At 69.5% G+C, this 55,117-nt stretch carries 56 protein-coding genes and 5 pseudogenes (1 of these 61 cut by a window edge); 24 read left to right on the top strand and 37 right to left on the bottom strand.

Annotated features, from left to right (window positions below; genetic code table 11):
- The 6 genes from eccD to CTZ28_RS40805 all read right to left on the bottom strand — a co-directional run.
- Window positions 1-1,278, bottom strand: partial view of a type VII secretion integral membrane protein EccD gene (gene eccD, locus CTZ28_RS40830; protein ID WP_121894823.1) — the 5' portion only. 69 nt of this gene lie to the left of the window's left edge; 1,278 of the gene's 1,347 nt are visible here — the first part of the coding sequence; its start codon is at window positions 1,276-1,278; the stop codon falls past the left edge of the window.
- A 63-nt stretch (window positions 1,279-1,341) separates the two neighbouring features.
- Window positions 1,342-1,656, bottom strand: a complete 315-nt coding sequence (locus CTZ28_RS40825; protein ID WP_121894822.1) for a WXG100 family type VII secretion target — start codon at window positions 1,654-1,656, stop codon at window positions 1,342-1,344.
- 82 nt (window positions 1,657-1,738) lie between these two features.
- Window positions 1,739-2,104, bottom strand: coding sequence for a WXG100 family type VII secretion target (locus tag CTZ28_RS40820; RefSeq protein WP_259472046.1), 366 nt, complete (start codon window positions 2,102-2,104; stop codon window positions 1,739-1,741).
- A 171-nt stretch (window positions 2,105-2,275) separates the two neighbouring features.
- Window positions 2,276-2,965: an SDR family oxidoreductase gene (locus CTZ28_RS40815; RefSeq protein ID WP_121894821.1), complete on the bottom strand. Its 690-nt coding sequence runs from the start codon at window positions 2,963-2,965 to the stop codon at window positions 2,276-2,278.
- A gap of 615 nt (window positions 2,966-3,580) precedes the next feature.
- Complete coding sequence (locus CTZ28_RS40810; protein ID WP_121894820.1) at window positions 3,581-4,510, bottom strand: RICIN domain-containing protein; 930 nt, start codon at window positions 4,508-4,510, stop codon at window positions 3,581-3,583.
- A 97-nt stretch (window positions 4,511-4,607) separates the two neighbouring features.
- Window positions 4,608-6,638 carry a hypothetical protein gene (locus CTZ28_RS40805; RefSeq protein WP_147481272.1) on the bottom strand — a complete coding sequence of 677 codons (2,031 nt, stop codon included), beginning with the start codon at window positions 6,636-6,638 and terminating at the stop codon, window positions 4,608-4,610.
- 312 nt (window positions 6,639-6,950) lie between these two features.
- Here CTZ28_RS40805 and CTZ28_RS49825 point away from each other — a divergent pair.
- Window positions 6,951-7,360 (top strand): annotated as a pseudogene (locus tag CTZ28_RS49825) (transposase); the annotation flags it as partial.
- A 69-nt stretch (window positions 7,361-7,429) separates the two neighbouring features.
- Here the strand turns inward: CTZ28_RS49825 and CTZ28_RS40795 are convergent.
- Window positions 7,430-8,650 carry an ROK family protein gene (locus CTZ28_RS40795; protein WP_121894818.1) on the bottom strand — a complete coding sequence of 407 codons (1,221 nt, stop codon included), beginning with the start codon at window positions 8,648-8,650 and terminating at the stop codon, window positions 7,430-7,432.
- Between the two features lie 171 nt (window positions 8,651-8,821).
- On the opposite strand from CTZ28_RS40795, the gene CTZ28_RS40790 reads away from it, so the two are divergent.
- From CTZ28_RS40790 to CTZ28_RS40770, 5 genes are read left to right on the top strand one after another with little or no spacing between them, the layout of a single operon-like run.
- Entirely contained in the window at window positions 8,822-9,871 is a 1,050-nt protein-coding gene (locus CTZ28_RS40790; RefSeq protein WP_259472045.1) for a sugar ABC transporter substrate-binding protein, read from the top strand.
- Window positions 9,872-9,920: 49 nt separating this feature from the next.
- Window positions 9,921-10,907: an ABC transporter permease gene (locus tag CTZ28_RS40785; RefSeq protein ID WP_121894816.1), complete on the top strand. Its 987-nt coding sequence runs from the start codon at window positions 9,921-9,923 to the stop codon at window positions 10,905-10,907.
- Window positions 10,904-11,686: an ATP-binding cassette domain-containing protein gene (locus CTZ28_RS40780; RefSeq protein WP_121894815.1), complete on the top strand. Its 783-nt coding sequence runs from the start codon at window positions 10,904-10,906 to the stop codon at window positions 11,684-11,686. The genes CTZ28_RS40785 and CTZ28_RS40780 overlap by 4 nt, the downstream gene beginning before the upstream one ends.
- Before the next feature lie 13 nt (window positions 11,687-11,699).
- On the top strand, window positions 11,700-12,599 hold the full coding sequence (locus tag CTZ28_RS40775; RefSeq protein WP_121894814.1) for a sugar phosphate isomerase/epimerase family protein: 900 nt from the start codon (window positions 11,700-11,702) through the stop codon (window positions 12,597-12,599).
- Window positions 12,596-13,258, top strand: a complete 663-nt coding sequence (locus tag CTZ28_RS40770) for a nucleoside/nucleotide kinase family protein (RefSeq protein WP_121894813.1) — start codon at window positions 12,596-12,598, stop codon at window positions 13,256-13,258. The genes CTZ28_RS40775 and CTZ28_RS40770 overlap by 4 nt, the downstream gene beginning before the upstream one ends.
- Window positions 13,259-13,333: 75 nt before the next feature.
- On the opposite strand, the pseudogene CTZ28_RS49820 reads toward CTZ28_RS40770, so the two are convergent.
- The 6 genes and pseudogenes from CTZ28_RS49820 to CTZ28_RS49810 form a co-directional block, all read right to left on the bottom strand.
- Window positions 13,334-14,028 (bottom strand): annotated as a pseudogene (locus tag CTZ28_RS49820) (IS5 family transposase).
- 622 nt (window positions 14,029-14,650) lie between these two features.
- Window positions 14,651-15,238 (bottom strand): SMI1/KNR4 family protein, encoded by a 588-nt coding sequence (locus CTZ28_RS40755; protein ID WP_121894811.1) that lies wholly within the window; start codon window positions 15,236-15,238, stop codon window positions 14,651-14,653.
- A 42-nt stretch (window positions 15,239-15,280) separates the two neighbouring features.
- Window positions 15,281-15,865: a transposase gene (locus tag CTZ28_RS49815; protein ID WP_121894810.1), complete on the bottom strand. Its 585-nt coding sequence runs from the start codon at window positions 15,863-15,865 to the stop codon at window positions 15,281-15,283.
- A 61-nt stretch (window positions 15,866-15,926) separates the two neighbouring features.
- Complete coding sequence (locus CTZ28_RS40745) at window positions 15,927-16,325, bottom strand: hypothetical protein (protein ID WP_183154844.1); 399 nt, start codon at window positions 16,323-16,325, stop codon at window positions 15,927-15,929.
- A 696-nt stretch (window positions 16,326-17,021) separates the two neighbouring features.
- Window positions 17,022-17,507, bottom strand: coding sequence for a GNAT family N-acetyltransferase (locus CTZ28_RS40740; protein WP_121894808.1), 486 nt, complete (start codon window positions 17,505-17,507; stop codon window positions 17,022-17,024).
- 89 nt (window positions 17,508-17,596) lie between these two features.
- On the bottom strand, window positions 17,597-17,761 hold the full coding sequence (locus CTZ28_RS49810) for a winged helix-turn-helix transcriptional regulator (RefSeq protein WP_472926680.1): 165 nt from the start codon (window positions 17,759-17,761) through the stop codon (window positions 17,597-17,599).
- 24 nt (window positions 17,762-17,785) lie between these two features.
- Between CTZ28_RS49810 and CTZ28_RS50065 the strand changes: the two are divergent.
- Window positions 17,786-18,416 (top strand): annotated as a pseudogene (locus CTZ28_RS50065) (transposase); the annotation flags it as partial.
- A 92-nt stretch (window positions 18,417-18,508) separates the two neighbouring features.
- Here CTZ28_RS50065 and CTZ28_RS40730 read toward each other — a convergent pair.
- The 10 genes and pseudogenes from CTZ28_RS40730 to CTZ28_RS40685 form a co-directional block, all read right to left on the bottom strand.
- Window positions 18,509-19,735, bottom strand: a complete 1,227-nt coding sequence (locus tag CTZ28_RS40730) for a cytochrome P450 (RefSeq protein WP_121894837.1) — start codon at window positions 19,733-19,735, stop codon at window positions 18,509-18,511.
- 159 nt (window positions 19,736-19,894) lie between these two features.
- Window positions 19,895-21,088 (bottom strand): NAD(P)/FAD-dependent oxidoreductase, encoded by a 1,194-nt coding sequence (locus CTZ28_RS40725; RefSeq protein ID WP_121894806.1) that lies wholly within the window; start codon window positions 21,086-21,088, stop codon window positions 19,895-19,897.
- Window positions 21,085-21,285: a ferredoxin gene (locus tag CTZ28_RS40720; RefSeq protein WP_121894805.1), complete on the bottom strand. Its 201-nt coding sequence runs from the start codon at window positions 21,283-21,285 to the stop codon at window positions 21,085-21,087. Before CTZ28_RS40720 ends, CTZ28_RS40725 begins: the two co-directional genes overlap by 4 nt.
- 57 nt (window positions 21,286-21,342) lie before the next feature.
- A complete protein-coding gene (locus CTZ28_RS40715) occupies window positions 21,343-21,687 on the bottom strand; it encodes a hypothetical protein (RefSeq protein ID WP_121894804.1) in 345 nt (114 codons plus the stop codon).
- A gap of 175 nt (window positions 21,688-21,862) precedes the next feature.
- Window positions 21,863-22,558, bottom strand: a complete 696-nt coding sequence (locus CTZ28_RS40710) for a TetR/AcrR family transcriptional regulator (RefSeq protein ID WP_121894803.1) — start codon at window positions 22,556-22,558, stop codon at window positions 21,863-21,865.
- Window positions 22,552-22,698: a hypothetical protein gene (locus tag CTZ28_RS47490; protein WP_183154841.1), complete on the bottom strand. Its 147-nt coding sequence runs from the start codon at window positions 22,696-22,698 to the stop codon at window positions 22,552-22,554. The genes CTZ28_RS40710 and CTZ28_RS47490 overlap by 7 nt, the downstream gene beginning before the upstream one ends.
- 220 nt (window positions 22,699-22,918) lie before the next feature.
- Window positions 22,919-23,315, bottom strand: a pseudogene (locus CTZ28_RS49055) (response regulator transcription factor); the annotation flags it as partial.
- Between the two features lie 702 nt (window positions 23,316-24,017).
- Window positions 24,018-24,251, bottom strand: a complete 234-nt coding sequence (locus tag CTZ28_RS40695) for a Ku family protein (protein ID WP_121894800.1) — start codon at window positions 24,249-24,251, stop codon at window positions 24,018-24,020.
- Between the two features lie 129 nt (window positions 24,252-24,380).
- Window positions 24,381-24,770 (bottom strand): hypothetical protein, encoded by a 390-nt coding sequence (locus CTZ28_RS40690; RefSeq protein ID WP_121894799.1) that lies wholly within the window; start codon window positions 24,768-24,770, stop codon window positions 24,381-24,383.
- A 41-nt stretch (window positions 24,771-24,811) separates the two neighbouring features.
- The gene (locus CTZ28_RS40685; protein ID WP_121894798.1) at window positions 24,812-25,618 is read right to left on the bottom strand and encodes an SDR family NAD(P)-dependent oxidoreductase; all 807 of its coding nucleotides are present in this window, start codon (window positions 25,616-25,618) and stop codon (window positions 24,812-24,814) included.
- 86 nt (window positions 25,619-25,704) lie between these two features.
- Here CTZ28_RS40685 and CTZ28_RS40680 point away from each other — a divergent pair, with 86 nt between their 5' ends.
- On the top strand, window positions 25,705-26,550 hold the full coding sequence (locus CTZ28_RS40680; protein ID WP_121894797.1) for a helix-turn-helix transcriptional regulator: 846 nt from the start codon (window positions 25,705-25,707) through the stop codon (window positions 26,548-26,550).
- 292 nt (window positions 26,551-26,842) lie between these two features.
- Here the strand turns inward: CTZ28_RS40680 and CTZ28_RS40675 are convergent, their stop codons facing one another.
- The 3 genes from CTZ28_RS40675 to CTZ28_RS40665 all read right to left on the bottom strand — a co-directional run bounded on the left by CTZ28_RS40675 (window position 26,843) and on the right by CTZ28_RS40665 (window position 29,561).
- Window positions 26,843-27,187, bottom strand: a complete 345-nt coding sequence (locus tag CTZ28_RS40675) for an alpha/beta fold hydrolase (protein WP_121894796.1) — start codon at window positions 27,185-27,187, stop codon at window positions 26,843-26,845.
- Between the two features lie 372 nt (window positions 27,188-27,559).
- Complete coding sequence (locus tag CTZ28_RS40670) at window positions 27,560-28,987, bottom strand: dihydrolipoyl dehydrogenase family protein (protein ID WP_121894795.1); 1,428 nt, start codon at window positions 28,985-28,987, stop codon at window positions 27,560-27,562.
- Window positions 28,988-29,000: 13 nt separating this feature from the next.
- Entirely contained in the window at window positions 29,001-29,561 is a 561-nt protein-coding gene (locus tag CTZ28_RS40665; protein WP_121894794.1) for a hypothetical protein, read from the bottom strand.
- 109 nt (window positions 29,562-29,670) lie between these two features.
- Between CTZ28_RS40665 and CTZ28_RS40660 the strand changes: the two genes are divergently transcribed.
- Entirely contained in the window at window positions 29,671-30,261 is a 591-nt protein-coding gene (locus tag CTZ28_RS40660; protein WP_121894793.1) for a TetR/AcrR family transcriptional regulator, read from the top strand.
- Window positions 30,262-30,346: 85 nt separating this feature from the next.
- Here CTZ28_RS40660 and CTZ28_RS40655 read toward each other — a convergent pair whose 3' ends face one another.
- Both CTZ28_RS40655 and CTZ28_RS47485 read right to left on the bottom strand, forming a co-directional pair.
- Window positions 30,347-31,141, bottom strand: coding sequence for a maleylpyruvate isomerase family mycothiol-dependent enzyme (locus CTZ28_RS40655; RefSeq protein WP_183154840.1), 795 nt, complete (start codon window positions 31,139-31,141; stop codon window positions 30,347-30,349).
- The gene (locus CTZ28_RS47485; RefSeq protein ID WP_183154839.1) at window positions 31,098-31,769 is read right to left on the bottom strand and encodes a TetR/AcrR family transcriptional regulator; all 672 of its coding nucleotides are present in this window, start codon (window positions 31,767-31,769) and stop codon (window positions 31,098-31,100) included. Before CTZ28_RS47485 ends, CTZ28_RS40655 begins: the two co-directional genes overlap by 44 nt.
- 630 nt (window positions 31,770-32,399) lie before the next feature.
- Between CTZ28_RS47485 and CTZ28_RS40645 the strand changes: the two genes are divergently transcribed.
- A complete protein-coding gene (locus tag CTZ28_RS40645) occupies window positions 32,400-34,580 on the top strand; it encodes a SpoIIE family protein phosphatase (RefSeq protein ID WP_183154838.1) in 2,181 nt (726 codons plus the stop codon).
- Between the two features lie 33 nt (window positions 34,581-34,613).
- On the opposite strand, the gene CTZ28_RS40640 is transcribed toward CTZ28_RS40645, so the two are convergent.
- Window positions 34,614-35,798, bottom strand: coding sequence for a beta-ketoacyl-[acyl-carrier-protein] synthase family protein (locus tag CTZ28_RS40640; RefSeq protein ID WP_121894790.1), 1,185 nt, complete (start codon window positions 35,796-35,798; stop codon window positions 34,614-34,616).
- Window positions 35,799-36,234: 436 nt separating this feature from the next.
- Between CTZ28_RS40640 and CTZ28_RS40635 the strand changes: the two genes are divergently transcribed.
- A complete protein-coding gene (locus tag CTZ28_RS40635; RefSeq protein ID WP_121894789.1) occupies window positions 36,235-37,014 on the top strand; it encodes a calcium-binding protein in 780 nt (259 codons plus the stop codon).
- A 101-nt stretch (window positions 37,015-37,115) separates the two neighbouring features.
- Here the strand turns inward: CTZ28_RS40635 and CTZ28_RS40630 are convergent, their stop codons facing one another.
- Window positions 37,116-37,379, bottom strand: coding sequence for a hypothetical protein (locus CTZ28_RS40630; RefSeq protein ID WP_121894788.1), 264 nt, complete (start codon window positions 37,377-37,379; stop codon window positions 37,116-37,118).
- A gap of 45 nt (window positions 37,380-37,424) precedes the next feature.
- On the bottom strand, window positions 37,425-37,610 hold the full coding sequence (locus CTZ28_RS40625) for a GNAT family acetyltransferase (protein WP_121894787.1): 186 nt from the start codon (window positions 37,608-37,610) through the stop codon (window positions 37,425-37,427).
- Between the two features lie 428 nt (window positions 37,611-38,038).
- Between CTZ28_RS40625 and CTZ28_RS40620 the strand changes: the two genes are divergently transcribed.
- Window positions 38,039-38,917, top strand: coding sequence for a universal stress protein (locus tag CTZ28_RS40620; protein WP_121894786.1), 879 nt, complete (start codon window positions 38,039-38,041; stop codon window positions 38,915-38,917).
- 84 nt (window positions 38,918-39,001) lie between these two features.
- Here CTZ28_RS40620 and CTZ28_RS40615 read toward each other — a convergent pair whose 3' ends face one another.
- Window positions 39,002-40,117 (bottom strand): saccharopine dehydrogenase NADP-binding domain-containing protein, encoded by a 1,116-nt coding sequence (locus CTZ28_RS40615; protein ID WP_121894785.1) that lies wholly within the window; start codon window positions 40,115-40,117, stop codon window positions 39,002-39,004.
- A 124-nt stretch (window positions 40,118-40,241) separates the two neighbouring features.
- Here CTZ28_RS40615 and CTZ28_RS40610 point away from each other — a divergent pair, with 124 nt between their 5' ends.
- The 3 genes and pseudogenes from CTZ28_RS40610 to CTZ28_RS50060 form a co-directional block, all read left to right on the top strand.
- Window positions 40,242-40,808 carry a TetR/AcrR family transcriptional regulator gene (locus CTZ28_RS40610; RefSeq protein WP_121894784.1) on the top strand — a complete coding sequence of 189 codons (567 nt, stop codon included), beginning with the start codon at window positions 40,242-40,244 and terminating at the stop codon, window positions 40,806-40,808.
- 91 nt (window positions 40,809-40,899) lie between these two features.
- Complete coding sequence (locus CTZ28_RS40605; protein WP_121894835.1) at window positions 40,900-41,409, top strand: DinB family protein; 510 nt, start codon at window positions 40,900-40,902, stop codon at window positions 41,407-41,409.
- A 64-nt stretch (window positions 41,410-41,473) separates the two neighbouring features.
- Window positions 41,474-42,004 (top strand): annotated as a pseudogene (locus CTZ28_RS50060) (hypothetical protein); the annotation flags it as partial.
- A gap of 336 nt (window positions 42,005-42,340) precedes the next feature.
- On the opposite strand, the gene CTZ28_RS40595 reads toward CTZ28_RS50060, so the two are convergent.
- Entirely contained in the window at window positions 42,341-42,781 is a 441-nt protein-coding gene (locus CTZ28_RS40595; protein ID WP_121894783.1) for a MarR family winged helix-turn-helix transcriptional regulator, read from the bottom strand.
- A 293-nt stretch (window positions 42,782-43,074) separates the two neighbouring features.
- Here CTZ28_RS40595 and CTZ28_RS40590 point away from each other — a divergent pair, with 293 nt between their 5' ends.
- Both CTZ28_RS40590 and CTZ28_RS40585 read left to right on the top strand, forming a co-directional pair.
- Window positions 43,075-43,731 carry an NAD(P)-dependent oxidoreductase gene (locus tag CTZ28_RS40590; RefSeq protein WP_121894782.1) on the top strand — a complete coding sequence of 219 codons (657 nt, stop codon included), beginning with the start codon at window positions 43,075-43,077 and terminating at the stop codon, window positions 43,729-43,731.
- A gap of 7 nt (window positions 43,732-43,738) precedes the next feature.
- Window positions 43,739-44,548: an SDR family NAD(P)-dependent oxidoreductase gene (locus CTZ28_RS40585; protein ID WP_121894781.1), complete on the top strand. Its 810-nt coding sequence runs from the start codon at window positions 43,739-43,741 to the stop codon at window positions 44,546-44,548.
- 411 nt (window positions 44,549-44,959) lie between these two features.
- Here CTZ28_RS40585 and CTZ28_RS40580 read toward each other — a convergent pair whose 3' ends face one another.
- Window positions 44,960-45,853, bottom strand: a complete 894-nt coding sequence (locus CTZ28_RS40580; protein ID WP_259472048.1) for an alpha/beta hydrolase — start codon at window positions 45,851-45,853, stop codon at window positions 44,960-44,962.
- Window positions 45,854-46,193: 340 nt separating this feature from the next.
- Between CTZ28_RS40580 and CTZ28_RS40575 the strand changes: the two genes are divergently transcribed.
- The 3 genes from CTZ28_RS40575 (at window position 46,194) to CTZ28_RS40560 (ending at window position 49,577) form a co-directional block, all read left to right on the top strand.
- Window positions 46,194-47,261, top strand: a complete 1,068-nt coding sequence (locus CTZ28_RS40575; protein WP_220795538.1) for an alpha/beta hydrolase — start codon at window positions 46,194-46,196, stop codon at window positions 47,259-47,261.
- 68 nt (window positions 47,262-47,329) lie between these two features.
- Window positions 47,330-47,980, top strand: a complete 651-nt coding sequence (locus tag CTZ28_RS40570; protein ID WP_121894779.1) for a DJ-1/PfpI family protein — start codon at window positions 47,330-47,332, stop codon at window positions 47,978-47,980.
- A gap of 181 nt (window positions 47,981-48,161) precedes the next feature.
- Complete coding sequence (locus tag CTZ28_RS40560; RefSeq protein ID WP_121894833.1) at window positions 48,162-49,577, top strand: DHA2 family efflux MFS transporter permease subunit; 1,416 nt, start codon at window positions 48,162-48,164, stop codon at window positions 49,575-49,577.
- Window positions 49,578-49,655: 78 nt separating this feature from the next.
- Here the strand turns inward: CTZ28_RS40560 and CTZ28_RS40555 are convergent, their stop codons facing one another.
- On the bottom strand, window positions 49,656-50,042 hold the full coding sequence (locus CTZ28_RS40555) for a hypothetical protein (RefSeq protein WP_121894777.1): 387 nt from the start codon (window positions 50,040-50,042) through the stop codon (window positions 49,656-49,658).
- Window positions 50,043-50,141: 99 nt separating this feature from the next.
- On the opposite strand from CTZ28_RS40555, the gene CTZ28_RS40550 reads away from it, so the two are divergent.
- The 3 genes from CTZ28_RS40550 (at window position 50,142) to CTZ28_RS40540 (ending at window position 52,613) form a co-directional block, all read left to right on the top strand.
- Window positions 50,142-50,477 carry a PadR family transcriptional regulator gene (locus CTZ28_RS40550; RefSeq protein ID WP_121894776.1) on the top strand — a complete coding sequence of 112 codons (336 nt, stop codon included), beginning with the start codon at window positions 50,142-50,144 and terminating at the stop codon, window positions 50,475-50,477.
- A gap of 308 nt (window positions 50,478-50,785) precedes the next feature.
- Window positions 50,786-51,361, top strand: a complete 576-nt coding sequence (locus tag CTZ28_RS40545; protein ID WP_147481270.1) for a hypothetical protein — start codon at window positions 50,786-50,788, stop codon at window positions 51,359-51,361.
- Window positions 51,362-51,626: 265 nt separating this feature from the next.
- Complete coding sequence (locus CTZ28_RS40540) at window positions 51,627-52,613, top strand: DUF4184 family protein (RefSeq protein ID WP_220795537.1); 987 nt, start codon at window positions 51,627-51,629, stop codon at window positions 52,611-52,613.
- 17 nt (window positions 52,614-52,630) lie between these two features.
- Here the strand turns inward: CTZ28_RS40540 and CTZ28_RS47480 are convergent, their stop codons facing one another.
- Window positions 52,631-53,503 carry a site-specific recombinase gene (locus CTZ28_RS47480; protein ID WP_259472043.1) on the bottom strand — a complete coding sequence of 291 codons (873 nt, stop codon included), beginning with the start codon at window positions 53,501-53,503 and terminating at the stop codon, window positions 52,631-52,633.
- A 203-nt stretch (window positions 53,504-53,706) separates the two neighbouring features.
- Window positions 53,707-53,967: a hypothetical protein gene (locus CTZ28_RS40530; RefSeq protein WP_121894774.1), complete on the bottom strand. Its 261-nt coding sequence runs from the start codon at window positions 53,965-53,967 to the stop codon at window positions 53,707-53,709.
- Here CTZ28_RS40530 and CTZ28_RS40525 point away from each other — a divergent pair.
- Entirely contained in the window at window positions 53,966-54,994 is a 1,029-nt protein-coding gene (locus tag CTZ28_RS40525) for a threonine ammonia-lyase (protein WP_121894773.1), read from the top strand. The genes CTZ28_RS40530 and CTZ28_RS40525 overlap by 2 nt on opposite strands.
- Window positions 54,995-55,117 lie beyond the last annotated feature (123 nt).

The following is a 55,117-nucleotide window of genomic DNA, read 5'->3' as shown; positions in this document are numbered from 1 at the left end:
GGCGACGACGAGAGCGGTGACGACGGCCCCGGGCCAGTTGGGCCGCTCCGGCTCGATGGGACGCAGGGCCGCGCCGAAGGCGAGGAACAGCCCGCAGGCCACCAGGACGGCACCCGCCGCGAACGCGGCCAGCGCTCCCGCGGTGCGCGAGTCGAAGAGGTACTCGGGCACCCGTACGGCCAGCGCGACCAGCCCCAGCACTCCGGCGGACAGCAGCGGGATCACGCTGGACAGCACGCGCACCGAGCCGGCCTGGAGCAGCAACCCGACGCTGACGCAGGCCACCAGGGAGAGGGCGTACACGTCCCGCGAGGTGGTCAGGGTGAGCAGAGCGGCCGTGAGGACGGTCGCGGTGACGATGCTGAGGAAGGTGAGCAGCCCATTGCCCCGGCGGACGACGGCGGCGACCTCCTCGCTGCCCAGGGCGGGGGTCCCGGTGTCCGGACCGTCGGGCACGAGCACCGCGATCTGACTGGTGATCCGGGGCAGCAGCCCTGTCAGCACGAACAGCACCAGGGCCACCGCCGCCGCCGAGCTGGTCGGACTCGCGTCCAACACGGCCAGCGGCGCCACCAACAACGCGGTCACCAGCGTCAGAATCTGGAGTACCACCGTGGCAGGAGCCGGGAAGGCGACCACTCCGGCGAGCGCTCCGATCACCGCAGTGCCCATCACCAGGAACGGAGTGGCCACCGGGCCATGGACCGGCGCACCCAGGCCGGCACAGGCCAGCAGCGGGCAGGCGGCCAGCGCGAGCAGCTGGCGCACCGGACGCGGCAGCGGCCAGTTCTTGCGCTCAGAGTACCAGGCGAGCAACGCCGAGCACAGCGCGGCCAGTACGAAGAACAGCACGGCCACGCCCGCGATCCGAAGCGCGCCGAGCCAGGCGGCCGAGATCACCATGACCACCAGACCGGCACCGAGAACGCTCTGGGCACGCCGGCGGGCGCTCCACAGGCCGCTGTCCTCGCGGGCGTTCGCGATCTGTTCGTCCAGGTCGGTGACGGTCAGCTCGCTCAGCTCCGCGGCGCGCTGGTCGCGCAGGTACAAGGTGGCACCGTCCACGATGCCTGCCCCCGACAGCGTGTCGCCGGGGGCCATCGGGGAACCTCCCGACGGCGCGAGTGTCCAGACCGGGGGCATGCCCTCGGACTCGGGCTGGCCGCATAGGGTGGCGAGTCGCGGGACGTATTCGGCGATCGGGGCCTGGGCGGGGAGTGCCAGGTCGACCTGCCTGCGTTCGCCGACCACGGTGACCCGGCAGCGTTCATCGGGCACGGACGTTTCCTTCGGTGTTCAGACAGCGGAGGCGCAAAGAGATGGGGTGAGAAATGCGGTGCGTCATTGCCGCCAGGTGGAAACGTTCGCCCACTCGGCGTCACTGTAGTTGTTCCAGTTGACGTTCATGGCCTGGGCAATGCGGCCGAGCACGCCGTCCTCTCCGAAAAGGCCGTTGGCCGCCAGGTCCCACTCGTTCTGCATGTCCTGGTAGTAGGTGGCGGCCTCGCTCTCCCGCCACGCGTCGACCAGCGGCGACAACTTGTTTTTCAGTAGCTGGAGTTCTGTGGTGATCTCTCCGGCTCTGGCGTTGATGGTGCTGCCCGCAGCCTCAAGCCCTTCGCCTACGTAGATCGGCGTGGCGTCGATGTTGGCCATGAATCGCTCCTCGAACGCGCCCGGTCCTACGGATGAACGCGCGGATGAATCGGCTGGATACGCGGATGGATCAGCGTGCGGATCAGTTGAAGTTCGTGCCGGCCGGGGGCTTCGGAACGTCTTCGCCCAGCTGGGTGAGGTTGTTCAGGTTCTGCTGCTCGGTGTCCTTGTAGTTCACGTAGTTGCCCTGAAGTCCCTTGGAGATTCCGTCCAGGGCGTCGTTGAGCATGCGGGCGTAAATGTCGTACTTCGCCATCAAGTTCTGGAACTCGGCGTGGGCTATACCCTGCCAGCTCTGCTCAAGGCTGGTCACATAGAGCTTCAGATCAGCCAGTTGTCCGGCGATCTCCGTCGCCGTGGTAGCCGTATTGGTGGAGGCATCAGCCAGGTACTCCGGTGTCACCCGGTACGTCACGCCACCGACGCTCACGGAAGGCTCGACAGCCATATGTGGAATCCGCCCTTCTCGACCGTTGTCCCGTAGTCAAACATCGCCGTGACGATGATCGGACCGGATGAGCAGCACCTGGGCATCTTCTGAACACAACAGGTGGGACGTGCCCAGTTCGCCGGGCCTCGCGGCCCCGGGATAACCTGGACCCAACCGCCCTGGCGGCGTTCAAGCGTCATGCTCTGACCAGCTCGAACTCCTGCGCAGCGAAGCCTTGGCCATGACGGTGAACTCGTCGACGACCACCTCGAACGCGTCGGCCTCGATCCCGTCGAGCGCGGCGTGCGCGACATCGGCCGGGGCCATCCCGGGCACGTGCGAGCCCTGTGTCGTCGCGGTGTCGGCCGCTCCCAGGTGTACCGAGGTGACAAGGGTCCGCTGCCCGGCCAGTTCCCGGCGCAGCTCATCGCTCATGCTCCAGACCGCGGCCTTGGAGGGCCCCTGGGCGCTGCCGCCGGGGAAGACGGACCAGGACGCCGAAGAGGCTATGTTCAAGATGGCGCCTCCGCCGTTCCTCGCCAGGACCGGGGCGAAGGCCCGGACCATGGACAGGGTGCCCCAGAAGTTCACGTCCATGGCGGCGCGGACATCGTCGATGTCTCCGAGCAGGGCCGCACCCCCGATGCCGGCATTGTTGACGAGCAGATTGACATCGTCAGCCTTTTTGGCGGCGTCTGCTACGGCGTCAGGATCGGTGATGTCGAGGGGCAGGACCTCCACACCGTAAATGTTGATGGATTCCGGCCGACGCGCGGTCGCATAGACCTTCGCGCCCCGAGAGACGAGCTGGGCCGCAAGGTGGCGGCCGATACCGCGATTGGCTCCGGTGATCAGTGCCGTGGCTTTACTGAGATTCACGGACGTACATTAAATTCTGACGTGCGTAAGGTCCAGAGCTCAACTGATTCTCGCCCTGGTGTGCTTCGACGCCCGGCGAGCCGCGTTGATGAGGTCCCGTTCTTCCCGAGTGAGGGTGGACGTCAACTTGGCATTATTCATCCACCCGTTGAGCAGGGCATGTGAACCTCCCAGCCGGAGGGAGTAGGACCACGCGCTTTCTCCACTCAGGTTTCCTTGCCATCCGGCGGCCCACTTCAGCAGGTGAGCGGTTTTCTGTGCATGGCTGTAGCGAATTGAACTCATCGGCCTAAATCGGTCAGTTACGTCAGGTCCAGATCTTCTCGGCGCAGGTCGTCGGAGCCCGTCGTTCGAAGGATCGTCCCGGAAGGGAGGCGCGTCGGCGGACACGGCCCCGTCCCGCCCGACGGGTGCCGCCCCGAAGGGACCTGGGCACCGTCGCCGCCGAACGCACCGGCGGACCACGTAAGGCGCTCGGCCGGAGACCCCGGCCGAGCGCCTGCGTACACTGCCCGCGGCCTGACCGGTACGACCGCGTGGTGCGGCGACCGCCTGGGGGCGCCGGCTCCCGCCGGGCCTTGGAGCGGTCACCCGGACCGTGTCAGCCGGCCGGGGTCATTCGATCAGCCGCCAGCGGGTGTCGCCCCGCGCATCGCACAAGCCGATCACCAGCCGCTGGTCCGGCTTCTTCCTCTCGTCGCCCTGGCCATTGACCATGAGGCACAGGTGGTTGCTGGCGTAATTGCGGATCCTGGCGCTGCCGTCCCCGGCCGGTTCCAACCACCACAGCTGGTTGTCACCCATGGTTCCGGTGCAGTGGGCCTCCAGGAGCCCGGTCCCCACGGGCTGTCCCCCGCGGGTCGGCAGGTCGAGGCACAGACCGTCCTTGAGGTTGGCGAACTGCACGAGATCAGTGCCGCCAGGGCCCGCGTCGGGACGAGGGGACGTCATCCTCCACAGCTGGTTGTCCTTGTCGGTGCCGTCGCAGTAGTACTGGTTGACGTCCTGCCCCTTCTTGCCCGCTCCGTTGAACGGGATATCGGCACACAGCCCGGTGAACACGTTCTTCAGCAGCAGCGTGCGAGAGACGGCTGTCAGCTTCCGCAGCTCGGCCTTGGCCACGTCCTCCGCCCGCACCTCAGTCTGCTTCTTCGTCGGAGAGGTCGGAGAGACCGACGGGATGACGACGGGCTCGGGCACCCGCCGCTCGACGGTCGTGCCGGGCTCCGTCACCGTCTCCTCCTTCGTCTCCTTCTTCGTCACCTTCGGTTCGGGGGACGGCGACGGTGGACTGGTGAGCCTCTTGTGCGCCGCGGCCTGCTGGGCCGCCAGCTCCACCTTCTGCGCCTCCTCGTCGGCCTGGTAACTGCGCCACGCGCCCACCCCCAGGGTGGCGCCCGCGGCGAGTGCCAGCACGGCCACCGCGCCGGCGACCCGGGTCCCCATGCGGGAGCGCTCCCCCGGCTGCTGGGCGCTGGTCGTCAGCGCGTCGACGAACCGCGCCCGTTGCCGCCGTTTCGTTTCGTCCTGGTCGATTTCACTCAATGCCGTTCCCAACTCGCACAGGTTTCAACAGTGGGTGTGCCGAAGCGTTCGTCCCGACCGCTCCGTTCCCGCCCCGGTCGCGGCTGCCGGATCCGACTCATCGCGGCACCGGACCGTACAGCTCTCGCTCCCGCAGCAGTTCCGCCGCCGTCTCCAGCGAGGCGGACAGCCGGCGCCGGTAGGTGCTGAAGGACAGCGCCGCCCGGTTGGCCGCGGCCTGCTGGCTGCGCGGCCCGCTCAGATAGGTGATCTCCAGGATGTCGGCCAACTGCCGCCGGCCGGGCTGCGCCCGCAACTGCGAAACGGTCTCCGTGAGTACCTGGCGCAGCTCGGCGGGGCCGGCGTCGGACGCCACGAGCCCGGTGCGCAGAAGCGCGCTGTGCGCCAACTGCTCCGGCTCCGAGACCTTCTGGTAGGCGTATTTGACGGCACCCACGAACTCCGGCCACGGCATGGCGGGTGTCACCGGCTCGGCGGCCGGAGCCGGGGCCGCTGCGGGCTCGTCGGCCAGCAGCCGGGTGCTCAGTGCCTCCGCCCAGCGGGCGAACGGCATGCTGCGCCAGTCCCGCACGAACGAGAAGACCGGTACACCGTCCGCGCCGGTGACCGTCTCCCCGGGCTGGTGGTCGTACAGGCCGAGCAGCCGCGACAGCTCCTCCTGCTCCCGTGCCGCGCAGGTCCAGCTCACCGCGAGACCTGGCGTGGTCGCCCACAGGGTGGTGAGCCCGAAGCACGCCGCCACCGCGCTGCCGGTGCTCCAACGCCCCAGCAGCAGTCGCCCGGTGCGTCGCAGCGGCGACGACCGGCCCGTCACGTGTTCGAGCGCGGCGTGCGCGACCGGATCGTCGGGCAGGTTCGTGACGCCCGGTTCCACACAGGGCGCCACGAGTGTACCGACGACGCCACCACGGTCGTCCTCAGCGACGATGAACGCCGAGGGCTGTCGATCCCACCACTGCCGGGCGAGACCGCCGGCCGCGACACCGTGCTCCTCCTCTATGGCGGCCAGCACCGGGTGCAGGTCCTTCGGGTGTGCGGACCGCAGCTGGAAACGGTCCGCGCCGTTCCAGTCCGCCGCCTCGCGGACGACGGAACTCGCCCTCCCGAGGTGGGCAAGGCCGGCACCGAACGCCCAACGGCCACCCGTACGTTGGGTCAGCCGTTCGGCCAGATGCGCGTGCAGTCGGCGGAAGAGGCGCTCGTACTTCTCCGGATCACGCCAGCGCAGATCGATCAGCAGCGCTTCTCGCACCAGCCCGTGCGGTATGAGACCGGCGGCGGTGCTGTCCACGAACGACAGTCCGTGCAACCAGGCGAACAGCATCTGGGCCTCGGCCACCGGCACATCCAGGGTGCGCCGCACCAGTTCCTCGGTGGTGACCCGGGCCAGCGCCAGTACCTGGAGCGCGTCGGTCCTGGCCGGTGACGGGGTCTCGCGCAGCAGCAGCCTCAGCAGCTCCCGTGCCAGCTCGGGCGAGTCGTACAACTCCCGCTCGCCGCTCGGCCCGGCTGTCCCCGCGGACGCTTCCCTGGCGTCGGCGAACAGCGCCAGAGCGAGTGGCAGTCCGTGCGAGGCCCGTACGATGTCGGCCGCCGAGGTCTCCGGCACATCCCGGTTGCGCAGGAGCAGGAGCGCCTCGGCTTCGTCCATGCCCGACAGCCGCACGCTGCACAGTGCGTGCCACCACTGCGGGTCGGTGCGCCACTCGGTCTCCGGGGGCCGGCGCGAGCCCACCACGACGAGCAGGTGTGTGGGCATACGGGGCAGGAACTGGTCGCGCAGCCACCACTCCAGCGGACCCAGCGACTCCGCGGAATCGATCAGCAGCAACTGCGCCTCTTCCGGCGGCCCCTGCGCCTCCAGCGCGGCCCGGAAGGCATCCGGTGTCGCATCCGTGAAGCGCATGTCGATCGTGCGTACGGCAGTGCCCTGCGTCCGCGCCTCGTCTGCGAACCGGAGCAGCAGGGTGCTCTTGCCGACACCCCCCATGCCGTGCAGCCACACCACGAAGCAGCCCCGGGCCTCGTTGCTCATCAGCTCCCGCAGCAGCCTCAGTTCGGCGACGCGCCCGGTGAAGGTCTCTCTCCGCAGCGCGGCCAACACGTTTCCATGTAAGTCGACAGACATGGGCTTAGGTACTTCCGTATCTTCCAACTCGTGAACTGCCGTCGATTCTCCTGCATCCGATCAGCAATTGGTTCACATGTCAACTACCAGGGGGCGCGCACCACGGCCGTTCAGCTTCTCGACCTCGATGGCCGCTGCAGTGGACATGCCCCGATCTCACCGGACGTGCCGCACTCCCGGTAGTGGTCCCGTATCACGTCCGCGCCATGACATTCCTGCCACACATGTATGACACGGTGTCACTGGCGCACCGACAGATACGCACGAATACTGGACTTTCGGGGCGCTGGTGGCCGGGAGCGGGAAGGCGGTGCGCTGATCATCGATGACACCGGGTTCCTCAAGGACGGGGACACGTCGGCGTGTGTGGCCAGGCAGTACACCGGCACGGCGGGCAAGGTCACCAACTGCCAGGCCGGGATGGCTCTGCACCTGGCCTCCGACGAGGCGTCAGCCGCCGTCGACTGGCGCCGGCTGGGCCTGGAAGAACGCGGCCTCGACTATGTGGTGGGCATCTCCACCACGTCTACCCCGAACCGGCGCAGGCAGTGAAGAAGCTGGTCATCGCGACCGGCAAGCAGGCCGCCCGGCCGGTGCAGTGGCGGGAAGGCTCCCGCCCGGGCAGCGGCCGCAGCGGCTTCAAGCGCATGTACTCACGCTTCGTGGCCCTGCGCCTCACGCCCGCCGGACGCGAGATCCGCAAGAACACCGACGGCCCCGAAGGCCGCACCCGGCAGGGCTTGCAGCTACTCCTCGCGGTCTGGACCGGCGCCTGCCCCGGCGCGGCGTCGTCACAGTCCGCCGGACCCCGCGCTCCTGTCGATCAGTTGCTGCACGCGGTGTGGTGCGTAGATGCCGTCGACCAGCAGCTGGGTCAGGCCCATGACGCCGGCGCGGGGGTCCAGGGCGCTGCGGGCGATCTGGAGGTTGCGGGTCGCGAGCGGTAGTGAGCGCCGGTAGACGACCTCGCGGATCCCGGCGAAGAGCTGCTCGTCGGTGTGGGCGAGCTGCCCGCCGATCGCGATGACGCGGGGGTTGAACATGTTGACCGCGTCGGCGATGGCGACGCCGAGAATGCGGGCTGCGCGCCGGGCGAGGCGTACGGCTGTGAGGTCGCCGGAGCGTATGAGGCGGACGGCGTCGTTGACGCTAGTGACGTCGTGTCCGGCCTCGCGGAGGTCCCGGACCAGGGCCCAGCCGCCCGCGTAGGCCTCGACGCAGCCGGTGTTACCGCATCTGCAGACGGGGGGGTCCTTGATGTCGTCGACGGTGACCTGGATGTGACCGACGTCGCCGGCCGCGCCGTCGGCGCCGCGGTGGATGCGTCCGCCGGCGATCATGCCGGTGCCGACGCCGGTGCCGATCTTGACCATGAGCAGGTGGTCGACGTCCGGGTAGCGTAGGCGCTGTTCGCCGAACGCCATCGCGTTGACATCCTTGTCGACGAGGACGGGGCAGTCGTAGCGGGGGCCCAGGCGGCCAGGGATGTTGTAGCGGTCCCAGCCGGTCATGATGGGCGGGCTGACGACGCGTCCGGTGGCGAAGTCGACGGGGCCCGGCACTCCGACGCCCACACCCAGGACGTCCCGCTCGGTGTGCCCGGTCTCCACCAGGAGCTCGGTGAACAGCCCCTCCACGACGGCGAGTACGGCCTCCGGTCCGGTGGTCACGTCGGAGGCGGCCTCGCGCTCGGCGCGCACCTCGCCCGCCAGGTCGCAGACCGCGGTGCGCAGGCCGGTCGCGCCGAGGTCGGCGACCAGCAGGACCCCCCGGCTGCGGTTGACGACGAACCGTCCGGCCGGGCGGCCGCGGGTGCGGGCGTCCTGGGGCGCCGGGACGAGCAGACCGGCGCCGAGCAGCCCGTCGAGGCGCTGGTTGACCGTGGTGCGCGACAGGCCGGTGTGCTGCACGACGTCGGTCTTCGTGAGGCCGTCGGTGACATCGCGGAACAGGCCCAGGATCTCGCCCGCACTGGTACCGGCCCGTCCGGCGGCTGTATTCGTCGTATCCACTCCCACACCCTAGCTATGACGGTGACTGTGCGGAAGTAGCGAAAGTTCTGACGGAAAAAGTTGAAAGGAAGCTTGCCAGCTCCCATAACGAGCCGTACCGTCTCCCGCATCCAGCGGGAAAGGGACACCCCCATGCACATACTTCACAAAGCCGTGAGGAACCGGACCAAAGTGGTCAGAGCATCCGGAAGGCACACCTCCGGCAGCCGCACCGCCGTCACCGGGATCGTCCTGGCCGTCACGGGGGCGCTGGCACTGAGCGCCTGCGGTTCCGGTGACTCGTCGGGCTCGGGGGCGGAAGGCAGCACCCAGTACGCCGCGGTGATCAAGGGGCTGGACAACCCCTTCTTCCAGAGCATGGAACAGGGCATCAACGCCCAGGCGAAGTCCGGCGACGTCTCGGTCAAGGTCCAGGCCGCCAACTCGATCACGGACACCACGGGCCAGGCGGACAAGCTCGCCGGTCTCTCCGGACAGTCGTACGGCTGCTTCATCGTGAACCCGATCTCCGCCACGAACCTGGTGCAGGGGCTGGCCAAGGTCGCCATGGCGAAGAAGACGATCGTCAACATCGACAACCCGATCGACGCGAAGGCCGCCGAGGCGGCGAACGCGACGCCCGCGACGTACATCGGCACGGACAACGTGGACGCCGGAAAGATGGCCGGCGCGCAGATGGTGAAGCTGCTGCCGCAGGGCGGTGACGTAGCCGTGATCGGCGGCATCGCCGGTGACGTCACCAGCGGCGCCCGCGTCGACGGCTTCAAGCAGGGCATCGGGTCGGACCTGAAGGTCGTACAGACCGTCGCGGCCGACTGGGACCGCCAGACCGCACTGACCGCCGCCACCGACGTGATGCGCGCACACCCGGGCCTCAAGGGCTTCTTCGTCGCCAACGACGACATGGGCCTCGGTGTCGCGCGGGCCATCGCCAACGCGGGCAAGACGGGCAAGGTCAAGGTCATCAGCGTCGACGGCGTCAAGGACGCGCTGGAGGCCGTCAGGTCCGGCACTCTCGACGCGACGGTGGCCCAGTACCCGTACGCCATCGGGCAGATGGGCGTGGAGGCCTGCCAGGCGGCGGCCAAGGGCAAGACCCTGCCCAAGAACGTCAAGGCGCCCGTGGAGCTCGTCACCAAGGCCGACGCGGACAAGGCGCTGGCCAGCACTCCGAAGCCCTTCGGCAGCTATGACGACCCGTTCACGTCGCTCGGCAAGTGACCCGGCAACCGTGCCGCCCAAAGAACGGAAGAACGGAAGAACGGAACCCATGACTGACGCAACACTCGCGGCTCCTGAGCGAGGGCCGGACCACCGGGCCTGGTCGGCGCGCCTGCGCGACGTCGGCTTCTGGGCCGACTGGGCCGCGCTGGTCGGACTCGTCGTGCTGGTGATCGTCTTTCAGAGCGCCAACTCGACGTTCCTGAGCGTCGGGAACATCCAGTCGATGCTCGTGGCGGCGGCGATTCTGATCATTCTGGCCGTCGGCCAGACGTTTGTGATCGCGACCGCCGGCATCGACCTGTCGATCGCGTCGGCGATGACGCTGGGGGCGGTCGCCTTCGGCCAGGCGTACCAGGCCGGCTGGGGGCTCGGCCCGGCGTGTCTGCTGGCGGTGGCGGCCTCGGCCGCCGTGGGCGTGGCCAACGGGCTCATCGTGGCGCGCGGGAAGATCACCGACTTCATCGTCACGCTCGGCGCGCTGTCGGCGGCGTCCGGACTCGCCCTCATCCTGGCCGACGGCAAGCCCGTGACCGTCGTCGACGCCTCGCTGCTGAAGCTGTCCACCGGCGGTCTCGGAGTGCTGGGCTGGACGTTCCTGATCGCCGCGGGTGTCGCCATCGCGGCGCATGTGGTGCTGTTCCACACCAGGTTCGGCACGCATGTGCTCGCCACCGGTGGCGCACCGGAGTCGGCGTCCGCGATGGGCATCAGCACGGCCCGCATCAAGATCGCGGTGTATGTGATCTCCGGTGTGCTGGCCGGGCTCGGCTCCATCCTCCTGGTGGCCCGGGTCGGCGCCGCGGAGCCCGCCGCCAACACCTCGTTCCTGCTCAACTCCGTGGCGGCGGTGGTGCTCGGCGGGGTCAGTCTCTTCGGCGGGCGGGCCACGATCATCGGCCCGGTGATCGGAGCGCTGCTGCTGACGGCACTGGTCAACGGGCTGACTCTGCTCGGCGTCTCGCAGTTCTACCAGCCGCTGTCCGTCGGCATCGTCGTGGTGCTTGCGGCCTTCCTCACGAGGTTCCAGCGATGACCCACCCCCTGCCCTCCGACGGGCCGGCCGCCGTGGCCGAACCCCTCATCGCCTGCGAGGACGTCTCGCTGTCCTTCGGCAGCGTACGAGCCCTCGCCGAGGTGTCCCTCACCCTGCGGCCCGGCGAGATCACCGCGCTCGTGGGCGACAACGGCGCCGGCAAGTCCACCCTGGTGCGCTGCATCTCCGGCGTCCACCGTCCCGACAGCGGGCGCATCCTCTTCGACGGCGCGCCTGTCGACTTCCACTCGCCCGAGGACGCCCGCGAGGCAGGCATCGAGACCGTGCACCAGAACCTCGCGCTGGTCGAGGACCTCGCGGTCTGGCAGAACCTGTTTCTGAACCGGGAGCTGGTGCGCCGCTTCGGCCCCCTCGCCCTGCTGGACCGGCGGGCCATGCAGAAGCGGGCCAAGGAGATGGTGTCCGCCCTCGCGGTCAACGTGCCCGCGGTCGACTCCCGCGTACGCCGACTGTCCGGCGGACAGCGTCAGGCCGTCGCCATCTGCCGTGCGGCGGGCTTCAGTTCGCGGCTCGTCATCATGGACGAGCCCACGGCCGCCCTCGGCGTCCAGGAGACCGCGAAGGTCGAGGACCTGATCCTCAAGCTGCGCGACGACGGCCACACCGTGCTGCTCATCAGCCACAACTTCGCCCAGGTCATGCGGCTCAGCGACCAGGTGTGGGTGATGCGCGCCGGCCGCTGCGTAGGCGGCCGGCGTACCGCCGAGACCACCGGCGACGAGATCGTCTCCCTCATCACGGGAGCCCGCATTGACTGAGGAGTTCCGTTCCATGACCGCCGCGAAGACCGTAGCGACCTCCGCCCCGAACCCGATCGGCGTGCACGCCCTCGTCTGGGTGGGCGACACCTCGCCGGCCTCGGTGAGCCACGCCGTCGAGCGCACCAGGGCCGCCGGGTTCGACCTGCTGGAGCTGTCGCTGCACGACTCCGTCAACCTCGACGTGAGCGCGGCCCGCAAGGAGATCGCCGACGCGGGCCTGAAGGTCGCGTGCTCGCGGGGTCTCGCCTTCGACGCCGACGTCTCCAGCGCCGACCCGGCCGTCGTCGAGCGCGGCGAGAAGCTGCTGCACGACTCGCTCGCCGTCACGCACGGCCTGGGCGGTACGCACTTCACCGGCGCCCTCTACAGCGCGCTCGGCAAGTACGGCGCCCCGCTGAGCAGCGCGGGCCGCGCCAACGTCGTCTCCGTCCTCAGGCGGCTCGCGCAGGAGGCCCGCGGGCTCGGCATGACGCTCGGCCTGGAAGTCTGCAACCGGTACGAGACGAACGTCGTCAACACCGCCCGCGACGCGCTCGCCCTCGCCGACGACATCGGCGAGGACAACATCCTGATCCACCTGGACACGTACCACATGAACATCGAGGAGGACGACCTGGTCCGGCCCGTGCGCGAGGCGGGCGACCGCCTCGGCTACGTCCACATCGGCGAGAACCACCGCGGCTACCTCGGCTCCGGCCATCTGGACTTCACGGCCTTCTTCCACGCGCTCGCCGACATCGGCTACCGCGGCCCGATCACCTTCGAGTCCTTCTCCTCGGCAGTGGTGGCACCGGGTCTGTCGGGCGATCTGGCCATCTGGCGCAACCTCTGGTCCGACGGCGAGGACCTCGCCCGTCACGCGCGCGGTTTCATCGCCCAGCACCTGGCAGTGAGCGGCGTCCGCGGATGACCGTCGACGACCTCCTGCGGCGGGCCGAGTCCCTGGCCAGCCCCGGCCGCCGGGCGATCCTCGGTATCACCGGCAGCCCCGGCGCGGGCAAGACGACCCTCGCCGAACACCTGGTGCGCGAGCTCAACGGGGGCGGACCGCCCTGGGTCGCTCATGTCCCGATGGACGGCTTCCACCTCGCCGACGTCGAACTGGACCGGCTGGGCCGCCGCGACCGCAAGGGCGCCCCGGACACCTTCGACGCGGCCGGGTACGCGGCGCTGCTGCGACGGCTGCGCGAGGAGACCGGCGAGGTGGTGTACGCGCCGGGTTTCGAGCGCGAGCTGGAACAGCCGATCGCCGGCGCCATCCCCGTGCCACCGACGGCCCGCCTGATCGTGACCGAGGGCAACTACCTTCTGCTGGAGACCGGTTCCTGGACGCGCGTCCGTCCGGAGCTGGACGAGGTGTGGTTCTGCGAGCCGGACGAGGAGGACAGGATCCGCCGACTCGTCGCACGTCACGAGGAGTTCGGCAAGCCGCACGACACGGCGGTCGCCTGGGTCCTGGGCACCGACCAGCGCAACGCGGATCTCGTCGCGGGCACCCGTGACCGGGCGGACCTGGTCATTCCCGGGGCGGAACTGCCCGGCCCCCGCGATCCGGCCGGGCGGCCGTAGGCAGCGCCGCCGGCAGTTTCTGCGGGCAGCGTCCGCCGGGCTCGCGCCTGGTCGACGGCGTGCTGGGGTCCGTCTTCAAACGGATCTTGCCCAGGGCAGGGATGACGCGAGTGTGACCGCCGCTTCGTAGGAAGTGGCGGTCTTCTCGTATCTCGTGGCGATGCCGCGAAAGCCCTTGAGCCGGTTGAAGCAGCGTTCGACGGCGTTGCGTCGGCAGCGTCGGCGCTAGGTCTCCCGGTCGAACTCCGGCGGTCGACCGCAGCGCTGTCCACGGTTGCGTCGGTGCCGCTGCTGGTCGGCCTTTTCGGGGATGATGTGCGCGATGCCGCGTCGGCGCCGGTAGGCGCGGGGGACGCTGATGCGTTCCGGAAGGGGGCGTGCGCAGACACTGTCGTGGCGTTGGCCTGGTGTCAGCAGGATCGCGAGGGGTCGCCCACGGCCGTCGCAGGCGAGATGGATTTTGCTGGTCGGGCCTCCTCGGGATCGGCCGAGGGCGTGCTCATCCGGTTCGCCCGGCCTGGTGATCCCCCTTTTCGGCCGATGGCGTGGATCTGCTGCAGGGCCCGGGTGAACACGCCGTCCAGGGCGTAGCGGCGGAAACGGGTGTACACCGTCTTCCACGGGCCGTAGCGTTCCGGCAGGTAGCGCCGAGAGATCCCGGTCCGGATCTTATCGACCGTCCCGTTGATGACCTGCCGGTCCGACACACGCGGTCGGCCCGTCGCCGCCCGCGGTATCAGCTTCTCGCCGGGGAGTCGACCTTGTCCCAGACCCATCTCCGCATGCTTCTTGGGCAGGCCGGGGTCGACGCCCCGGACGTCGACAGCCTCGCCCTGCACCTGACCGGCGCGCTCGAAGGCCCCATCCTGCTCTACCTGCCCATGCCCCCACGGGCCGACAACACCCGCCACATCGCACGCCTGGCCGACAGCTGGCAGATCCTCATCGAACGCCTCTGTCAGCCAACCCCTGATCGTCAAGCCGAAGCCGACCGGGAGGGGTGACGATGGACACCGCCGAGCGGACCTCAGCACGAATGGTTGATGCATCACCTTCTTTCCGGCACAGGAGCCGACTGCACGCCGCCCGACCGGCACAATCTCGCACCGCCTCTCGGGATTCACCCGCTCGACGGGCGGCTCGACGGAGTTCTGGGTCACGACGACTCCCAACCCTCCCGGGCCGGACGATGTACTCATACTCACACCCCACGAAGTACCGCCACTCCCCCGTTGACACCTCAACAGCCGGCCTGCGCAGAAGCCCACCATGTCTGATGGCTCTGTTCACGTCGCAGAGCAGCGTTTCAGCGGCAGTTCGGGAGGCAGTGCCCGCGCCGGATGTTCACGACTTCGGGTTCTGGCTCACATTCCGTGTAGCTGTTACGGAGAGTTAGATCTTCGGAGTCATGCGATGGCGGTTTGGATGGGCACGAAGTCGAGGTGAGGTGAGCTCCAGGGCGCGGTTATCGCGTCCGGCGCTCATGTGGTTGAGCCAGCGTTCGTACCAGTCGAGGAAGTCAGTGGCGGAGGAGACGTTGGGGCCCCAATAGCCGTCGCTGTTACCAATGAGGACGCGGCCGGTGAGGGGACCGGTCACCGCGATGACGCATACGTCGGTGCAGCCCATCTCGATGACGTGGAGGAAGAGGTCGCGTTCGCTTGCCCCGGGTGCTGTGCCCTCGAAGCCGCGGGGTGTCCCCGGTTCTCCGCGCGGATTCATGACCAGCAGGGAACACCGCTCCAGCGGTATAAGGCCGTAGAACGGTGCCGCGCCTGAGCCGCCGATGTGCGTGAGGAACTGCCGATAGGCGTCGGGCAGGACGATGTCGCGTTCGGCCTCGAACGCAGCGACTCGTGCCTCCGCCAGCTTCGGACCGAGGCAGAACTTGTGCTGCTCTTCCCCGAAGGAGTGGCTGCGCAGCGGTTGGAAAGGGATCGCGGCCAGCTTGCGACGCAAGCGGGGTATGCGGGGATCCATTGTGCTCTTCTTTCGTCCCCGTCACCCTATGGGTGGCTGTGGTCAGTTGGCCAGAAGAACCCTCTTCCGCCGGAGAGCGAAGCCGGCCCGGCCGAACATCTGGCGCTTGAGCATCTTGATCCGGTTGACGTGTCCTTCGATGACGCCGGAATTCCAGGGCAGGGTGAGGCCGGCGATGACGGCATCCCGGTCCCGTTCGACGCCCGCGGCGAGGGCGCGGAGACTGCGGAGGTCGTCTCGCCGGACGGCGTCGAGCCACTGTGGCAGCCGTTCGCCCTGGCGCTCGGTGAGCATCTGGGCGAAGGACCGGACGTGACCGGTGAGGGCGTCGAGTCCGGGGCAGTGGGCCAGGACGGCCTTGAACCGAAGGTGGTCGATCTCCGGGAGAGTCTCAGGTCGCCGGAGGGTCCATTTGGCGACGACCCGGGGTGACGGCGGTTGCGCTGTAATCGGGACTTGGAGAGGTCCGCTTCTCCCGGAAGTAGGCGCGACCCCCCGCTGGCAGCTGCCCTGATAGCCGAGCGGCACAATCTCCTCCCACACCTTCCATGCGTTGGTGCAGCCCTGTTCCAGCGGTAGTCCGGGTAGGGCTTGAACGCGTCGAGCTTGGACGGTCGGCCTTGCCATTGCCCGCGGAAGAGGTCCTCCAGGGTGGCTGCGTCGGCGAAGAGCTTGACGGTACGGGAGGTCATGCGGAGCTGCCGGCCGCTCGCCCTCCGGCTATGTCCGGCGGCCAGCAGTTCGTGAATGGTCGCGTGCTTGGCGCGGGTGCGGTCGGCGAATCGATGTCCGGTCGGCCACGGCGAGGCGGGGGGTCTTCGAACTTCTCCAGCTCGGGGGCAGGCTGGGCTGGACCTGGCGCCAGCGCCCTCAGGCACCCGCAGTGGTCCGCGACACAACGCTCGGCGGCTTCGCCCAGGTTGCGCCAGAGGCGCCACCTGTCCGCCACCTGCACCGCCTGGGGCGCCCCGGCAGTGGCGCCTTCGGCGAAGAAGGGTGCCCGATCGCGGCGTACCACCTCCACCGTGGGCCGCTTCACAAGCCAAGCGGCCAGACCGGAGGCTTCCCGGTCAGGCAACAGATCCACCGGCCTACGGCTTTCGCCATCGACCAGGACGGTCCCGTACGGCCTTTGCGGGTCGCGTACTCATCGACGCCAACCACGCGCGGGGCCGGAACTTCCGGGTCGGGCAAGGCTTTGATGAGCCTCAGCACCGTACTGCGGCTGATAGACACACCGAAGACTCTCGCCATGCGGGCCCCGGCTCGACCGGCGAGCGCGAGGCCGACCGCGGCCAGCGTCGACCGCAGGCGCTCGGTCCGCCGGTCGTATCAACGGGTCAGCACCGGCATCTGTTCGGCGAAAGTCCGGCGCCCACACAAGATGACCGGACAGAGGAACTGGCGGACTCGTCAACAGACAACGACCCGCCTGCCCCCACTGAGCACATCAACGGGAAATCGCAGGCAGGATCTGTGAATCCGTCGCGACCAGCTCCCGCGGCCAGGGCAATCGGACCTCACCACCATGCTCCGGGCCTCAATGCGTACCACCTCATCGGTCACGTCGACGGACAGCACAGTCACGTCCGAGATCGACGGGAACAGGTAAATCCTCCAGCCGAAGCACCACTTCGTCCACGGGCCGAGCTGTCAGCCATACCGCACTGGGGACGGATCACTTTCGGGCAGCTTCCTGAAGGCCCGCCCGCCCGATGAACGTCACTCAGCGTGGCGATCCACGGAAAGTGAGCCAGAACCCGAGAAATGACGGCGTTGAGGGTCAGCGAAGTCTCTTGGCCATCACCTGCTCCCTGGTTACGCCGTCGGGCAACAGGTCCCCAAGCTCTTCGGTCACGATGAACCCGTTGCGTCGGTAGAGGGCGATGGCTGACTCGTTGCCTGGGATCACCGCGAGCTTCAGTGTTGTGGAGCCTGATCGCAGGGCCCACGTCGTGACTGCTTCGATCAGCCGGTCTCCGACGCCGTCGCCTCGCGCCTCGGGACTGACCCACAGCGACCTGAGTTCGCTCGTCTCGCTATCTGCCGGGATACCCCTGACCATACCGACAGGCAGACGACCGCCCTGCCGCGCGACGACGTTGAAGGCGCCGGGGATGGCAAGATGAGCACGCCACTGCTCCTTGCCACCCCTGTGCCAGTCGGCAAGCCGGGCTTTGAACGCATACGGCGCATCAGTCAGGGCAGCAACACGGATCTCCTGCCACAACAGCCAGTCATCCGCCGTGATGTTCTGCAGACTCACCATGCAGTGGAGTTTGCCTCAAGTCCGGCAAATGGGCAGTCTCGCGCGCGCTACAACGCCGTGGTGTGACGAATCGGCGATGCGCGCCTTCGTCAGGCAGCGGCGATGCCCCAACGGCAAGCCCAGGGAACCAGCGGTACGAGAACGCGCACCCGCTCGTTTCCGCTCTGGGGCAGGGTGTATCTGATCTGCACCGGGTGCGATGCGATGGCCTCCCGAGCTACCGGCTTGTGCTTCTCCAGCAACCGCAACCGCACGGCGAGCAGACACGCTGAGATGCCATCGGCCTGCGCCAGGTGGCGGTGCACCTGGCGGCGGCCTCCGCGACGACGAAGGTGAGCATCGATCCGGCCCGGTATCTCCCGGCGGACTGGGCTGCGGACGGGGAACGCCGCGAGGTCGCCGGAGTGCCGGAGGAGATCGCCTTCGCGACGAAGCCGCAGCAGGCGCTGGCCATGGTCACCGACGCGTTCGCCGCCGACCTGCAAGCCCACTGGTTCGCGGGCGACGAGGCGTAGTGCGGGCGCGAACTACGCCGGGGCATACGGGCGCTGGGGCTCGGCTACACCATTGGCACCGCCACCACCTACCAGATCATCGACGGGATCGGACGCCGGTGAGAGGCCCGCAAAATGATCCACAAGGTGCGGCCCGGGCAATGGATGCGTCGGCAGACCGGACACGGCACCAAGGGCACCCGCGAGTACGACTGGGCCTGGCTCGATGTCCGCCCCGACGACGCTCCCGACGCGAACCGGAACGAGAAGGGCCCGGGACGAGTGTGCTGGTCGCGCGGCGGCACCGTGACACCGGCGAGGTGTCCTACTTCCGCTGCTGAGCCCCGGCGACGTCTCGCTCGACACGCTGGCGGAAGTGATCTGTCGCAGGTGGATCGAGGAAACCTTCCAGCTCACCTAGGGTTTCACGGGTTCTGCCGCTGTTTCTGGCGAGACGGCGCGATGCCTTCGGTGGCATCGCGCCGTCGCTGTTCTTCCGGGCCGCCGTTACCAGGTGACGGGCAGCTCGTGGAGGCCGTAGATCACCGCGTCGTACTTGAACTTCACGTCCTGGAGCGGGACGGCCGCACGGAGGGTGGGGATGCGGCGGAAGAGAGTCGGGTAGATCACCTGGAGTTCGAGGCGCGCGAGCGGCTGGCCCACGCAGTGGTGGGTGCCGCCGCCGAACGCCTGGTGCAGGTGGGCGTTGCGGGTGATGTCGAGCCGGTCCGGTTCTGCGAACACTTCGGGGTCCCGGTTGGCCAGTTCGCCGAGCAGGATGACGCCGTCACCGGCGGGGATGGTGTGCCCGGCGATCTCGATGTCCTCCAGCGCCGTGCGACGGCGCCCCAGGTGCACGATGGAGAGGTAGCGCAGCAGCTCCTCGACCGCGTTCACGACGACCTGGGGGTCCTCGGCGTCCCGGATCATCTCCAGCTGCTCGGGGTGCTGGAGTAGCGTCAGGGTGCCCAGGCTGATCATGTTGGCGGTGGTCTCGTGGCCGCCGAGCAAGAGCAGCACACCCATGGTGGCGGCCTCGCGGGCGGTGAGTTGCCCCGACTGCACCTGCGCGCCGAGCTTGGAGATCAGGTCGTCGCCCGGCTCGGCGATCTTCTGTGAGATGAGGTCGTTCAGATAGTCGGCGAGCGCCGTGTGCGCCGCGCCGCGCTCTTCTCCGGTCGCGGTGGCGGAGACCAGCACCTTGCTGTTCGTCTGGAAGAACTCGTGGTCCTCGTAGGGCACCCCGAGCATCTCGGAGATCACCAGGGACGGCAGCGGCAACGCCAGGGACTGGACGAGGTCGGTGGGGTTGGGGCCGGCCAGCATCCGGTCGATGAAGTCGTCCGCGATGCGCTGCACCGCCGGGCGCATCGCCTCGACCCGCTTGATGGTGAAGGTACCGCTGATCATGCGGCGCAGCCGGAGATGCTCCGGGTCGTCCATGCCGACGAAGCTGAGATCGGTGGCGCCCCCATGGCTGTGCTGGGGATCGATGGGACTGGGGAAGTTGGGCGCGGCGAAGTTGACGCTGAGGCGTGGGTCCGTCAGCAGTTTCTTCTGCTCCGCGTGACCGGTGACGGCCCACGGAGTCGAACCGCCCCAGGAACGCACCCTGGTCACCGGACCGTGATCAGCGAGGGCCTGCAACTCCGGGGACGGCGCGAAGGGGCACACTGCGGAACGGGGCGGCGGGAACGCGGGAATGGTGTCGCTTGTCTTGCTCTGTGCAGTCATCATTGGCCTCCGGGACGTGGGGGAAAGAGACGCTTGCGCGGGTCGGGGCGGCTGCGGCCTACGGCAGGCCGACCTGGGAGCTTCAGGGGGCGGGGGCGGGGGCGGACACGGACCGTGCCCGGCCGGGTCGGGTGGCTTGAGTGCCGTGTCCGGCCGGTATCAGGGGGTGACGGGCTGCCGGGGCCGCGTGTAATAGTCCACCAGGTCGGCGCGCTGTACACGGGCCTGCTTGGGCATGTTCCAGCCGAGGACGCACTCGGGTCCCAGCGGGCCTTCGAGGCGGACCACGAAGCGCCCGTCGACGGGGTCGCCCTCGACGACTTCTGCCTGGGCGACGGGCGAGGCGATGCCGTGGACTTGAAGCTTGACATCGAACTGGTCGGTCCAGAAGTACGGGACGGGCAGATAGGGCTTGCCGTTGCCGAGGATGTCCGCAGCGACGACGAGGCCCTGCTCGGACGCGTTGGTCCGGTTCTCCAGACGCACGGGGCGCCCCAGCCCTTGGTGGTGCCAGCGCGCCACGTCCCCCACCGCCCAGACGCCCGGAGCCGCCCGGCAGTGGGCGTCGCAGACAACGCCGTTGTCCAGGTTCAGGCCGCTGTTCCCCAGCCAGTCCGTGGCCGGAACACAACCGACCGCCGTGACCACGACGTCCGCTTCCAGCTCCGTGCCGTCGCTGAGCCGCAGACCGGTGACCGCACCGCCCTGAGTGTGCAGGGCGTCCAGCAGTACACCGCCGCGCAGCTCGACGCCGTTGCGCAGATGGAGGTCGGCGAGGTGACCGGCGACCAGGGGGCCGAGCTGCTCGGTCATCGGTGCCGCCTGCGGCCCGACCAGGGTCACGTCCAGGCCCATCTGCCGCGCGGTCGCCGCGGTCTCCGCCCCCAGCACGCCGTCACCGATGACGACGACCCGACGCGCGGAGAGCAGATCGGCCCTCAACGCTGCGGCGTCCTCCAGGTTTCTGACCACGTGGGTACCGCGTACCCCGCGCTGATCGGGCAGGGTCCGAGCGGTGACACCGGTCGCGATGACTACGGCGTCCGCGGTGAGGGTACGCCCGGACGCGGTGGTGACCTCGCGGCTGTCGGCGTCGAAGCCGACTGCGGGGTCGCCGAGGACGAACTCCGCGTCCAGCGCTGCCAGGGCCTGCGTGGAACGCAGCTGGGCGCGCTCCGGCTCCCAGGCCCCGCTCAGGACTTGCTTCGACAACGGTGGCCGGTCGTAGGGCAGTTCGCGCTCCGCGCCGAGCAGGGTCAGGGTTCCGGTGAAGCCCTTGCGGCGCAGTGCCTCGGCCGTCGTCAGACCCGCGGCCGAGGCTCCGACGACCAGAACGCTTCGTACGGCAGTCATGCGTTGTCGTCCAGGTGGATGCAGGCGGCGGGGCAGACGGCGGCGGCCTCACGGACCTGCTCGTGCTGGTCCTCCGCGGGGGCGGCGTCGAGCAGGATGACGATGCCGTCGTCGTCGCGCTGGTCGAAGACCTCAGGGGCGATCAGCACGCACTGTCCGGCGCCGCAGCACTTCTCTTCCTCGACGGTGATCTTCATGGTTCTCCTCGTGTTTCGGTGGGGGGGACAGAGGCCGGACCCGGCGGGTGGGCTGGATCAGGCACTCAGGCTCGGCAGGTTCCGGTGGCCGTTGACCAGACCGCCGGCGGTGCCGAGCGAGACAAGGGCGAGCAGGACGCTGATGGTCAGATCGCGGCCGGTTTCGCCGAGGACGCGGAAGTACGCGTCGGCGGTGCCGTTGAACAGGAACCAGAGCACGGGCTTCTTTGCCAGGGCTCGCTCGGCCTGGAGGGTGCGGGTGACGCGCCGGCCCGCCAGGAGGCTGACGGCCAGGCCGCCGTAGGGGGCGGCGGTCGCCTGCTCTCCGTCGAGGAACTCGCCGGAGACCGCACCGAACAGCAGCCCGAGGACGAGCAGAGTCCAGTGGGCGACGCGTGACAACGGTGCTTCATGTCGGGTCTCACTGTCGGTCCGTTCTCTTGCCTCCAGCTTCGTGCGGGCCGGACGGCGGGACGAGAGAGCGGCCACCCCAGCCGCGGGTGTAGCCCGCTACACCCTGGTCGGCGGCGACATCGCTGCCGCGGCCGGGCGGAGGCGTCTGCGGGGACGCCCCCGTTCATGGGCTGGGTACTTCATCGGCGCCTCCGGTGAGGTGAGTCGTGGGGGCGGTGAGCAGTCCCACCAGCGCGTCCTCAAGGGCCGTCGCGGTGCGCGGCCAGGAGGCGCCGGGCTCGGCCGTGCCGTCAGCGAGGGCCCGTTCGTGCTCCGCGCAGGTGTGGGTGATCAGGTGGCGGGCCATGTGTCCGCGCTCGCGGCGCACGTCCGCGGAGAGGGTGGACTCCAGGCATCTTCCCAGGCCGAGCAGGGTCTGCCAGAGGCTGTCGCGGGTGAGCGACTCGTCGGTGACCAGGGCTCGTATCAGGGGGTCGGTGAGCACCTGCACGGCGAACCGCGCGTGCCAGGACGGCACACCGAGGGTGTCCAGGTGCTCGGTCACGGGGCGGACCAGGCAGCGGACCCACTGCCGCACGTCGTCGCTGCCGCCGGCGTCCTCCACGTACCGCTGGCGGATGGCGTCGACGTGTGCGGCGTGCCTGGTCATGATGGCACGCACCAGCGCCGCCTTGCTGCCGAAGTGGTAGCTGACGACGGTGGTGTTGGCCTGCCCTGCGGCCTCGCCGATCTGCCGGTTGGAGACGCTCGAAAGACCGTGCTCGGCGTACAGGCGCTCGGCCGCCGCCATGATCGCCTCGCGGGTCCCGGCCCCGCGAGGGGATCTGCGCTCCGTCAGATCCGTGGTGTCGTTCACCATGTCACCGGCACTTCGCGCAACGGAGTGGTCAACATGCTCTCCTCACACCGCAGTTCACCGGCTCCGACGGCCGGCAGCACGTCGCGGTGCCGCGTCAGGAGCATCGCCTGATCACCGCTGGGAAAGGTCACCGGGGCCACGGGACGCTCCTTTCGGAGTTCCGCCCACTCCTTCGGGGCGAGAGCGCCCCGGTGGGAGTGAACGGGTACTGCTGGGGTTTCGCAGAGCTCGGCTGACTCATGCCGTCTCCTCCGATCAGTCGCGCGCCTACTTAATCCCGAGCACTCCCTTTAAATCAACCGACTGACTTAATTGCATGGGTAGATGGGCCGGAAACGCGTCTTCCTGCCTGACAGGTGGTCAACCGTGCTGGGTGGAGCTGCTGTTGAGGTAGGCCAGAACAGCGAGGACGCGCCGGTGGCTGTTGGCCGGACCACGGGGGCCAGCTTGAGGAAGACGTTGTCGATGCGCTTGCTCACGGAGCGTTCGGTGATGACCAGCGTGGTGGCGATCGTGCCGTTGTCGACGCCCTGCACCTGAGCTTGAGCACCTCGCGCTCGCGCGGGGTGAGCGTGTCGACCAGCGTGCCGCGGCGGAGAGTGAGCAGCTCGGTGACGGGCTCTGGGTCGAGGACCGTGCCGCTGGCCACGACGCGTTCCAGCGTGCCGAGAAACTCCTCGACCGGGCTGACGCGGTCCTCCAGCATGTAGCCGACCCTGCCCACGGCCGCGCCGTCGACCAGGAGTTCGGCGGCATACGGCCGGCGAGGTGGAGGCTTGCGGGGCTTGGCCTGCTGTGGTGTATGTCCCCGGTCGACCGGCCACAGTGGTGGTGCGGAATACGGCTGCTCCAGTCGCGGCGATGGGCGCCGTAGCGGGCACACGTGGGCCGTTCAAGGGCATGACTCGACAAAGCCGCAGGTCAGATCGGGTGAATCGGCGTGCTCAGGGATGGATGCTGAGGGTACGCCGACATCCGGTGCCAACGCGGCCCAGCCGGCCCTGTGTACGGAGTCGTGTCACACCCTCGACGTCGGCGAGCAGGACTTGCGCGGCTAACCCCACGCTCCCCCACGCTTCGGCACTGTCAGATCCGCTGCCCGCGCCACAAGGGCTGGGACTGCTGCACGCCCCGCCCCGCAGGCGCATCCGGCGCGTCTGCCCTCCGCACCCGAAGGACCCGACATGATCACCTTCCGCCGCATTCTCACCTGGACCGCTACGCCCGCCGGCGTGGGAGCGGCGCTCCTGGTCGGTAGGACCTACCCAGGCGGATGGGGCGTTGCCGCTCTCGTAGCGGTGGCCGGCGCCGTCATCAGCACGATCGCGGCCCTTCTCCCGCAGGAGTCCGAGCACCGGCGTGACGTGTGGCGGGCCTGGTTCCACCACCGGGAGCGGATGGCGCGTCTGCGGCTTGCTGCCGTCGAAGCCCGTTCCGGCAGCACGAGGCGTGCGGATGATCACGAACCGTCCGGTTGACCGCGGGCGGCGCGGGCATCGCGTACCGACTGCTGGAGTGCACCCATCAGGTCCACCAGTTGCACGCGCCGGGCCGGCTCGCGGGCGTGGAGCTTGGCGTCGACCAGGGCGGCGAGGGCGTCGACGTAGTGGTCGGTCAGGTCGGGGATCTCGGCGGGCGAGTCGACGCTGCGGACCACGTTGAGGGCCACGGCATCGTGCAGGGGGCGGAGCATGCCGAGCCGTTCCCGGTCTCCCCGGACGGCGAAGTCGAGGACTCAGCCGATCCGTGGTCGTCATGGCGCGCTGCGCGCATGCAGGTTCCTCTCTTCATGTGAACTCAGGTGAGCATGGCCGCAGCGTCGCTACCCCCGGGGCCACCACCGCCGCACGGCATCCACCGTGGAATCGGGGCCGGTGTTGAAACAGAGCACTGCCTTGGGGGCGTAGGTCCGGGCGACGTTGATGAGCTTCTCGAACAGCGGCGTCATCGACGGCTCCAGGCGCACTCCGCCGCCGAACACGATGATGTCGTAGTGCCTCTGGCTCACGACGGCACGGAACTGCTCCTCGGCGTGATCACTCCGGTCGAGCAGGCAGGTCTCGAAGTCGAGGCCCAACTCGGCCAGCTCGACGGCAGCGGCGTCCAGTCCCGCCTGGACCTGCGCCGAGTCGACGGTCGGGAATGCTGTGCTGGGCGCATCGGGGTCGCCGACGACTCGGGGGGCGAGACCCACGTTCAGCACGATGCTCATGAAATGTCCTCTCGGGGATCGTTTCGGGACGCGCGGGCCGTTCAGCCGGCGACGCTGCCGCCGCCGTCGACGGGGAGCACAACGCCCGTGACCATCGCGGCGCGATCGCTGAGCAGCCAGGCCGCCGCCTCGGCCACCTCTCGGGGCTCAACCATGCGCCCGAGCGGGACGGCGGCACCGACCGCCGCGATCGTTCCGGGCTGCGCGGCCTCCCACTGGTTCCACATGTCCGTGAGCGTTCCGCCCGGCGCGAGAGCGTTCACGCGGATGCCCTCGCGGGCCCACGTCACCGCGGCCGTCTCAGTCAGGCTGTTCAGGGCACGCTTGATCGCGCTGTAGGCCGGGAGGTCGGTGCTCTGCCGCAGACCGCCGAGGCTCGAGGTGTTCACGATCGCGCCGCCGCCGATCGCGCGCATCGCCTCGGGCTGCGCCTTCATCGCCGTCCACTGTCCGCGGAAGTTAACGGTGGCCTGTGCGTCGATGTCCTCCTCCGAGGTGACATCCAGCGGGCCGGGCTGCTGCGGAGCGCCGGCGTTGTTGAACGCCCCGTCGAGTCGCCCGTAGAGCTTCGCCGCGCGCGCTACGCCCGCCCAGGTGCTGTCCGCGTCGGCGAGGTCGAAGACGACCGCGTCGGCGATGCCGCCCGCGGCACGAATCCCGTCCACGACGCGCTGCAGGGCCGTCTCGTCACGCGCGGCGAGGACGACCTCGGCTCCCTCCTCCGCGAACAGGCTCGCAGCGGCCGCGCCGATCCCGCGGCTCGCGCCGGTGACCAGGATGACCTTGCCGTCGAGCAGCCCGCCCTTCGAAGCGGGAGCCGATTCGTCGATTGCTGTCTGGTCTGTCATGTCCGCCAGCCTCGTCGCGGCCCCGCGCGATAGGCAGGCACAGCCTGTACCCGGCTACGCAAGCCCCGGGAGAGCACACTGGATTCATGGACAAGCAGGAGCTTGGTGACTTCCTCCGCAGTCGGCGTGAGCGCCTGCGCCCTTCCGACGTCGGCCTCGCCTACGGTGCCCGACGCCGCACTCCGGGCCTTCGCCGCGAGGAGGTCGCCGTCCTTGCCCACATCTCCACCGAGTACTACACCCGCCTCGAACAGGGTCGGGCACCCCGGCCGTCCAGCGAGGTGCTCGCCGGTATCACCGACGCCCTGTTGCTCACCGATGCGGAGGCCACACACCTGCATGATCTGGCGGGTACAGCGCGGAAGAGCGCCGCGACGCACGACCGGACCGTGAGGGCAAGCATCGTCTCCTTGATCGACCGACTGCCCGGCGCGGTGGGTGTCGTCCTGTCCGCCGCGTTCGAGATCATCGCCTGGAACGACCTCGGGGTGGCACTTCTCGGCGACCTTGCCGGTGCGACTCCCGCAGATCGCAACCTCGCCCGGCGTGCCTTCCTGCCCGAGGTGGCTCGAAAGACCCGTTCCGACGTCGCCGACATGACCGAGTTCCGCCCCCACGTCGTCAGCCAGCTCCGCACCGCCGCGGCCCGTTACGCCGACGACCCCGTGATCCGCGACCTCGTCGCCGAACTCCGCGCGAACAGTGAGGACTTCGACCGGCTCTGGCAGCGCCACGACGTCCAGCCCAAGCCCATCATCACCAAGACGTTCCGGCACCCCGAGGTCGGCCCGATCACCGTGGACTGCGACACCCTCCTGCTCCCGGACCGGGATCAGCAGCTCGTCCTCTTCACAGCCAGACCTGGATCGAGCGACGCCGAGACACTCGAACTGCTACGGATCATCACCTCTGGATCGCTGGCCCCTGGCTGAGCCGGGAGGCGACAGGAGTCGCTCGGATACGCCGGATCGAGGCATCGAACTGGCCTTGCTGTAGGGGGTGAGGGCGTGGAGTGTGGCAAGGTCGTGCTCGGGGTGGAGGCCGGCGATCACGCCGGAGTGGTACGCCAAGCAGCGAGCCCACCGTCCCTTGGTTGGCAAGGTCCCGCAGGGTCCATTCCGAGCACCCGGAGCGGGTGCACCAGCCGGTCGAATTCCGCGAAGGCGAGATCGAAAGCTTCGAGCAACTGTTGTTCCACAGGCCCATGCGCCACGGTCGGTCCGGTCAGGATGTCCTCGACCTGAGCCGGTCGAGCTTGTCGCCCAGGCTTCCGGCGCCGATCGAGATGTGTCCGTGGCCGCCCTCGACATGAGCACGGACGGTCGGCACATGCCGGGCCAGCCACTGCCCGTGCGCGACCGGCACCATCCGATCGAGGGCACCGTGCCACAAATCAACGGGAACGGCGATGTCACCTGGGTCGAATCCCCACGGTGTCGTCAGCGCGTGAAGGTCCTCGAGCCATCCGTCCTCCCCAGCCGCAAGTCCGTGGTTCATGTGCGCGGCGTTGTCCGCGCCGTAGGCACCGGTGAGCGCGGCGGCATCCACCTCGGGGAGCAGACTCGCCATCCCTGCGGCGAGGTCGGCAGGGTCGCCGCGGCGGTGCCGGCAACCGTACGCCCAGGTGCCGGGGTCGACGCGCCATAGCCTGCGCGGGAGTACGTGACAACGCCGAACCCCCTGTCAGTGACCGAGCCGTGGGCGGAGTCCATGGGCACCGCCGAACCTGGCATGCCATGGTGGAAGAGAACGACCGGTCCATGGTCGGGACCGTGTACGGCGAACTCGAGAACACGGCCCTCCCCCAGGCGCAGCAACTCCAGCGCCCTGCCCTCAGAACCGCCGTCCTCGTACCGACTCGTGGAATCACAATGGCCCCTGCCTTCTCTGCCGCCCTCTTGCCCCGTCGCGGTCGCCTGGGGAGGAGGAAACATCGGACGGTCAGCGGCCGTATGCTTCCAGCAGCCGCAGCCACACCTCGCTGACGGTCGGGAACGCCGGGACCGCGTGCCACAGCCGGTCGAGTGGGACCTCGCCGACGACCGCGATCGTCGCGGCGTGCAGCAGTTCCGCGACATCGGGCCCGACGAGTGTGAAGCCGACGATCACCTTGCGGTCCTCGTCGACGACCATGCGGGCGTGCCCCTGGTATCCGTCGGCGTGAAGGGCCGATCCCGCGACGGCACCCAGGTCGTGGTCGACGACGCGGATGCGCAGCCCGGCCGCCTCGGCCGCGGCCGCGGTCAGTCCCACCGACGCGATCTCCGGTTCGGTGAAGACCACTTGAGGCACCGCACGCTCGTCAGCGGTGGCCACGTGGCGGCCCCACGGTCTGTCGTCGACCGCTTCGCCCTTGGCGCGCGCCACGATGACATCACCCACGGCACGGGCCTGGTACTTGCCCTGGTGGGTCAGCAGTACGCGCCGGTTGACGTCACCAGCCGCATACAGCCACCCGTCAGCCAGCGGCGCCCCGTCTTCTCCGAGCACCCGCAGCGTGTCGTCCACCGTGAGCCAGGCACCCTGCGTCAGACCGACGGCGCCGAGGCCGATGTCCCGGGTGTTCGGCGTGCGGCCGATCGCGACGAGGACCTCGTCGGCTTCGATGTGCTCGCCGGTGGTGAGCGTGATGTGCACCGTACCGTCACCGTCACGTTTCACGGCCCCAGCCTCCGCACCGACGAGCACCGAGACACCGGCTTCCCGCAACGACTCGGTGACGCGCTCTCCGACGAACGGCTCCGCGAGCGGTAGGACACCGTCGCGGGCCAGCATCGTCACAGAAGATCCCAGGGCGGCGAACGCCGTCGCCATCTCCGACGCCACGACGCCGCCGCCGATGACGGCGAGCCGGCCGGGAACCGCGCTCGCAGCGGCCGCTTCCCGGCTGCTCCACGGGTCTGCCTCGCGCAGACCAGGGATGTCCGGCAGCAGCGCCGCGCTGCCCGTCGCGATCACCACCGCGTGCTTCGCAGTCAGCAACGTCTCGGCACCAGCCTCATCGGTGACCTCGACGACCCGGTCGGAGCTGATCCGTCCCTGGCCCCGGTACAGCGTGATCCCAGCCGAGTTGAGCCAAGACACCTGCCCGTCGTCCTTCCAGTGCGAGGAAAAGGAGTCACGACGACGGAGCACAGCCGGGACGTCCAGGTCACCGGTCACCGCCTCACGCGCTCCCGGCACCTGTCGGGCCGCCCGGAGCGCGGCCGTGCTCCGCAGCAGTGCCTTGGTCGGCATGCAGGCCCAGTAGGAGCACTCGCCACCGACCAGTTCCCGCTCGACGATGGCGGCGGTCAGCCCGCCCTGCACCACCCGGTCGGCCACGTTCTCCCCGACCGGACCCGCGCCGATCACGATGACGTCGTACATGTGGCTGTCCGTGTCAGCTCTCCTTGGCGGCGCGACCCAGACGCAGGGCCGAGACCAGGAAGAAGATGCCGCCCGGGATGGCGTAGCCGATCGCGCTGGCGAGCGTCGGCTTGTCCGCCCCGGCCGACGCAATGAACGACCCACCGGCCAGGACCGAGATACCGCCGCTGAGGATCATCGGCCACTGGCCACCCAGCTTGCGACGGGGAACAGCCACGATCAGCTGGACCAGCCCGGACACGATCGCCCAGGCCCCCCACACGCGCAACACCGCCGGAATACCGGACGCAGAGGCGATGCCCACGCTGACGGCCGCGACCAGACTGACCGCCATGTTCACGTAGAGCAGCACCGGCGATCCCGTGGTGCGCGACGCGTTCGCGTCGACGACGGCCGCACCCACGTCGAACAGCGGATACAGCACGAGCAGCACAATCGCGACCGGACTGAGCTCCGCCGCCATCGTGAACATCACGAGGGCCCAGACGATGGCAAACGCGAACCGGACGAAGTACAGCCGCCGCAGGGCAGAGGCGGTCCCGGCGGTACCGGACGGAGCAGCAATGGCGCTCACGGTGATCCCTTTCGATCAGTCTTCTGGAAGAAAGAACGTTCTGTTCCGTAGGTTGGCAAGAGCATCGCAGCTTGTCAAGACCGAACGTTCTACCCGTTAGGATGGCCGCATGGTGCGCAGCGAATCCGAGAGCCGGCCGTCCGAAGCCCGGTCCCGGCTCCTCAGGACGGCCGGCCGGGTGTTCTACGCGGAAGGGATCCACGCCGTCGGCGTCGACCGCATCGTCGCGGAAGCGCAGGTGACACGGGCCACCTTCTATCGCCACTTCCCCAGCAAGGAGACCCTTGTCGTCGCCTACCTGAACGAGGCCGACCAAGCCATGCGCGGCCAGGCCGACGCGGCCGTCGCCGCCGGGCTTCCGGCCGCCGACACCATCCGGACCCTCAGTGCGTACATCGCCGAGGGCATCCGGTCCCCCGGCTTCCGAGGGTGCGCCTTCCTCAACGCCGTCGCCGAGTACCCCGAGCCCGATCACCCGGTGCACCTGGCCGTCCTCGCGCACCGCCAATGGTTCCTCGACACCGTCACCGGGCTCCTGGCCAAGATCCGGGAGAAACCCGCCGAACCCGCCGCCCGCCACTTCGTGATGATGCGCGACGGCGCGATGGCCGCCGGCTGTCTCTTCGACCCGGAACTGGTGTGCGAAACCTTCCTACTCGGAGTCGAAGGACTCCTCAAAGCCCACGCCGCACCCTCCTGAACACGGTCCCGGCCTCACGGGCGGTACGTCGCCGAGCGCGAGCACCGGACGTCTTCGGCGTGACGGCCGGCCGCAGTACGGGTGTTCAGAACACGACCCGGGCGCGACGGGCGGCTGCCAGGGCCTGCTCGGATCCGGACACCAGTTCCAACGGCACATCGGGGTCGCGTCCGGCCAGAGCGCGCAGATAGGTGACGGCGTCCGCGCGGACGACCGCCGTCGGCTCGCCAGGGCCGATCAGCCACCTGCCGCCCGCGGGCCCGGTGAGTTCCAGCGCGAAGGGCGCCTCGGACCAGGTCAGGGCCAGGTCGCGGACGGCCTGTTCGACGATGTGCCGGTCGTGGTCGCCCACCGCGAAGGACTGCCCGGTGGCCCGTGCCAGGTCGAGGCGGTGCATCCACAGGTCACGGTTGTAGATGGTGTCGAGGAGATGGCCGACAGACATCCGCGGCGCCGTGGACAGGCCGCTTTCGATCGTGGCGCGGCGCATCAACGCCGGCCGGCGCCCACGGGCCCGTACGGCGCGGGGCCACAGCAGTGCGAACTGCGCGACCAGCGCCGGTCCGGACGCGGCGGTGTGGTCGGCGACCTGCGCCGCCATATGGGCGTCGACGGGGCCTTTGCCCGAGTGGCGGCGCCTTCCCGTGATCTCCCGGCGCAGCATGGTGGGCAGGCTGATGATGTCCTCGCACTGGGCGACGAGGTGGGAGACCAGGGTTCGGACGTCCCATTCCACGCAGTCGGTGGGACGCTGCCAGTCCTCGTCGCCGAGCTGTTGGAGTACGTTGATGGCCGCCCGGCCCTCTGCCTCGCCGACCAGGGCCGACCGGTCACGGTCAGTCTGCGGCAGGCGTGCGGCGTCCACGTAGGTCTGAGTCATCGGACTCGCTCTCCTCGGGGGCGTAGAAGTGGAAGAACATGTCCACTGCCGTCGGTGTGAGCCGGGTGAAGCGGCCCTCCTGGACCGGTGCGGACGGCTCGTTGGCGAGCTGCTGACTGATGACGCCGGCCGTGAGAGAGGTGTACAGGGCCACTCCGTCCTCGTCGGCGCCCGCGGGCGAGAGCTGTCCGGCATGCACGGCCGCCCGCAAGGCGGCGCGCAGGAGTTCCAGCTGCCGCACCGCGGGTTCGAAGGCCCGGGGGGTCGGTTCGAATCCGGGTACGGGCCGCCAGTACAGCAGTTGCGCCAGTACCGGATGGGCCATCGCCCAGGCGACGGTGGCCTGCTGGCCTGCCAGGAGCGCGCCGCGCGGATCGCGGGACAGCTCGGCCCGGTAGGGCTCCAGGACGCCGACCGTCTCGCGCATTCCCCGCTCGAAGAGGGCATCGTAAATGGCCGTTTTGGACGGAAAGTACTGGTAGAGCGAAGGCGGCCGCATCCCCATACGCCGGGCGGTCTCGGCCATGCTCAGCCCGGCCACGCCTTCTTCGGCCATGACCTCGAGCGCGGTGTCCAGGATCTCCCGCACGGTTTCGTTGCGCCGGAGCTGCCTCCGATCCTCTCTCATGCTCTTAGGAAACCCTAATGGTCGTAGGAGAGTCAATGGTGCGTCGGAAACAGGGCCCGGGCATACGCGCCGGCGCAGCCGACAGGGGGCAGGAGGCGTATCAGGCGCACGGTGGCTGCCCGGAGGCTGTGCGTGTCGCCACCGTGCACCGCGCCGGCCCCGGCCGCTCCCACCTCCACACGTCGGCGAGCAGACCGGTGACCGTGTCCGCCGATCCGGTCGCCGACAGCAGGACTTCGGCGGCTTCGGCGCGTACCCCCCGGGGCCCGGACAGCACACGCAGGCACCCGTGCAGCACCCGGAACCGGCACGGGGCGAGCCCGGAGGCCAGGCAGGCAGTGCCCGCCCAGGCAACCCGTTCGGCTCCTCGCCGACGGCACGGTACACAGCAGCAGCTTCACTGCAGACGACACACGCGCTCAACGGCGGCAACTCCCGTACCCGGCGGTGACGGAATCCACCCCCGAGACCGCGTTCACGCAGGTGGGGACCCGATCGGCAGCATCTCGCAAGGTTGCCGCCGTTACCGGCCGCTTGTCTTCCTTTACTCACCTTTGCCCCTTTGGTGAGCCGTGAATTTGTGTTACTCATGAGGTGTGCGTGCCGGAGTCAGCGAGCCGGGGGAGCTGCATGGACCCCACACCCTCCTCGTCCTCCGCCTCGCCGTTCGACATGGTCAGCGGCGCCCTGGCGGATTACATCCCGAGAGCCGGAACACCGACGGCGGAAGACCCTGCCGCTCCACCGGGCGAGCACCACGCCCGTCGGCCTTCAGGTGCCGGCCAGGAGAGCGGAGGCCGGGAACAGATCCTCGGGGCGGTCAGCCTCGACCGGGATCTGAGGATCACCAGCTGCAATCTGGACGCTGCTCCTTTCGCGGGGGTGAGTGTCGCACCGGGGGCCGTTTTCGCCGATCTGCTGCCACCCGGGGACGTACCGACGGTGACACAGCGGTTGCAGCGGGTCCTTGAGACACAAGAGGCACACGTCGCCCGGGTCCAGCGTCTGCGGCGGGCCGACGGGACGGAGCTGGTGGTCTCGATGAGCATCCTGCCGGCCGCACCACCGCGGGAAGGTCTGACAGTTTCCCTGATCGCCATGGCCAAGCGACTGCACCTGTACGCTTCCGCGACCGCGATCGGAACGTCGTTGGACATCGGGGAGACCGCGTTGTCCCTGGCCCAGTCCCTGCTGGCATGGGGGGACGTGGCCGCCGTCGACCTCGATTACGCCGTATGGACGGGCGAGGCGGTCACCGAGCAGGCGCAGGAGCGGATCCGGCTGAGACGGGCGGCCCTGGTGCCGGACCGGGCCTGGCCCGAGGGGTACCTGACCCCCGGGGACAACCTTCCCCGCGAAGCGAGCCGTCTGCTGGCCGGTGCGGTCATGCGCGACGACATCCCGCAGGCCATCGTCATTCCCGACCGTGCGGCGGTCGAGCGGACACTGCTCAACGATCCGCAGCTGGTGCGCGCCCTGGTGCCCGGCAAACGGCCGGTGAGTGTCGCCTGCATACCGCTGGTCGTGGACGGACCGGAAGGCACGCCGGGGCCCATCGTGCTGGGCATGACGCAGGTCTGGCGGCGGCCGGAGCGCCCCTTCCTCGATGGCGAGCTGCTCGACCTGCAAGAACTCGTGGCCAAGACCGCCCGTCACGTGGACCTGGCCCGCCAGCATCAGCGTGAGCACGCCCAGGTCCTGGCACTGCAGCGCCGACTGCTGCCGCGGGCCGGCAGCGACACCATCGAGGTCGCCAGCGTCTACGAGCCCACCACCCCCGACAGTGCGGGCGTAGGCGGTGACTGGGTGAACAGCTTTCCGCTACCGGGTGACCGCACCGCCCTGGTGGTCGGTGACGTTGTCGGGCACGGTCTGGGGGCCGCGGCGGCCATGGGCCAGCTGAGCATGGAGGCCCGCGCGCTGCTGTCGGCGGGGCTGGGCCCCGGGGAGGTGCTGGAGCGTCTGGACGAGACAGTCACGCTCCTGGACGATACGGACACGGGTCTGGCGGCCGGATACAGCGCGCTGGGCTCGACGTGCTGCATCGCGGTCTACGATCCGGTCGACCACCGGGTGGTGATGTCCAATGCCGGCCATCTGCCCCCCGTCCTCGTCCATCCCGACGGGTCCGCCGAGACCGTCACGGCGCCACCACACCCGGGGCTGGGAGCCGAGTTCGCTGTGCGGGAGCCGTTCGACGAGCACGAGTTCGCCGCGCCGCCCGGCTCCCTTCTCGTCCTCTACACCGACGGCCTGGTGGAGGATCCGGCGGCCTCGATCGACGACGGCATCCGCCGGCTGACGGACGTGGTGCGCGAGGTGCATCCCTGGGACGATCTGCAGCAGGCCGCATGCCGCGTGGTCGCCGGTCTGGCCCCGCAGGGGCGCCTGCGCGACGACATAACCCTGCTCCTCGCCCGTATGGCCGGCCGCCGCAGCCGGGACACCGCCACCTGGCAGCTGCCCGCCCGCGACGACACCGCCGCTCGCGCCCGCGTCCTGGCCTCCCCCCTCCTGCGGCGATGGCACACCAGCGACCAGGCCCGGGACAGTGCGCTGCTGGTGCTCAGCGAACTGGTCACCAACGCCGTGCGGTTCGGCACCGGACCGGTCACGGTACGGCTGGTGAAGGCCGGGAGCCGTCTGTCGTGCGAGGTCGGCGACACCGGCAACGGCCGGCCGCGCCTGCGCCGCGGTGAGCCGCTCGACGACGGTGGGCGGGGTCTGCACGTCGTCCATAAGCTCACCACACGTTGGGGGGTGCGGTGGACCAACACCGGCAAAGCCGTCTGGGCGGAACTGGAGGCATAACTCCCGTGCCGCGATGAGAGGGGCGAGCTTCGGCTACAGCCACTCCCCCTCCACGGCCGTGGCGGTCAACCCAGGCGCAGCCGCGTACAGCACCGTGCGGCTGCCGGTCTTCTGGCCGGCATCGTGCGCGCGCCGCAGTATGTCGAGTACGGCGGCACCGCCGCGGTTACCTGTGGTGTAGCTGTCCCGGCTGTAGGCCAAGAGCCCCGTCGGCCATCCGTCGGGCATCGTCTGCTCCATGTACTCCAGCACCCGCGTTCCACCGGGATGTGCGAGCAGCAGATCGGGATGCCACGCCTGCCCGTCGTCCTGGTGGCGCGCCCGCAGCCACTTCCACATCGCGGCAACCGTCTCCTGCACTGCACGCGGCCCACGGCGGTCCATCACGAAATGTGTGCCGTCGGCCCGAGTCTCCAGCCGGTGCAGGTCCGCGGTGCCGGGCAGAGTGTGGTGCCAGGCCGCGTCCAGCCGCAGGACCGATTCCGTTCTGGGGCGGCCTGTGACCACCACGGCGACGGCGGTATCCGCGAACAGCAGCCGGACGATGAGCGATTCCAGCGTGTCGTCGGCGGGCTGGTAGGTGGTGCTCAGCGCCTCGGATATCACGACCAGCACCACCCGGTCGGGGTCCACGGCGACCAGATCGGCCGCCAGCGCCAGCGATCGGGTGCCGGCGATGCAGGCCCACTGGGTGGCCGGCAGCAGCAGCACGTCGCTACGCAGCGGAAGGCGGTTGAGCAGAGCCAGGTCCAGCCCCGGCAGGGCAGGGGTGGTGGAGTGACTGGTCACCAGGCAGTCGACATCGGCGGCATCAAGTCCGGCGGCCCCAAGGGCCCGACGGGCTGCCCTCTCTCCGTACGTCTGGACGGCCGCCCAGGCAGGCGCGGTTCGCTCCTGGATGGTCTGCGGCGCCGGTATCGCCTCCAGTTCGGCGATCACGCGGTCCACCTCCTGGCCGGTGAACCCGCTGCGGGCCAGTGCCTCACGGGCCGGGCCGGCGGCGGGAGTTCGCAGGCCGCTCCCGCTGCTGGGCGCCGCGGCTGTCTCCAGCGGCAGCATCCACCCGCGGGAGGCGATTCCCGTACTCGCGGCGATGCCGTCGATCCGCGGCAGCCACGGCGCCTGCGGATGCCGGCTTCGCACCTCCGCCAGGATCTGGCCGGTCTCTACGACATGTTCGCCATGCACCACGGCCGGAGGGCACAGGTAGGCGCCCACAGTACGCACCTTTCTCCGAAAACCCATGAATGACGTGAAGTGTCCGAAACCTGCCCGATTGGGTAGGTCAGGGCCAAGACGCCTTCATCGCACTCTACTTCGCGTTCGACCCCCCTCGCGCAGTATCACGAAAGAACGGTGCCATGGGAGTTGAGTCCGAAGGTGATGCGGCAGGAGGGCCCGCTGATCGGCCTCGGGGCGCGCGGCTGGGCCCGCTCCCGGGCCGTCAGGGCATCGGATACGCGTGAACGGGCAGTGCCGCCAACGGGATTGGACGGTGACGATGTCCGCGTCCTGCAACGGCCGGTCGACGAGCCGTCAGCGGTCGTGGGCAGACTCTCGCCGGGATACGAAAAGCCACTCCACAGTGGTCACGACGCTACCGTCACCCGCCGGGGGGATTTTCGGCGGGACCGCACCTGATGTGGGGGTAATCATGCGTATCCGCTCCGCCGCGGCCGCTGTTGTCGGCGCCCTGGCCCTGTCCGCTCTCGCCCTGCCGACCGTACAGGCCGCTCCGGCCGACGACGTACAAGGCGACACCCGGATATCCGACGTGATCGTCAACAACGGCAAGTCCATCGTGGTGGGCTCTTCGGGCAGGACATCCGTGACGGTCAAGTTCACGGCCTCCGACCCGAACGGCATCAGTGACGCCGGCGGGATCCTCTACCACGGCACGGACGTGAACCACAACGACTGGGGTGTCACACTCCCCAGTTGCGGCCAGCACCTCGTGACCAACTACACCTGCACCTTCACGCTGAAGAGCAACTCCGACCGGCCCTTCGACGTGACCAAGAACGCGCAGGCGGGCACCTGGAAAATGTGGGCCTACGCGCTCGGCGCCGACGGCGACTACAGGTTCACCGACCCCGCGAAGACCTTCAAGGTGCTGCGCGCCACCAGGCTGACCGCCGACGCAAGCCCGGAGCCGGTGAAGAAGGGCAGGACCATCACGGTCACCGGCACCCTGACCCGGGCGAACTGGGAAAGCCACAAGAACATCGGCTACGGCAGCCAGCCCGTCACCCTACAGTTCCGCAAGGCCGGAACCACCAAGTACGTGCACGTCAAGAACACGAGGTCCAGCAGCTCGGGCTCCCTCAAGACCACCGTCACCGCCTCCACCGACGGCTACTACCGCTTCGCCTACGCAGGCTCCTCGACCGCCGGCGCGACCAACGCGCCCGGCGACTACATCGACGTCCGCTAGACACCGCACCCACGGACACACAGCGCCGGACCACCCCCGGGGGTGGTCCGGCGCCCGGCAGCCCACCCCATGCACTTCTCGTTCTTCAATCTCGCGTTTCATCAAGGCACTTCGGCATGGGCGGCCATGCACCGTGCGCGGCCGACGATGGCGGCGATGGCGCTGAGGCAGAGACCGCGCGGACCGAACCACGCCGGACAGACCCGGACGTACGGACGCGGCGCGGCGGCGTCCAGGTAGCGGGCGCTCCGCAGGACCACGGCGTTCAGGACCAGGCCAAGGGCGGCGAGTCGGTCCTCCTGGCCTGCGCCGTCCGGCGGACCGCGCGCCGGGCCTCCTCCATGGGTGAACCGCTCATCGGCCACCTCCGACAACTCCCCCTCGGTCACCCCGGCGATAGGTGCCGCAGGTCAGGACCGCGACGCCTGCTGCGCGATCTTCAGCCCGATCCCGAGCGCGATCCGTACAGGAAGACCGGCCCCGCAGGCGTCAGCGACGGCCATGATCGCGGGCTCGGCGAGCGACAGCACTCGACGCAGGTCACGCTCGGTGACCGTGGGTACTCGGATACGGGGCAGTGTGATGGTGATCGTCATGGCGTACCTCTATCGGGACGGCACCCGAAGGCACGCGGCGGCGGACGAGCCCCGCGCTGCGCAGGCCTCTTGATGAGGCAGCCGTCAGACGGCCGTCTGCCCGCCGGTCGCCTCGGGTGCAACGGAATGGGAACAGGTGCAGGCGCTACTACTGCAGGGACTCATCCCGCTCACCTCCTCAGCGCTCGGCGGTCGACAGTTCCGGTAGAGCAGCGCGCTCAGACGGATCGGGCCCGGTTACAGAAGCCCTCTACGTAAGGTTACGCGCGCCCGGCCAGCCTCCGCGCTGTGCGAGATGAGCTTCCAGCTCCGCCGCCCTGTCCGCTGCGGCGGGGCCGTTCCTCCGATGCGTTGCCCGGCACGGTGGCGGAGGATGGACGCGAGCCGGACAGGCGGCCGCACAGCCGACCCGGCGAGGGAGGCACGGCATGGAGAAACCAGTCGTAGCGGGAGTCGACGGCTCACCGTCCAGCCTGGACGCGGTCGCGACGGCGGCACACGAAGCGGCAGTGCGCGGGACGGGCCTGCGGCTGATCCATGCCTTCGGGTGGCCGTCGATCCCTCCACCGCCTGGCGGGCCGCCGTGGAGCCCTGCCGCAGCAGGGGTGCGCGAGCAGGTGGACAGCACACTGGCCGAGGCCGAACAACGGGCACGCGAGGCCGCCCCACGCGTGGACATCGCACGCGAGGTCACCGTCGGCGAGCCACTGATGGTGCTGGAGATCGAGTCACGCACCGCCTCGCTCGTCGTGGTGGGCAGCCGCGGGCTGGGCGCGTTCGGCAGCCTGCTGCTCGGTTCCACCGCCGTACATCTGGCTGCTCACGCCCATTGCCCCGTACTGGTCGTAAGAGGCAGGCCGAACCCCACCGGTCCCGTGCTGCTCGCGGTGGACGGCTCCCCGGCAGGCGAACGCGCTGTCGAGTTCGCCTTCGCCGAAGCGTCGATGCGCGGTGCGGGCCTGCTGGCCCTCTACGTATGGAACACATGGAACGAACGGGCCGACGAAGGGCCGGCCGAGCCGGTGAACCTGGTAGCCGGCATCGAACGACTCCGCGAAGAGGAACAGCGGCTGCTGGACGAGACCCTGTCTCCGCACCTGACGCGCTATCCCCGGATCCCGGTGGAACGGCGTCTTGTGCGCTCCCGGATCCGCCCGGCCCTGATCGAGGCGAGCCGCGAAGCGCAGTTGGTCGTGACCGGAGCCCGTGGCCGGGGCGGATTCGCGGGACTGCTGCTCGGCTCGGTCAGCCAGGCCCTGCTGCATCACGCGCACTGCCCCGTCGCCGTGATCCGCGGCCAGGAGTGATCACCGCTTCGAGAGCAGGGACCACTGAGGTCGCGTGCACTCGCCGAGCCCCGGCAGCCGTGGGACGGCGGGCATCGGTGCTCCTCAGTCCAGCACGAAGGTGCCGCCCGCGGTCGTCGCCAGGCCGGGCCCGAGGGCGGCTGCCGGCGTCCAGGCCCCGGGCCTGCCGGTGCCGCGGGCCAGCAGTTCGGTGACGGCGACGGTGACGTCGGCCGTGAAGTCCATGCCGTCGCCGGCGCGGAGCCATCCCTCGTGCCGGGTGCCGTCCGCCCACTCGACGACGGCGTGCCCCCAGGAGTGCTCGCGCGGACCGGGTGCGGCCTTGACCCGTACCCGGCCGAGCCGGTCGACGGCGAGGCGTCGCAGCGCCGGAACGGACAGCAGGCGGCCCAGCAGCGGGAGCAGGGCACGTGTCAACGGAGCGGTCGGCGCGAGAGCCGAGGTGGCGGTGACGAACGGTGCCCCGCTCACCGCATGCGCCGCGATGAGTTCCCCGGACGCGACACCTGCCGACTTCGCCGACTCCCCGTCCGGGAAGGTGAGGTGCTGCGGGTCGGCGCCGAGGCGCGACATCACCAGCCGCCCGTTCTCGTACCGCCGCCCGCCGGCGGTGAGCACGTCCACGATGCTGGCCGCCAGGGCGGCACCGAGCACACCCGCCTCGACGGCCACCGAGGCCACGGAGTCGACCCGCACCCGGTGCGGCACGGGCCGCCCGTCGCACAGCCTCGCCACCACCGCCTCCGTCGCCAGCACACCGAATCCGGCGCCGGTGACCAGCGTGCTGCCCGCCCGCACCGCCTCGTCGTGCAGGGCGAGCAGCCCCTCCACGGCGACCACGTCGTTGGCCTGGTCGACGTAGTGGCCGCCGGGCATGCAGGCACGCGCGATCACCGGTGCCGTGGCGGCGAAGGCGCCCATCGTGTTCACCACCACCCGCGGGCGCTCCCGCACGATCTCGGCCGCGATCCGCTCGGCCGAGTCGGCGACGACGACCTTCGCGTCCCTGGGCAGACCGGCCTCGGCCCCGGCGGCGGCCATCCGCTCCCGGCTCCGCCCGACCGGCACGACCGTCAGCCCCCGCGCGGCCAGCCGCGCGGTCACCCCCCGGCCCACGCGGCCGGCCGCCCCGACTACCCATATCTCTCCATTCGTACTGCCCTCGCCTGTCGTCCCGCCGGTCCTACTGGTCTCGGTCATGCGAACGTCACCCTGCCTGTTCCGGGCCGCACCGGGGACGGACGCCCCCAGTGATGACACACTGTGTCGTGACTGCAGGCTAGCACTGACGACACAGCGGGACATCACCTGTTACAGTCACCCCATGGCAAGGTGGGACCCGGGCGCCGAGCAGCGCCTGAAACAGGCGGCTCTGGAGCTGTACCTGGAACACGGCTACGACAACGTGACAGTGACCCACATCGCCGAACGCGCCGGACTCACCCGGCGCTCCTACTTCCGCTACTTCCCCGACAAACGCGAAGTCCTCTTCGGCGGCTCCGAGCGCCTGCCCCCGGCACTGGCAGAAGCCATCCTGGCGGCAGACCCGGACACGGCCCCGCTCACCGCCGCGCTCGACGCACTGACGCGAGTCGGTGCCCAGCTCACCGAACACATGGACGGCGCGACACAGCGCCGGGCGGTGATCGACGCCAGCCCCGAGCTGCAGGAACGCGAACGGACCAAGACCGCCGCGATCACCGAGGCGATCCGCGACGCCCTGAAGCAACGCCAGGTGAACACCGATACGGCCGAACTGGTCGCACAGCTCGCCACGGTGGCCTCCACCAACGCCTTCCGGCGCTGGATCGAGGCCGAAGGGCGTGCGAGTTTCGACAGTTGCCTGAACGCGGTGACCAACGAACTACGAGCCACCCTCACCGAAACCTGAGCGGGGCGCCCGGCCGATCGCCTCAGGGTGAGACAGCCGACGGGAGGAGATACTGGCCCTGAAATGCAGGCACGGATGAGGGGTGCAGCCCGTGACCATCGACAATCGCATAGGACCGCCCAGTTTCGGAAGCGAACGTGACATGCTGCGGGCTTTCCTCGACTACCACCGCGCGACCCTTGCCATGAAGTGCGAAGGGCTTACCGACGAGGAGCTGCGGCAGGAGTCGATGCCGCCGTCCACGCTCTCGTTGCTCGGCCTGGTCCGGCACATGGCGGAGGTGGAGCGTGCTTGGTTCCGTCGGGTGTTCGAGGACAACGACGCGCCTATGGCCTGGTCCGACAAGATCGACTTCCAGGCCGCGTACGACGCGAGCGCGTCGACCAGGGACGAGGCCTTCGGGGTCTGGGAGGCCGAGGTGGAGAACTCGCGCCGCATCGAGCGGGAGGCCGAGTCCCTGGACCGGGCCGGGTATCAGCCGAGATGGGGCGAGGAAGTATCGCTGCGGATGGTCATGGTGCACGTGCTCCTGGAGTACGGCCGCCACAACGGGCATGCGGACTTTCTGCGCGAGGGTGTCGACGGGACCGTGGGCGCCTGAGGCCGCAGGCGTCACCGGTCGCTAAGCGCTGGACTGTTCCAGGGACTCGCCCACGCGCCTGGAAGTGCTGGGTTTCACCTCCGTGGCCAAGCAGCTTCGCTACGCCTGCTCTCACCTGCGGCACCTCTTCCCCTACCTGCCGAAGTAGCCCGGCTACAACAAGCACCTGCGCAAGGCGGCCGAGTTGCTGCGGCGAAACCCTGCTGGACCTGCTCGCCGCCGGACCGAGCCTGGCCGCCGCCCGGCCTGGACATACGTTGATCGGCGACAAGGACTACTTCGGCCGCGACTTCGAGCACCAGTTGGCCGAGCGGGACATCCGGCTGCTGCGGCTGGCCCGAAAGGGCGAGCCGGAACGGCCCGGTGCCTTGCTGTTCAAGCCGTTGCGGCAGGCGATCGAGTCAGTCAACGAGACCTTCAAGGAGCAGCTCAACCTCGAACAGCATCAAGGCCCTAACCAGGCTGCGTGATCGCCCGTGTCATGCAGCGCACTCTCGCGCTGGCCGCTGTGATCCGACACAACGACCACACCGGCCAGCCCATCCTTCGCTCGCTGACCGCCTATGACCACTCACCGCAGACCCCTTGGAATTGATCCTCTAGTCGAGACCTGGGGCGCCGGCTTCGGGCTGATGGTGGTGTGTGCCACCGACATCACCAGAGCGCCCCTCCTTCGGTTCAGGAACGCATCAGGCGTCCATGCAGGTCAGGTCAGGCACTCTGGGCAGCTGCCGATGCCGCCTTGCCTCCCTGCGTCCTGTACGCCTGCGACAACGGCAAGTTCGGCAGGGGTCGGCCCGGTGAGCGGGGCTGGTTCGTTTGGCTGACGCCGGCCGTCGGCCGTTATCGGCTGCGGCGCGGCCGCCCAGCAAGCGCGCGGCCAGGTCGCTCGCCCTCGCCAAAAGGACACGACAGGGGGCATTGCCCGAGTTCAGTCCCTCCCTGAAGAGCCTCCGGACAACGCGGACAGGAGAAGCCCTGTGAGGTCTTGGCGTCGTTGCTTTCCGAGTACGCGTTCCAGGGCGGCATCCACGTCGGCGTAGGCATCGCGCCCCGCCTGCAGGAGCTCCTGGCCCGTTGCCGTGACGTGGAGTTCTGCGGTGCGGCCTCGTCCGGGGTCGGTGCGGCGCTCGACGGCACCGCGCTCTTCCAGTTGCCGGACGGTGGCCTGGGCGCTCTGTGCGGTGATCCCCGCCCTGCGGCCCAGTTCGCTGTAGGACATGCCCGGCTCCCCCATCAGGTGACCGAGGGCCGAGAGATGGCGCAGCGTGTAACCGGTTGGTTTGAGTGCCCGTTCGACGTCATCGCGTGCTCGCCGCCCCAGGGCAGCGAGCAGGAAGGCGGTGCTGGTGGGCGGGGGCTGGGCGGTCACGACTCCTCGTTCCTCCTCGGAAAGTTTCAGTTTGACTTTAACTGGAGTTTCGGGCAGTCTCCAGTTCCAGCGAGCGCGGCGCAAGTCTGGGCCCCGAGTTTCAGGCCAGCTGAAACATGAGTGGAGTGGACCTTTCCGTGCTCCCTGCACCCCTTGGAGACCGTAACTGATGGTGGTTCCCGATGGGTCGATCATGCACATCACACTGTCGGGGCAACGCGCATCAGGACGGTCCCCGAGCGACAACACCCCAGGACGATCACCGCAGATGCCTGTGATCCGGATGAAGTGAGATGACGGAGATGAAGCTTCTCGTGGTCGGCGCCAACGGCGGCCTGGGCAGGCAGGTGGTCACCCACTCCCTGGAGCGCGGACACCAGGTGACCGCACTCGTACGACGGAGTGCGGGGCAGGCGGAGACACCGGGGCTGCGCATCGTGGAGGGCGCAGTAGGCGATGACCTGGCCGCCGTACGCCGCGCTGTCGACGGGCAGGACGCGATCATCAGCGCACTGGGCAATCCGCTCTGGCTCAAGGCACGTACAGGCTCAGCGGTGATGGCCCGGGCCACCGCAAATCTGATGGCCGCCATGCATCTGCATCAGGTACGGCGTATCGCCATGCCGCTGGCCTGGGGAAGCGGTGCCTCACGACAGCAGACCGCGTGGCCGCTCAAGGCGCTGACCCGGCTGCTCATCCGCCGCGACTACCAGGACTTCGACACCGCGGAGGCGATCCTTGCCGCCTCGGGGCTCGACTTCACCATCGCCTACTTCGGCTCGCTGACCGACCAGCCCGCCTCACCTGCCTGGTCGGCCCACCCCGGCATCAAAACCCCTTCGCCCCTGGCGATCAGCCGCGCCGACCTGGCCCAGTGCCTGCTGGACGCCGTCGAATCCCCCAGCCCCGCCGCCGACCGCCTCTCGGTCAGCGGCGCACGAAAAGGATGACGCTCCCATGAACCTCACGGGCAAGACCATTGTGCTGACGGGGGCGAGTTCGGGTCTGGGCGCCGAGGCAGCCCGTCTGCTCAGCGCCCAAGGTGCCACCCTGCACCTCGTGGGCCGCGACGAGAAACGTACAAGGGCCATCGGTGCGGAACTGGACGCGCCCACTTACACGGCCGACTTCACCAGCCTGTCCCAGACCCGCAGTCTGGCCGAGCAGTTGGCCCGCGCCGTGCCGAACATCGACGTACTGGCCCTCAACGCCGGAGGCGTCATGCCCCCGTGCCTCACCGACGACGGGATCGACGCCAGCTTCCAGGCCAACGCCCTGGCGCCGTGGCTGCTGATGACACAGCTGGCCGGGAACCTCAGTACCGGCCGCGTCCTTCTGACCAACTCCCGGTCCCACAACGGCGCCGTCCTTTCCCCGCACAACCTCGCCGCCGCCCTCGCGGGAGAGCCGCGTGTGTCGGGCCACCGCACCTACGCCCGGGCCAAGCTCGCCGCCGGAGTGCTGCTGCGCGAGTTCCACCGCCGTAACCCGGGCGTGGACGCCGGCGACTTCCACCCCGGCATCATGGCCACGGACTTCGGCCGGTACATGGGCCGCACCGGCAGCGTCCTGAAGACCGCCGCCCGCCCGTTCATCGGCAGCCCTCGCCAGGGCGCCGAACGGCTGGCCGAACTGGCCACCCGCCAACAGGCCCTTGCCGGTGCCTACTTCGTCCACACCCGCCGCGCCAAGGGTTCTGTCCAGCTCCACAGCCAGGAGCTCGGCACGGCCCTGTGGGAAGCCGCCAACCGCGCGACGGCTGCGTAGCAGCACACCGCAAGCAGCCGCCTGGCTCAATGCCTGTACCCGGAAGGCCCTGTCAAGCCGGTCCGGCGCCCGAGCCCGCGGCCGGCGCCGTGTCAGCCTTCGCGGGCAACCCCGCCCAAGGGCGCCCCGCTGCCCAGTGTGAAGACGTTCCGGGGCACGTTCCGCGACGGCCGGCGGCATGTGGTCTTCGGCGTTTGCCCCTCTTTCAGAGGGGGCGGATGCCCACATTGCGCAGACCTGAACAAAGGCTCTCCGGCCGGCCGTTGTCGTCGGCCGGAGAGCCTTTGCCTACGACGTCGGGCCCGCGCTGTCGCAACCTGGCCGGTGTTCAGCTGCCGCAGCGCGAGTGTGGCTCCGAAGAGGAACTCGGGCCGGACCGGACGCCCGGCGTGAAATGTCGGCGGCCTGCGCTCACAGGGCGCCCAGTGCCCGTACGCGATTGTCGAGCGCGCGACGGCTGACGGCTGCTGCGGGATCGAAGGTGTCGAAGGCATGGGGTACGGCGGGGTACTGGATGAGCTCGACCGGTACCCCAGCGCGGCTGAGCCGTTGTGCGTAGGCGATGTTCTCATCGCGGAAGAGGTCGAGCTGACCTGTTTCGATGTAAGCGGGCGGCAGCGCGGTCAGGTTGTCGGCGCGGGCCGGGGCGGCATAGGCAGGGGTATCGGGGCCGCCTGCCGCATCACCCAACAGGCAGCGCCAGCCGGTGAGGTTGTCCGCCGCGCTCCAGGTTGCCGTGTCGGCGAGGTCGGGCGGGGCGACGGTGGTCCGGTCGTCCAGCATGGGGTAGATCAGGATCTGGGCTGCCAGGTCGGGGCCCCGGCGGTCCCGGGAGAGAAGAGCCACGGCGGCTGCGAGGCCGCCACCGGCGCTGTCCCCCATGACCGCGATGCGAGCGGGGTCGATGCCGAGGTCGGCGGCGTTCGCCGCGGCCCAGCGCAGAGCGGCGTAGCAGTCCTCTACCGGGACAGGGTGCGGATGCTCGGGGGCGAGCCGATAGTCGACCGAGAGCAACGTGACGCCGGAGAGGTGTGTGTAGATGCGGCATTGTGTGTCATGGGTGTCAAGGCTGCCGAGGAACATCCCGCCACCGTGAAGGTAGACGGTCAGTGACGCCCCCTGGGCGTCCTGCCGCTGGTACAGGCGCAAGGGGATCGTGGCCCCGTCGCCGGCCGTGGCTGAGCAGGGTGTCACCGTGACGCCAGGAGGGGCCGTAAGTTCTCCGGCCTGAGCGGCTATTGCCGTGCCGAACACCTCCCGCCGGGTCTGCCAGTCACCGGGTGCCGGCGGAGGAGCAGCCTTCATCGCCGCAAAAACCGGGGACAGCGCGGCCGCGATTTCGGTGTCCATGGGTGTCGTCATCAGTTCCTCTTTCTGCCTGTCACTGCGTAAGGGCCGGGGCCGTCTCGGTCACGCCCGGCGCCGTCAGCCGGATGGCACCCTGTGCGCCTTGCGATGTCCCCCGGCCCGGCGGGCGAGCCCGTAGGAGATACCGGCACGTTCATCTCAAGGCCCGGCGTGCGGTGCAGCGCAGCCCACAGGGCTCCGCGTCGCGTCGGCACTGACTGGCGTGGCCCTCTCCACTGAGTTACAGTCTGCCTGAAACATTCTTTCAGTCAAGCTGTAACTTGATGGGAGGGGCCGCGTGGCCAGGGATATCCCCGTGCCGATCGGGGTGCGGGCACAGGAGGTGATGGTCGGACTGCTGGGCCGTCTGCCGGATCGAGTGCGGTCGGCGATGGCGGGACCGGAGGTCATCGTGGAGGGTGAAGCACTGGCCGTCGACGCCCGCTTGCTGATCCGCTCCCTCGCCGGCAAGGAGTCGGCTCTGGTGGTCGGGGACTCACCCGAGCTGTCCCGCGCAGCGCTCGAGCGCAATGCACCGATGCTCCGTGCCGGCCGGCGGCCGACGCAGGCGGTGACGGTGTCCGAGGTGAGCCTGAAGGGCGGACAGAACGCCCTGGGAGCAACCCTGTACGAACCCGCGTCCTGCCCCGGCACGTCGGGGGCGCTGGTGTTCTTCCACGGCGGAGGCTGGGTGATCGGCAGCCGCGCCGGATATGACCACGTGGGGCGCTTTCTCGCCGAACACTCAGGCCACCGAGTGCTGTCGGTGGACTACCGGCTCGCACCCGAGGACCCGTTCCCCGCTGGGGTGGACGACGCACTGGCAGCATTCGACGACACCGTCTCGCGGGCTGAGGAATTCCGCATCGACCCGAACAGGATCGTGGTCGGTGGGGACAGCGCGGGGGCCACGATCGCCGCGGCGGCCGCCCGTCGTGCCGCCGGGCGGAAGCACGGCCCCGTCCCGGCCGGGCAGTGGCTGCTGTATCCCGCCACGGACCTGGCCACTCGTCACCCGTCCCGGGACACATACGGCAAGGGATTCCTGCTGACCGACGACGACATCGTCTGGTTCCAGGACCACTACCTGCCCCCTGGAGTGGACCGCACGGATCCGCAGGTGTCCGTCATCTACGGCGAGATCGCCCCGGACACACCGCCGGCGCACCTCGTCACGGCGGGATTCGATCCGCTGCGTGATGAAGGTGAGTCCTACGCCGACAAACTTCGCTCCGCGGGTGTCCCGGTCACAGCCGTCCGCGAAGCGGACCTGCCGCACGGCTTCCTGCCATTCGTCCATCTCGGCCCCCGGTTCAACCAGGCCGTCACCGCAAGCGCTCACGCACTGCGCCGGATGCTGAGCTGACCCGTTTCCCCGCTACCTCCGGCCCTCTTTCACCGACCGCTCTTCCTGACCAGACAAGGACCTATGTCATGCACGTACAGATCGCGCTCTACGACGGTTTCGACCCCCTCGATGTCCTCGGACCCTTCGAGGTCTTCCACTCCGCAGGCGTGTTCTCCGGCGGAGGGGTGACCACCGAGTTCGTCAGCGCCGAAGGCGCACGGGACGTGCCCAGCGGATTCCCGTCGATCAAGCTCACCGCGACCTCCGCCGTGGACGTGAACAAGAAGAGCGTGATCGTCGTCCCTGGCGCCGCGGGAAGCCTCTCACTGGATCCCGCCGTCGTCGACGGCATCGGCTGGATTCTCAGTCAGGCGCGGTCCACGGAGTTGCCGGACCGGCTGGGCGAGGCGCTGGCCCGCCCGGACATGACCGTCGCCACCGTCTGCGGGGGTTCCATCCTCCTCGCCCACGCCGGCCTGGCGGACGGCCGTCCGCTGGTCACTCACGAACGGGGCCAGGACCTCGCCGGGACGAAGGCTGTCCCGGTAGAGGCCCGCATGGTCGACGACGGTAACCTGCTCAGCTGCGGCAACGTCACCTCCGGCCTCGACCTCGCGCTGTACCTGGTCGAACGCGAGGTCGGACCCCGCGTTGCCCACGCCGTCTCGGAACTCATCCGGCACGAACGGCGCGGCACGGTCTGGAGCACCACAGGCGCCCCGGTCTCCCTGGCGTGACGGGCGATTCCCCCATTTCCATGTACGTACCGTGCACGGGCTTCGGCCCAAGCGCACAGGTGACCGATACGCGCGGCCTGAACGCTGTTCAGGCCGCGCCGGGCAGCGCCGGGGACCTGGTACTCCGATGCGGCCATGCCGTCGACGGCCTCTTCGAGCGGGTGGCGCAGTGGTGAGCAACATGAGCGCGGCCACGACACCGCCCGCACGGCAGGAGGACCGAACCGGACTGCTCATCGGTGTGCTCGTGGTGGCAGCGTTCGTGATGTTCCTCAACGAGACAGTTTTCAGCGTCGCGTTGCCGACACTCACCCGAGACCTGCGGCTGACCACGGCAACCGTGCAGTGGGTGATCAGTGGGTATCTCGTGGCGATGGCGATCGTCCTGCCCGTCACCGGATACCTGCTTGACCGGTTCTCCGTGCGGCGTATCTTCATCGGTTCACTGACCGTCTTCAGCGTGGGAGCGCTGATCGGCGCGCTCGCCCCGGGATTCGGCCTGCTCCTGACCGCACGGATCGTGCAGGCGGGGGGAACCGCGACGATGGTGCCCCTCTTGATGACATCGGTGATGCGATACGTGCCCGCGCACCGCCGCGGCGCGACCATGGGCGCCACGTCGATCGTCGTCGCCGTCGCACCCGCTCTGGGCCCCGCGCTCGGTGGCGCGGTGATCGACAATCTCGGCTGGCGCTGGATCTTCTGGATCACGCTCCCGCTCGCGCTGGCCGCCCTCGCGGTGGGAATCGTCGTCGTGCGGGCGCCCTCCCCCCTGCGCGTCGTATCGCTGGATCTGCCCAGCCTCGTCCTGTCCGTGATCGGGTTCGGTGGGATCCTCTACGGCCTGTCCGCCCTGGGAGAACGACGCACAGCCATGCCGCTCGGCGTATGGGGGCCGATGACAGCCGGAGCCGGCGCGCTGCTGCTCTTCGTGGTGCGGCAACGGAGCCTGCAACGCGCCGATCGTGCCCTGCTCGACCTCCGCCCGCTGGCACTCCGTCGGTTCTCGGTGGCTCTGGTGCTTGCGGCGTTGATGTTCCTGACACTCATCGTGGCCGGTTCCGTGCTGCTCCCGCTCTACCTCCAGACAGTGCTGGGCCGCACCAGCTTCACCGCCGGGATGGCACTGCTGCCCGGCGGACTGATGCTCGGCGTCCTCGGCCGCCCCGCCGGAGCGCTCTACGACCGCGTCGGCGTTCGCTCCGTAGTGGTTCCCGGGGCGATCACGATCGCCACAGCCCTGGCCTTGTTCACAACCTTCGGCAACGGCACCGGTCTGGCCGCAGTCATCGGCGTCCACGTGCTGTTCATGACCGGGGTCGCCTTCCTCATGACGCCGCTGATCACCGAAGCGCTGTCAGCGCTGCCGGAGCACCTCCACAGCCATGGCAGCGCCATTCTCAACACCCTGCAACAAGTCGCAGCCGGATTCGGCACCGCCGCAGCTGTCACGATCGCCACCCTGGCCTCAGCCGGTGCTGCTCCGGACTCGACCGGACTGCGAGTCGCCTTCATCTGTACCGCCGGCGTCGGCCTGGTTCTGGCGGGGCTGGCGCCCCTCGCCCGAACACACAGGACGGAGAAGACAGAAACCTGAGTACGAGGGGTGCCGTTGACGAGCGGTGGACGTCGGCCCATTCGGGGTCGGCGAGCATGTCCTGGATCGTGAGGGTGTTCACGAAGACGAGCGCCGTTTGCAGGGCGATGATCCCCCGCTGCCGCTGGAACAGCCGCGCGGCCAGCAGCACGTGCCGTACGGGGGCGTCGAAGCGCCGCAGGTGACGTTACCCGGATGCGCCTTCATGTCGGCCAGCACCGACTCGACATCGTCCTCGTCCGCCGTGTCGTCGCCGTCCACGGCCGCGATGTCGCCCGGATCGGTGTCGTCGCCGGTCGGGTCGGTGAAGACCAGCACGTCCAGCCGCCGCGTGCAGTCCTTCGCCCGGATGATCGTGTTGACCTGGGCCGCGGTGGGCGGCTCGATCAGGTCCACGCGCATCTGCCGCAGCAGCTCGGCCCGCACCTGTTCCTCACGGCGCTCGTCGTGCCATATCACGTCCACCAGGTGCGAGACGAGCTTGACCAGGTCGGCAGGCCGGGCATCTGCGGGCGCCGCGGGTGCTGCCCGCCGAAGGTCCGTCGGGCGGAATACTCTGTCGGTATGAGCGAACGAGGAATGCAGGAACTGGCCCTGCTGCTGCTGACGGCGCTGGCGAATGCCCCTCGGCACGGGTATGCCATCGCCCAGGAGGTCAAGACCATCACCGACGGCCGAGTGGCGCCGCGTACCGGGGCGCTCTACGGGGCGCTGGACAGGCTGTTGGCGGAGGGTTTGATCCAGGTGGCGCGTGAGGAGGTGGTGGGCGGCCGGGCTCGTCGTGTCTTCGCTCTCGCTCCCGCCGGGCGGCAGAGGCTGGAGGCCGAGGCGGAGCGGCTGGCCGCGACCGCCCGGGAGGTCAGGCGGCGTCTGGCCGACGGTCCGGCGGCGCCGGCGTGAGCGATCCCCTCGTCCGTCTGTATCCGGCTGCATACCGGGCTGCTTACGGGCAGGAAATCATCGACGTGCACCGGGAGATGACGGCGGACATGCCGTGTCCGGCCCGGCTGCGTGCGGGCACCGACCTGGCCGCGCACGCCCTGCGGGTTCGGCTGGGGCTTGACTCGGCGTCGCCTGCGGGGCGTTTCTTCGCCCTGGCTGCCCCGTTCGCACTGGCGGCTGGTGCGGTGGCCGGCGGGCTGCATCTGACACGCTGGTACGCCGGGCTTGTTCTCTCGCCGGCCCCGCTATGGGTCCAACCCTCCGCCATGGATGGTTCGTGGAGCCTGTCCATACTGCTCTCGCTGCTGGTGTGCGTCGGCGCGGTCATCGCCTTGACCGGCCGGTGGGGGCCGGGTGTGGGGGTGGCCGGGTGCGGGCTGCTGGGAACGGCCGTGCAGTGGGCTGCCGGCGCACACGTGTCCGACGACGGGGCCATCGCTCCGGTCGTGGCGTTGCTGACCGTCGCCGTCGTCCTCGCCTGCCCTCCGGATCGACGCGGTGACAGGCGGCTGTCGGCGGCGGCCGGAGCCATGGCTGCCGCGGGGTGGTTTCCCGTCGTCGTCGTGAACACAGGGACCTATACAGGGGCCTTCGGTGTGACCACGGACTACGGCGCCTGGCCGATGCTGGTCCTCGCCTTCACGGGGGCCGTCCTCGCCCTCCGCGCGCGTTCCTCAGGTCTGCGTGAGATGGGTGCGATGGCCGTGGCCTCTCCGCCGCTGGTCGCCTACTCCTACGCGACTGCCTGGGGCGATCTCTGGCCCGTCCTCGGCACGGTTCTACTGCTGTCGGTCGTGGCCGCGCTCACGGCGTCCTTCCAGGCAGTGCGCCACCGACGCTGACCCCGCCTTCAGAAGCCGGCCGCCCGCCGACGGGCGGTCGGCTTTGCCGTGCCGCCCATGTGTCTTGCCTGACAGCTTCCACGCCGGCGGCACACCGCGCCCCGCGCACGTTGCAATAGTCCGTTGAGATGAATACTCTCGCCAGAGTTCTATCCGGGAGTGCTGTCTGGGCCAGCCGTGCGATCTCGGGTGCCCCCGGCGAAAGGGCGCCCGCAGCGCGACGTACACCCCGCCCGGTCCCTTCCGAGCAGAGAAGATCATCGAGTTGCCGTTCACCTTGTCCCACCCCGCAGCAGTGCTGCCGCTGATGCGTCGGCCCTTCGTTCCGGCGTCTCTGGTCGCGGGTGCCCTGGCACCTGACGCCCCGTACTTCCTGGCCGTCCTCGGTGTGTCCGAGACCGGTCCCCAGGACTGGTACGGGCCGCTCCTCAACGCTACGGAGACCCACTCGCTCGGTGTGGGCCTGGTGGTCAGTCTGCCCCTTGCCATCGGCCTGGTCGCCGCCTACCGGATGCTGCGCACGCCGATCACAGCACTGCTCCCATCCGGCCTTCGCCTTCCGGAACCCGAACGGACCACGGGACTGCCGGCCAAGGTCCGCCACACCATGTGGCTACTGGTCTCCGCCCTGATCGGTATCGCCTCCCACCTCGCGTGGGACTCCTTCACCCACGGCGACGGCTTCCTGGTCACCCACGTGCAGCCGCTGCGCGCCTCGCCCCTGGGAGGCTTGACGGTCGCCCGGCTGCTGCAGTACGCGAGCACCGCCTTCGGCCTGGCGGCCGTCGGCCGGCATCTCTGGCGGCGCCGCGACCGTCTGCGCACCCACGGCGGCGCCGACACCGTTGCCCGCCTGGGTCCCGTCATGCGGTGGAGCGTGGTGACTCTGCTGGTTGCGGCACCCGTGCTGGGCGGCGCCGTCAACACCCGTGATGACTTCAACGCCTACCGCTATGTCACCGAAGTGGATTACAGCCAACCGACTGCCGTCGACCTGGGCGACGGCACGAGCGAGACCACCTATCCCTCCACGATGGTCCAAGCCCCGTGGGGGACCCTCGCCGAAGGCGTGTTGAGCGGGGCCGCCAAGAGAGCGGGCGCTTCGTTCGCGGTCGCACTGCTGCTCTACTCCGCCACCTGGCAGATCGGCGCTTTCTCGCGCCGGCCAGCGACGGCGTCCGGCCCGCCCCCTCGCCGCAACCGACTCAGAACGGGAAGTGACGGCGCTCGGCAGACGGTTTCCGCGCCCTGACCGCCGAGGTGCCTGGTTCAGCCTCGGCGGCGGGCAGCGGGGTCGCGCTGCGCGACGTGCCGGGCGACCGCGTCGACGCCGGACCGGGCGTACCGCTCCAGGGAGCGGACGGAGGCGTGGCGGGAGCGTGCGAGCAGCGTCGGGGGGCGGTCCCGCCCTCGGGGTCGCTGGGGCAGGGCGCCGTGCCGGAGGCGGTGGAGTGTCCAGCCGTCAAGGTCCTCGATGTCGTCGGGTGAGGTGGGCGGGTTGGCCAGCAGCCGCGTGTTCTCCTCGGCCGTGCAACAGGAGAGCCGGGCCCGGCCGGTCTCAGGGCATATGTCGAGCGTCGGCGTTCCGGCAGGGGCCTTGCGAGCGGTGCGGAACATCGGGCCGCGGGTGCGGCGGGCGATGAGTCGGGGCAGGAGCTGGGCGGTGCCGGACTGCCAGTGGATCCGCTCGGTCGCCCCGCCCGTGGTGGTGATCCTGCCGCGTTTGTCCTGCGGGTACAGGTCTTCGACGTTCAGGCACATCACTTCTCCGGCCCGTACGGCGGACACATAGAGCATCTTCCAGAACGTCTTCTCCCGCAGCGAGACGTCCAGCCGCCACAGGGCAGCGATCTGGTTCTGCGCCAGCACCTTGGTGCGGTCCGGCGGCGCCGGGCGCCGCTCGATGCCGGTCGTCGGATCGCCATCGATCCAGCCCTGGCGCTGCCACCAGCCGATCGCCTTGCGGGCGATGGACAGCTCGCGGTTGACGGTGTCGGCATCCATCTCGTCCGCCCGTGCCGCCGCCGGCTCGGCCAGGACCTCGGGCAGCGCCGGGTCGTCGATTGCGGTGATGGAGAAGACGGTAGCTGCGCGCCCCGGCGGGCGGTTGCGGTCGGCGCCGGTTCGCCGGTGCGCATCCACCCCCACGTCGTGAGCGAGTTCCGGTGGATCCGCGCGGAGGACTTCACGATGCCCGCACCGGTGAGGTACCGCTCGACCTGCCGCGGTGTACGCGGCCGGAGGGGCGGGCAGGGGCACCACCCGGGCGCGCGGCAGCCGGAGCGTACCCCCGCCCCCGAGTGGCGATGATCACCCCAGGGGCTCCGCCGCAGTAGATCCGGCATTTACTGCGGCGACACCCTGGGCCTTAACGGGGAAGCCCGCGTGGGGTGTTCGCGGTGGAAGCGGACCCGTCCCGGGATGTCACAGGCGTGGGCGCGCAGCTGATAACCCGTCAACATTGCCGTGCCGACGCCCCGGTACTCCGACAGATGGTCGCCCACGGTGTCAGGCATCCGTAGGGCGGCCTCGTCGAACAGGGCCGTCACCGCGAGCCCCTGGAACCCTGCCTCCCACACGCCGAGTGCCGACTTAGGATGAGTCATGACCGTAACGCGTTTGTCTCCTGACGGCATCGACGAGGCCGCCCGTCTCATCGACCCCGCCTTCCTCCACACTCCCCAGTTCTCCGACCCCTCGCTCTCCCGCGCACTCGGCCGGGACACCGTGGTCAAGGTGGAGACACTCAACCCGCTCCGGTCCTTCAAGGGCCGCGGAGCGGACCTCTTTCTGCGGCAAGCGGCGGCCGCGCGGCATGTCGTCTGCGCCTCGGCCGGCAACTTCGGCCAGGCCATGGCGTATGTCGGGCGGACCCGCGGTATCCCGGTGACGGTGTTCGCCGCCCATGACGCCAACCCCAACAAGGTGGCGCGGATGCGGGAACTGGGCGCCGAAGTCGTGCTGTCGGGCGCCGACTTCGACGCCGCCAAGGACGCGGCCCGTGCGTACGCCGGCACCCGCCCGGAGTGCGTCTTCGTGGAGGACGGTGACGAGCCGCTCATCGCGGAGGGAGCCGGCACCATCGCCGTGGAACTGGCCCCGCTCGATCTCGACGCGATCGTCGTCCCGGTCGGCAACGGCGCACTCATCAGCGGCATCGGCTGCTGGACGAAGGCCCGCTCACCCCGTACCCGGATCATCGGGGTGTGCGCGGCGGGCGCCCCCGCCATGGCGACGAGCTGGCGCACCGGCGTGCCCGAGCCCACGGGACCGGTACACACCATGGCGGACGGCATCGCCGTACGGGTGCCGGTGCCCGCGGCGGTGGCCTGGATGCGCGAGGTCGTCGACGATGTCCTCCTCGTTGAGGAGGACGACATCCGGGAGGCGCTGCGGTTGGTACGGGACACCCTGGGCCTGATCCTGGAACCCTCGGGCGCCGTCGGCATCGCCGCCGCACTGCGCCACGACCTCGGTGCCGCTTCCCTCGCCACGATCCTCACCGGCGGCAACTTCTCCCCCGACCTGCTGCGAGAACTCGCCCCGGACCCGGCACGCACGGACCACACGGCTTCCCCAGCTGGGGCAGCCCACCAGCTCCCACCGAGCTCTACTTCTGCCGGGGCGCCCTAGGCGGTTTCGTTTGGATCAGCGGGCGGACCAGAGGAAGATGCCTGCCACGTGGAGTCCGGCCAGGTAGATGGTTGCGGTCTTCTCGTAGCGGGTGGCGATCCCGCGCCACTGTTTCAGGCGATT

This window comes from Streptomyces shenzhenensis, assembly GCF_003688995.1.
Taxonomy (GTDB): domain Bacteria; phylum Actinomycetota; class Actinomycetes; order Streptomycetales; family Streptomycetaceae; genus Streptomyces; species Streptomyces shenzhenensis_A.
The sequence above is the reverse complement of the archived record's forward strand: the minus strand, read 5'-3'. Positions and strand labels throughout refer to the sequence as shown.

Coding starts and splice junctions, on each gene's coding strand:
- CTZ28_RS40580 (WP_259472048.1), bottom strand. CDS start 45,853: ATGAAGGCTGCTCCTCCGCCGGCACCCGGTGACTGGCAGACCCGGCGG.
- CTZ28_RS47485 (WP_183154839.1), bottom strand. CDS start 31,769: ATGAGAGAGGATCGGAGGCAGCTCCGGCGCAACGAAACCGTGCGGGAG.
- CTZ28_RS40805 (WP_147481272.1), bottom strand. CDS start 6,638: ATGTCTGTCGACTTACATGGAAACGTGTTGGCCGCGCTGCGGAGAGAG.
- CTZ28_RS40725 (WP_121894806.1), bottom strand. CDS start 21,088: ATGACTGCCGTACGAAGCGTTCTGGTCGTCGGAGCCTCGGCCGCGGGT.
- CTZ28_RS40710 (WP_121894803.1), bottom strand. CDS start 22,558: ATGGTGAACGACACCACGGATCTGACGGAGCGCAGATCCCCTCGCGGG.
- CTZ28_RS40770 (WP_121894813.1), top strand. CDS start 12,596: ATGACCGTCGACGACCTCCTGCGGCGGGCCGAGTCCCTGGCCAGCCCC.
- CTZ28_RS40685 (WP_121894798.1), bottom strand. CDS start 25,618: ATGACAGACCAGACAGCAATCGACGAATCGGCTCCCGCTTCGAAGGGC.
- CTZ28_RS40755 (WP_121894811.1), bottom strand. CDS start 15,238: ATGGATCCCCGCATACCCCGCTTGCGTCGCAAGCTGGCCGCGATCCCT.
- CTZ28_RS40550 (WP_121894776.1), top strand. CDS start 50,142: ATGAGCGAACGAGGAATGCAGGAACTGGCCCTGCTGCTGCTGACGGCG.
- CTZ28_RS40560 (WP_121894833.1), top strand. CDS start 48,162: ATGAGCGCGGCCACGACACCGCCCGCACGGCAGGAGGACCGAACCGGA.
- CTZ28_RS40585 (WP_121894781.1), top strand. CDS start 43,739: ATGAACCTCACGGGCAAGACCATTGTGCTGACGGGGGCGAGTTCGGGT.
- CTZ28_RS40670 (WP_121894795.1), bottom strand. CDS start 28,987: ATGTACGACGTCATCGTGATCGGCGCGGGTCCGGTCGGGGAGAACGTG.
- CTZ28_RS40570 (WP_121894779.1), top strand. CDS start 47,330: ATGCACGTACAGATCGCGCTCTACGACGGTTTCGACCCCCTCGATGTC.
- CTZ28_RS40740 (WP_121894808.1), bottom strand. CDS start 17,507: ATGGTGAGTCTGCAGAACATCACGGCGGATGACTGGCTGTTGTGGCAG.
- CTZ28_RS40615 (WP_121894785.1), bottom strand. CDS start 40,117: ATGACCGAGACCAGTAGGACCGGCGGGACGACAGGCGAGGGCAGTACG.
- CTZ28_RS40820 (WP_259472046.1), bottom strand. CDS start 2,104: ATGGCTGTCGAGCCTTCCGTGAGCGTCGGTGGCGTGACGTACCGGGTG.
- CTZ28_RS40660 (WP_121894793.1), top strand. CDS start 29,671: ATGGTGCGCAGCGAATCCGAGAGCCGGCCGTCCGAAGCCCGGTCCCGG.
- CTZ28_RS40530 (WP_121894774.1), bottom strand. CDS start 53,967: ATGACTCATCCTAAGTCGGCACTCGGCGTGTGGGAGGCAGGGTTCCAG.
- CTZ28_RS40635 (WP_121894789.1), top strand. CDS start 36,235: ATGCGTATCCGCTCCGCCGCGGCCGCTGTTGTCGGCGCCCTGGCCCTG.
- CTZ28_RS40780 (WP_121894815.1), top strand. CDS start 10,904: ATGACCCACCCCCTGCCCTCCGACGGGCCGGCCGCCGTGGCCGAACCC.
- CTZ28_RS40690 (WP_121894799.1), bottom strand. CDS start 24,770: ATGAGCATCGTGCTGAACGTGGGTCTCGCCCCCCGAGTCGTCGGCGAC.
- CTZ28_RS40720 (WP_121894805.1), bottom strand. CDS start 21,285: ATGAAGATCACCGTCGAGGAAGAGAAGTGCTGCGGCGCCGGACAGTGC.
- CTZ28_RS40645 (WP_183154838.1), top strand. CDS start 32,400: ATGGACCCCACACCCTCCTCGTCCTCCGCCTCGCCGTTCGACATGGTC.
- CTZ28_RS40680 (WP_121894797.1), top strand. CDS start 25,705: ATGGACAAGCAGGAGCTTGGTGACTTCCTCCGCAGTCGGCGTGAGCGC.
- CTZ28_RS40590 (WP_121894782.1), top strand. CDS start 43,075: ATGACGGAGATGAAGCTTCTCGTGGTCGGCGCCAACGGCGGCCTGGGC.
- CTZ28_RS40775 (WP_121894814.1), top strand. CDS start 11,700: ATGACCGCCGCGAAGACCGTAGCGACCTCCGCCCCGAACCCGATCGGC.
- CTZ28_RS40675 (WP_121894796.1), bottom strand. CDS start 27,187: ATGGCGAGTCTGCTCCCCGAGGTGGATGCCGCCGCGCTCACCGGTGCC.
- CTZ28_RS40525 (WP_121894773.1), top strand. CDS start 53,966: ATGACCGTAACGCGTTTGTCTCCTGACGGCATCGACGAGGCCGCCCGT.
- CTZ28_RS40545 (WP_147481270.1), top strand. CDS start 50,786: ATGGATGGTTCGTGGAGCCTGTCCATACTGCTCTCGCTGCTGGTGTGC.
- CTZ28_RS40610 (WP_121894784.1), top strand. CDS start 40,242: ATGGCAAGGTGGGACCCGGGCGCCGAGCAGCGCCTGAAACAGGCGGCT.
- CTZ28_RS40825 (WP_121894822.1), bottom strand. CDS start 1,656: ATGGCCAACATCGACGCCACGCCGATCTACGTAGGCGAAGGGCTTGAG.
- CTZ28_RS40785 (WP_121894816.1), top strand. CDS start 9,921: ATGACTGACGCAACACTCGCGGCTCCTGAGCGAGGGCCGGACCACCGG.
- CTZ28_RS40620 (WP_121894786.1), top strand. CDS start 38,039: ATGGAGAAACCAGTCGTAGCGGGAGTCGACGGCTCACCGTCCAGCCTG.
- CTZ28_RS40625 (WP_121894787.1), bottom strand. CDS start 37,610: ATGACGATCACCATCACACTGCCCCGTATCCGAGTACCCACGGTCACC.
- CTZ28_RS49815 (WP_121894810.1), bottom strand. CDS start 15,865: ATGGCAAGGCCGACCGTCCAAGCTCGACGCGTTCAAGCCCTACCCGGA.
- CTZ28_RS40695 (WP_121894800.1), bottom strand. CDS start 24,251: ATGCTCCGCCCCCTGCACGATGCCGTGGCCCTCAACGTGGTCCGCAGC.
- CTZ28_RS40730 (WP_121894837.1), bottom strand. CDS start 19,735: ATGACTGCACAGAGCAAGACAAGCGACACCATTCCCGCGTTCCCGCCG.
- CTZ28_RS40655 (WP_183154840.1), bottom strand. CDS start 31,141: ATGACTCAGACCTACGTGGACGCCGCACGCCTGCCGCAGACTGACCGT.